At 55.2% G+C, this 57671-nt stretch carries 49 protein-coding genes (2 of these 49 cut by a window edge); 17 read left to right on the forward strand and 32 right to left on the reverse strand.

Translation table 11 applies throughout. The features are described 5' to 3' along the window. A protein-coding gene (locus ACK2JC_RS00370) for a hypothetical protein (RefSeq protein ID WP_320938563.1) crosses the window boundary here: on the forward strand, nucleotides 1–12 show its final stretch. The gene continues 837 nt to the left of window position 1, outside the view; the window shows 12 of its 849 coding nt (coding positions 838–849); its start codon lies off the left edge, out of view; the stop codon is at nucleotides 10–12. A 9-nt stretch (nucleotides 13–21) separates the two neighbouring features. On the opposite strand, the gene ACK2JC_RS00375 is transcribed toward ACK2JC_RS00370, so the two are convergent. Genes ACK2JC_RS00375 through ACK2JC_RS00390 form a run of 4 tightly spaced genes read right to left on the reverse strand, consistent with a single transcriptional unit; the run spans nucleotide 22 to nucleotide 4283 of the window. Then, nucleotides 22–837, reverse strand: coding sequence for a putative bifunctional diguanylate cyclase/phosphodiesterase (locus ACK2JC_RS00375; protein ID WP_368274836.1), 816 nt, complete (start codon nucleotides 835–837; stop codon nucleotides 22–24). Nucleotides 838–894: 57 nt separating this feature from the next. Continuing rightward, nucleotides 895–2259: an IS1182 family transposase gene (locus ACK2JC_RS00380; protein ID WP_411337769.1), complete on the reverse strand. Its 1365-nt coding sequence runs from the start codon at nucleotides 2257–2259 to the stop codon at nucleotides 895–897. Between the two features lie 56 nt (nucleotides 2260–2315). Next, entirely contained in the window at nucleotides 2316–3791 is a 1476-nt protein-coding gene (locus ACK2JC_RS00385) for a diguanylate cyclase domain-containing protein (protein WP_368272426.1), read from the reverse strand. 39 nt (nucleotides 3792–3830) lie between these two features. Next, entirely contained in the window at nucleotides 3831–4283 is a 453-nt protein-coding gene (locus ACK2JC_RS00390; protein ID WP_092360510.1) for a GNAT family N-acetyltransferase, read from the reverse strand. Nucleotides 4284–4471: 188 nt separating this feature from the next. Between ACK2JC_RS00390 and ACK2JC_RS00395 the strand changes: the two genes are divergently transcribed. Together ACK2JC_RS00395 and ACK2JC_RS00400 are read left to right on the forward strand one after the other, a co-directional pair. Then, nucleotides 4472–6514, forward strand: coding sequence for a thioredoxin domain-containing protein (locus tag ACK2JC_RS00395; protein ID WP_320938561.1), 2043 nt, complete (start codon nucleotides 4472–4474; stop codon nucleotides 6512–6514). Continuing rightward, on the forward strand, nucleotides 6511–7989 hold the full coding sequence (locus ACK2JC_RS00400) for an FAD-dependent oxidoreductase (protein ID WP_227169050.1): 1479 nt from the start codon (nucleotides 6511–6513) through the stop codon (nucleotides 7987–7989). Before ACK2JC_RS00395 ends, ACK2JC_RS00400 begins: the two co-directional genes overlap by 4 nt. Before the next feature lie 74 nt (nucleotides 7990–8063). Here ACK2JC_RS00400 and ACK2JC_RS00405 read toward each other — a convergent pair whose 3' ends face one another. Then, nucleotides 8064–8603, reverse strand: a complete 540-nt coding sequence (locus ACK2JC_RS00405; RefSeq protein ID WP_320938560.1) for a DUF1877 family protein — start codon at nucleotides 8601–8603, stop codon at nucleotides 8064–8066. 171 nt (nucleotides 8604–8774) lie between these two features. After that, nucleotides 8775–9674: a LysR family transcriptional regulator gene (locus tag ACK2JC_RS00410; RefSeq protein WP_368272429.1), complete on the reverse strand. Its 900-nt coding sequence runs from the start codon at nucleotides 9672–9674 to the stop codon at nucleotides 8775–8777. 118 nt (nucleotides 9675–9792) lie between these two features. Between ACK2JC_RS00410 and ACK2JC_RS00415 the strand changes: the two genes are divergently transcribed. Further along, nucleotides 9793–11226: a pyridoxal phosphate-dependent decarboxylase family protein gene (locus tag ACK2JC_RS00415; RefSeq protein WP_320938558.1), complete on the forward strand. Its 1434-nt coding sequence runs from the start codon at nucleotides 9793–9795 to the stop codon at nucleotides 11224–11226. Nucleotides 11227–11266: 40 nt separating this feature from the next. Here ACK2JC_RS00415 and ACK2JC_RS00420 read toward each other — a convergent pair whose 3' ends face one another. The 11 genes from ACK2JC_RS00420 to ACK2JC_RS00470 all read right to left on the reverse strand — a co-directional run bounded on the left by ACK2JC_RS00420 (nucleotide 11267) and on the right by ACK2JC_RS00470 (nucleotide 26646). Then, a complete protein-coding gene (locus tag ACK2JC_RS00420) occupies nucleotides 11267–12727 on the reverse strand; it encodes a DUF512 domain-containing protein (protein WP_330637503.1) in 1461 nt (486 codons plus the stop codon). A gap of 110 nt (nucleotides 12728–12837) precedes the next feature. Then, nucleotides 12838–15351: a heavy metal translocating P-type ATPase gene (locus tag ACK2JC_RS00425; RefSeq protein WP_320938557.1), complete on the reverse strand. Its 2514-nt coding sequence runs from the start codon at nucleotides 15349–15351 to the stop codon at nucleotides 12838–12840. Between the two features lie 106 nt (nucleotides 15352–15457). Then, nucleotides 15458–15763 (reverse strand): metal-sensing transcriptional repressor, encoded by a 306-nt coding sequence (locus ACK2JC_RS00430; RefSeq protein WP_092360502.1) that lies wholly within the window; start codon nucleotides 15761–15763, stop codon nucleotides 15458–15460. Between the two features lie 199 nt (nucleotides 15764–15962). Further along, the gene (glp, locus tag ACK2JC_RS00435) at nucleotides 15963–17183 is read right to left on the reverse strand and encodes a gephyrin-like molybdotransferase Glp (RefSeq protein WP_320938556.1); all 1221 of its coding nucleotides are present in this window, start codon (nucleotides 17181–17183) and stop codon (nucleotides 15963–15965) included. Nucleotides 17184–17209: 26 nt separating this feature from the next. Continuing rightward, nucleotides 17210–17737, reverse strand: a complete 528-nt coding sequence (locus tag ACK2JC_RS00440; protein WP_320938555.1) for a 4Fe-4S dicluster domain-containing protein — start codon at nucleotides 17735–17737, stop codon at nucleotides 17210–17212. After that, nucleotides 17734–19893, reverse strand: a complete 2160-nt coding sequence (locus ACK2JC_RS00445; RefSeq protein ID WP_331681333.1) for a molybdopterin-dependent oxidoreductase — start codon at nucleotides 19891–19893, stop codon at nucleotides 17734–17736. Before ACK2JC_RS00445 ends, ACK2JC_RS00440 begins: the two co-directional genes overlap by 4 nt. Next, on the reverse strand, nucleotides 19886–21163 hold the full coding sequence (locus tag ACK2JC_RS00450; protein WP_320938554.1) for an NAD(P)/FAD-dependent oxidoreductase: 1278 nt from the start codon (nucleotides 21161–21163) through the stop codon (nucleotides 19886–19888). The genes ACK2JC_RS00445 and ACK2JC_RS00450 overlap by 8 nt, the downstream gene beginning before the upstream one ends. Nucleotides 21164–21209: 46 nt before the next feature. Then, on the reverse strand, nucleotides 21210–22688 hold the full coding sequence (locus ACK2JC_RS00455; protein WP_320938553.1) for an SLC13 family permease: 1479 nt from the start codon (nucleotides 22686–22688) through the stop codon (nucleotides 21210–21212). A gap of 49 nt (nucleotides 22689–22737) precedes the next feature. Then, nucleotides 22738–23799, reverse strand: a complete 1062-nt coding sequence (locus ACK2JC_RS00460; protein WP_233460594.1) for an NAD/NADP octopine/nopaline dehydrogenase family protein — start codon at nucleotides 23797–23799, stop codon at nucleotides 22738–22740. A gap of 33 nt (nucleotides 23800–23832) precedes the next feature. Then, complete coding sequence (locus ACK2JC_RS00465; RefSeq protein WP_368272057.1) at nucleotides 23833–25233, reverse strand: MmgE/PrpD family protein; 1401 nt, start codon at nucleotides 25231–25233, stop codon at nucleotides 23833–23835. A 198-nt stretch (nucleotides 25234–25431) separates the two neighbouring features. Further along, nucleotides 25432–26646 (reverse strand): helix-turn-helix domain-containing protein, encoded by a 1215-nt coding sequence (locus ACK2JC_RS00470; RefSeq protein ID WP_118753788.1) that lies wholly within the window; start codon nucleotides 26644–26646, stop codon nucleotides 25432–25434. Between the two features lie 226 nt (nucleotides 26647–26872). Here ACK2JC_RS00470 and ACK2JC_RS00475 point away from each other — a divergent pair, with 226 nt between their 5' ends. The 6 genes from ACK2JC_RS00475 to ACK2JC_RS00500 all read left to right on the forward strand — a co-directional run bounded on the left by ACK2JC_RS00475 (nucleotide 26873) and on the right by ACK2JC_RS00500 (nucleotide 37347). Next, on the forward strand, nucleotides 26873–28252 hold the full coding sequence (locus tag ACK2JC_RS00475) for an MATE family efflux transporter (protein WP_227169039.1): 1380 nt from the start codon (nucleotides 26873–26875) through the stop codon (nucleotides 28250–28252). Between the two features lie 171 nt (nucleotides 28253–28423). After that, nucleotides 28424–32515 (forward strand): VWA domain-containing protein, encoded by a 4092-nt coding sequence (locus ACK2JC_RS00480; protein WP_368272058.1) that lies wholly within the window; start codon nucleotides 28424–28426, stop codon nucleotides 32513–32515. 31 nt (nucleotides 32516–32546) lie between these two features. After that, nucleotides 32547–35129, forward strand: a complete 2583-nt coding sequence (locus tag ACK2JC_RS00485) for an Ig-like domain-containing protein (RefSeq protein WP_368274716.1) — start codon at nucleotides 32547–32549, stop codon at nucleotides 35127–35129. 96 nt (nucleotides 35130–35225) lie between these two features. Continuing rightward, nucleotides 35226–35657, forward strand: a complete 432-nt coding sequence (locus ACK2JC_RS00490) for a MerR family transcriptional regulator (protein ID WP_320938549.1) — start codon at nucleotides 35226–35228, stop codon at nucleotides 35655–35657. A gap of 61 nt (nucleotides 35658–35718) precedes the next feature. Further along, on the forward strand, nucleotides 35719–36480 hold the full coding sequence (locus tag ACK2JC_RS00495) for an EFR1 family ferrodoxin (protein WP_320938548.1): 762 nt from the start codon (nucleotides 35719–35721) through the stop codon (nucleotides 36478–36480). 330 nt (nucleotides 36481–36810) lie between these two features. After that, nucleotides 36811–37347 (forward strand): MarR family winged helix-turn-helix transcriptional regulator, encoded by a 537-nt coding sequence (locus ACK2JC_RS00500; protein WP_092360489.1) that lies wholly within the window; start codon nucleotides 36811–36813, stop codon nucleotides 37345–37347. A 129-nt stretch (nucleotides 37348–37476) separates the two neighbouring features. Here ACK2JC_RS00500 and ACK2JC_RS00505 read toward each other — a convergent pair whose 3' ends face one another. From ACK2JC_RS00505 to ACK2JC_RS00525, 5 genes are all read right to left on the reverse strand, one after another. Then, nucleotides 37477–38037, reverse strand: coding sequence for a glycerol-3-phosphate responsive antiterminator (locus tag ACK2JC_RS00505; protein WP_007718039.1), 561 nt, complete (start codon nucleotides 38035–38037; stop codon nucleotides 37477–37479). 40 nt (nucleotides 38038–38077) lie between these two features. Then, a complete protein-coding gene (locus ACK2JC_RS00510; RefSeq protein ID WP_320938547.1) occupies nucleotides 38078–38362 on the reverse strand; it encodes a DUF503 domain-containing protein in 285 nt (94 codons plus the stop codon). A 235-nt stretch (nucleotides 38363–38597) separates the two neighbouring features. After that, nucleotides 38598–39245, reverse strand: a complete 648-nt coding sequence (locus tag ACK2JC_RS00515; protein WP_320938546.1) for an N-acetyltransferase — start codon at nucleotides 39243–39245, stop codon at nucleotides 38598–38600. A gap of 29 nt (nucleotides 39246–39274) precedes the next feature. Beyond that, nucleotides 39275–41152 (reverse strand): hypothetical protein, encoded by a 1878-nt coding sequence (locus ACK2JC_RS00520; RefSeq protein WP_320938545.1) that lies wholly within the window; start codon nucleotides 41150–41152, stop codon nucleotides 39275–39277. Between the two features lies 1 nt (nucleotide 41153). Beyond that, on the reverse strand, nucleotides 41154–42623 hold the full coding sequence (locus ACK2JC_RS00525) for a hypothetical protein (RefSeq protein WP_320938544.1): 1470 nt from the start codon (nucleotides 42621–42623) through the stop codon (nucleotides 41154–41156). Between the two features lie 199 nt (nucleotides 42624–42822). Between ACK2JC_RS00525 and ACK2JC_RS00530 the strand changes: the two genes are divergently transcribed. From ACK2JC_RS00530 to ACK2JC_RS00540, 3 genes are all read left to right on the forward strand, one after another. Next, the gene (locus tag ACK2JC_RS00530; RefSeq protein WP_368271461.1) at nucleotides 42823–43599 is read left to right on the forward strand and encodes a hypothetical protein; all 777 of its coding nucleotides are present in this window, start codon (nucleotides 42823–42825) and stop codon (nucleotides 43597–43599) included. A gap of 115 nt (nucleotides 43600–43714) precedes the next feature. Beyond that, nucleotides 43715–43918 carry a hypothetical protein gene (locus ACK2JC_RS00535; RefSeq protein ID WP_320938542.1) on the forward strand — a complete coding sequence of 68 codons (204 nt, stop codon included), beginning with the start codon at nucleotides 43715–43717 and terminating at the stop codon, nucleotides 43916–43918. A gap of 24 nt (nucleotides 43919–43942) precedes the next feature. Then, the gene (locus ACK2JC_RS00540) at nucleotides 43943–44152 is read left to right on the forward strand and encodes a hypothetical protein (protein ID WP_320938541.1); all 210 of its coding nucleotides are present in this window, start codon (nucleotides 43943–43945) and stop codon (nucleotides 44150–44152) included. A gap of 483 nt (nucleotides 44153–44635) precedes the next feature. Here ACK2JC_RS00540 and ACK2JC_RS00545 read toward each other — a convergent pair whose 3' ends face one another. Continuing rightward, nucleotides 44636–44887, reverse strand: a complete 252-nt coding sequence (locus ACK2JC_RS00545; RefSeq protein WP_320938540.1) for a hypothetical protein — start codon at nucleotides 44885–44887, stop codon at nucleotides 44636–44638. Between the two features lie 260 nt (nucleotides 44888–45147). On the opposite strand from ACK2JC_RS00545, the gene ACK2JC_RS00550 reads away from it, so the two are divergent. Genes ACK2JC_RS00550 through ACK2JC_RS00565 form a run of 4 tightly spaced genes read left to right on the forward strand, consistent with a single transcriptional unit; the run spans nucleotide 45148 to nucleotide 47349 of the window. Then, entirely contained in the window at nucleotides 45148–45969 is an 822-nt protein-coding gene (locus ACK2JC_RS00550) for a hypothetical protein (protein ID WP_182481689.1), read from the forward strand. Between the two features lie 23 nt (nucleotides 45970–45992). Continuing rightward, nucleotides 45993–46376 (forward strand): hypothetical protein, encoded by a 384-nt coding sequence (locus ACK2JC_RS00555; protein WP_227169028.1) that lies wholly within the window; start codon nucleotides 45993–45995, stop codon nucleotides 46374–46376. Between the two features lie 12 nt (nucleotides 46377–46388). Continuing rightward, nucleotides 46389–46988 carry a hypothetical protein gene (locus tag ACK2JC_RS00560; protein ID WP_320938539.1) on the forward strand — a complete coding sequence of 200 codons (600 nt, stop codon included), beginning with the start codon at nucleotides 46389–46391 and terminating at the stop codon, nucleotides 46986–46988. A gap of 16 nt (nucleotides 46989–47004) precedes the next feature. Further along, complete coding sequence (locus tag ACK2JC_RS00565) at nucleotides 47005–47349, forward strand: hypothetical protein (protein ID WP_118756617.1); 345 nt, start codon at nucleotides 47005–47007, stop codon at nucleotides 47347–47349. Nucleotides 47350–47806: 457 nt separating this feature from the next. On the opposite strand, the gene tsf is transcribed toward ACK2JC_RS00565, so the two are convergent. The 9 genes from tsf to ACK2JC_RS00610 form a co-directional block, all read right to left on the reverse strand. Continuing rightward, nucleotides 47807–48742: a translation elongation factor Ts gene (gene tsf / locus ACK2JC_RS00570; RefSeq protein WP_092360479.1), complete on the reverse strand. Its 936-nt coding sequence runs from the start codon at nucleotides 48740–48742 to the stop codon at nucleotides 47807–47809. Nucleotides 48743–48776: 34 nt separating this feature from the next. Continuing rightward, nucleotides 48777–49523 carry a 30S ribosomal protein S2 gene (gene rpsB / locus ACK2JC_RS00575; protein ID WP_092360478.1) on the reverse strand — a complete coding sequence of 249 codons (747 nt, stop codon included), beginning with the start codon at nucleotides 49521–49523 and terminating at the stop codon, nucleotides 48777–48779. A 212-nt stretch (nucleotides 49524–49735) separates the two neighbouring features. Beyond that, the gene (locus ACK2JC_RS00580; RefSeq protein WP_320938536.1) at nucleotides 49736–50353 is read right to left on the reverse strand and encodes a sce7726 family protein; all 618 of its coding nucleotides are present in this window, start codon (nucleotides 50351–50353) and stop codon (nucleotides 49736–49738) included. 90 nt (nucleotides 50354–50443) lie between these two features. Next, nucleotides 50444–51232, reverse strand: coding sequence for a GTP-sensing pleiotropic transcriptional regulator CodY (gene codY / locus ACK2JC_RS00585; RefSeq protein ID WP_092360476.1), 789 nt, complete (start codon nucleotides 51230–51232; stop codon nucleotides 50444–50446). 155 nt (nucleotides 51233–51387) lie between these two features. Next, nucleotides 51388–53475: a type I DNA topoisomerase gene (gene topA / locus ACK2JC_RS00590; protein WP_092360475.1), complete on the reverse strand. Its 2088-nt coding sequence runs from the start codon at nucleotides 53473–53475 to the stop codon at nucleotides 51388–51390. A 71-nt stretch (nucleotides 53476–53546) separates the two neighbouring features. Next, nucleotides 53547–54662: a DNA-processing protein DprA gene (dprA, locus tag ACK2JC_RS00595; RefSeq protein ID WP_320938535.1), complete on the reverse strand. Its 1116-nt coding sequence runs from the start codon at nucleotides 54660–54662 to the stop codon at nucleotides 53547–53549. Continuing rightward, nucleotides 54650–56188, reverse strand: coding sequence for a YifB family Mg chelatase-like AAA ATPase (locus ACK2JC_RS00600; protein WP_320938534.1), 1539 nt, complete (start codon nucleotides 56186–56188; stop codon nucleotides 54650–54652). The genes dprA and ACK2JC_RS00600 overlap by 13 nt, the downstream gene beginning before the upstream one ends. Nucleotides 56189–56435: 247 nt before the next feature. Then, the gene (locus ACK2JC_RS00605) at nucleotides 56436–57197 is read right to left on the reverse strand and encodes a TIGR03915 family putative DNA repair protein (RefSeq protein WP_320938533.1); all 762 of its coding nucleotides are present in this window, start codon (nucleotides 57195–57197) and stop codon (nucleotides 56436–56438) included. Nucleotides 57198–57271: 74 nt separating this feature from the next. Then, nucleotides 57272–57671 carry the 3' portion of a putative DNA modification/repair radical SAM protein gene (locus tag ACK2JC_RS00610; protein WP_320938532.1) on the reverse strand. It continues 1319 nt past the right edge of the window, so 400 of the gene's 1719 nt are visible here — the last part of the coding sequence; its start codon lies off the right edge, out of view; its stop codon occupies nucleotides 57272–57274.

Below are 57671 nucleotides of genomic sequence, written 5' to 3' on the forward strand. Positions count from 1 at the left end.
CGGCATCACTGATGCCGCCATTTAAACGTGGAGAATCGTCCGCTCAAATTCCTCCACCGGCATAGGCTTTGCAAAATAGTAACCCTGCCCGATGTCGCAGTGAATGGATTCCAGAAATTCAAGCTGGGCCTGGTCCTCGATCCCCTCGGCCACCGTTGTGATGGAGAGCGCCCTGGCAAGGTGGATCACGCTCTCAATGATCATCCGGCCTCTGCGGGACGTGGACTGTTCGGACAGGAACTCCTTATCCAGCTTCAGCTCCGCGATATCCAGATCCTTTAACGTGTTCAGGGAGGAGTAACCGCTTCCGAAATCGTCCATGGAGATGGAAAATCCCATGGCGTGAAGCTTATCAATGACCATCTTCACCTGGGTCAGATTGCTCATGGCCACGCTCTCCGTCACTTCCAGGATAATCATGGACGGGTCGATCCTGTACCGGTCCACAATCTGGCGAAATTTATCCAGATACGTTTCATCGTAAAAAAAGATTCTGGACTGGTTGACGGAGACCGGCCTCACCTCATACCCCTTCCGGGTCCAGTCCGCAACTTTTTTGCACGCCTCCTCCAGCATATACATATCCAGTTCCGTGATGAATCCATTTTCCTCAAACACCGGTATAAACTCATCGGGGTAGTGAATCGTGCCGTCGGCCCCGTACCAGCGGACCAGGGCCTCCGCGCTGTGAAGCGTCTTGTCGTTTAAATAGTATTTGGGCTGAAGATACATGTGAAATTCCCGGTTTTCCAGCGCCGCGTGCATCTGACTGGCGATCTCCACCTTTTTACGCGCTTTTTCATGGATCGCCTCGTCGTAAAATGGGGCTGTTGACAAAGTGCCTGATCATTTATTACGAGCGGAAAAAAGCAATAAAAAAGACGCCTACCGGCGTCATCCCATACATCTTATCATCCTTTTTAAGTTCAAAGCGGTCGCCGAGAGGAGGCAGTGGTCCTCCGCTGCCTCTAAACCCCGTCGTAAGACGCGTGTTAAGTTATGTCCCCACTTTTGGGCGGCAAACGTGCCCTCGCACCAGATCTGCCGCTTGCGCAGCGCATCCAGATAGTCCGGCTCGTTTTGCCGGGCGAGATGCCGCCGTACTGTGGGACGGAAGTAGGTATCCAGCAGCCTTCGTGCGCCGCGTTTATCATTTTCGCTCAAACATTTCTCCCGGAAAGGACAGCTCCGGCAGTCTCCGCGGTCTGCCCAATACTCCCAGTACACACCGCTGGCGCTGCGGTACAGCCCCTTCACTCGAAGCTCTTTCCCATTGGGGCATTGATAAACATCTTTCTCCGCATCATAAGAAAAGGCATCCCGTTTGAATTCCGCCTTGGTCCTATCAGCAGAAGGCTGCGGCCTGACATAAAAGGAGATTCCCTGCTCCTCCAGCACACGGTGGGCCAGAGGAAAATCGTAAGCGGCGTCCGCTGTGGCCGCCTGAATGGGGAAGACATTTCGATGGATCTGCTCCAGATGGTCCAGGTATGGCACGGAATCATGCACATCGCCCGGTGTCACCGTCACACCCAGGATCACACCGTGGTCCGTGTCCAGGGTTTGATGGCTCAGGTAGTACTGGCCCTCCGGCTTCCCCGGCCGTTTCATATGCCCTGCCTCCGGATCAGTCCGGCTCACACGCTTGTGGCTGCGGCGGCTGTCCCGCTTGATTTGCTTTGTCCGCTTCTTCCGGCGGTGTCCGGTCCGTTTCTCCAGTTTCTGCAGTCCTTCTTCCTCGTAGCCGTCCAGCCGTTCCCAGTATACGCCCGGTTCCTCGGGCATTTCCACCAGATGCTCCGACGCACGGGAGGCATTGGCCTTTACATGGGTAGAGTCGGTAGCTGCCAATTTCCCGCTGACCAGACCTTTTTCAATGCACTGCCGCACCACTTCCTCAAACAGCCGACGGAAAACCTTGCGGAAAGAAGGCTTGCGACGGCGCAGCTGAGAGATGGTGCTGTGGTCCGGTACCCGGTCAAACAGATCCAGGCCCAGATACCACCGCAGGGCCACATCTGTCTGGATACGCTGTTCGATCTGCCGTTCCGATGGGATCCCGTACAGGTATCCTACCAGCAGATATTTTACCAGCACAACAGGGGCAATGGGTGGGCGGCCGTATCTGCGGTTGTACAGATGGGCTGTTTCTTCATGAATGAAGGACAAGTCCAGCGTGGCTTCCAGTTTTCGCAGAAAGTGTCCCTCTGGGACCAAATCTTCTATCGTTACCATGTGCAGCTTCAGTTGCATTCCCATCCCCCTCTCCGCTCTTTTTTTCATTATATCATATTTCCGGCGCTAAGGGGACTTTGTCAACAGCCCCAAAATGCGATTGGGTTGGACGCGTTGCCGTTGACGCTGTTAAGCGCCAGCAGCGCGCCGTTGATGGCCACGTCCGGGGACGGACATTGGCGCGTTCGCTCTTCCGCCCGCATGATATGAATCCCAAAGTTACAGTTGATCCGGTACTCCTGGTTGGGCGCGGCGGCATAGCGGTTGATTTCCTGATGGATCTTGCGGATCCTGCCGGTCAGCGCTTCCCTGCCGTCAAAGTGAATCAGCATGCCGAACCGGTCGGCATTATCCCGGTAAAAGCGCTCCCCCTCTCCGATATTCCCGTTGAGCACACCTGCGATATGGATCAAAAGCTCATTTCCCCGCTCAAATCCGAAAAACTCATTCACAAATTTAAATCCGCTCACGTTCATCAGCACAAGGGCGTAATCCACCGGCGCCTGTAGCAGCGCGGGCAGCTCCGTGACAAAGCGGTTCCGGTTGTCCGCCCCAGTCAGCACATCCTTATACGCCAATACCTGAAGCGTAACGTGCTCTTTTTTCAGCAGGCTGTATATGTACAGGAACAGAATCAGAAACAGCAGGATGATGCAAATCATAACGCACAGAAACACCCAAAAAATGGCGTTGATGTTGTGGTTGAGAAACGTCTGGGGCACCAGGCAGAAAATCTGCCAATCGTTGAGATCCAACGGGATAAAGGTCACCCAGTAGGCCTCCCCCTGATAGCGGAAGGAGGCGAAGGAATCCCCGCCGTTTTTGATGTCGGCCAGTATGGACTGCCGCGTCTCTTCCGTCACGTCCCCATCGTCAAACAGATTGCCCATCGGCTTTTGAATCACCGCATGGCTGGAGCGCAGGATGAAATTCCCCTCCTTGTCCACGATATGGAGGTAGGCGGCTCCTCCGAAAATCTCCCGGCCGATGATATCCGCCAGATTGGAGGTGGTGCGGGTCGCCGTGACCGCTCCGATGACCTTCCCGCCGTGCGCAATCGGAACCCCGTAAACGATCACGGCCCCCTCCGCCATCCGGTCCTCGGTGAGATCGGAAATCACGCGCCTGCCCGAGAGTGCGCTTCTCACAAATTCCTCGTCCCCCACGTCGATCCCATCATGCTCCCCGCCGTCTGCGTCGATATAATATCCCAGGCAGTCGGGTGTGACGATCCCAATGCGGATAAAATCATCGGAGCCGTTCACTGCGTCCAGGTAATCCTTCAGATACGGGAGCGCGGTCTTTCCATCCACAGCTCCCCCATCCCCCACAAAGGCGGCTGCCGCTTCCAGGGCCTGCAGATCCCCCTCGGTCTGCGCCGCGATGATGTTCTTATACTGGGACACGATCTCCTTCATATACTTTTGGGCTTCCCTCTCCTGGGTGCCCCTTATGCTCAAATTGATGGCGCTGCCGGTCAGAATCAGGATCACACTGACGATAAATACCAGAACCACCGCTATGGTAATCTGCTTTTTGATGTCCTCTCTGTCCATGTTCTTCCCTCCTGTGCGGTCCAACCGCCCGGTCACTGCTTATCCCGGAAAACAGCAATAATCATCCCGGTGTAAACGCACCGGCGTCACGGTTCCCTTATAAAACGCCACCGGCTTGCCCACGACCCGCCCGCCAAGGCGGCAGATGATTGCAACCGTGGCCTCCCTGGCTTCCATGTAAATCTCCTCAAATCCCCGCGAAAACAGGTCTTCCAGGGAAAATACCGCCAGTTTTGTGCCGATACCCCGGCCCCTGTGCATGTTATGAACCGCAAACCGTCCCCAGTGAACCTGTTCCCCTTCCTTCCAGGCGGCGACCGCGCCCACAACCGAGTCCCCCTCCAGAGCGCACCACCATTGCAGAAACTGATCGCCTGGAGAGCATATTAGCTCTCCGGGGATTCCCTGTTCCCCTTCAAATACCGCGACCTGAAGCTTCAGGATTGCTTCCATGTCAGGGGCCGCGGCTCTCCTCAAAGTGATCTGATCCATTTCTTTTCCTCATCGCGTAACATTTTGATTCTATCTTATCCTATAATTCGCCCTTTTACAACATTTCTTTTCCGGGATCAGATGGGGAAACCATGCATATTCATTCCGTTTCTACAGAGACTATTCCCAAACGGCAGTCCTGTTTCAGCCTTTCACTCCAACGGCCTGCCCGCAAGAAAGGAGACGTCATGTCCAATCACCTGCTCCGCGAAAAATCGCCCTATCTTTTGCAGCACGCCGAAAACCCGGTCGACTGGTATCCCTGGTCCCACGAGGCCTTTGAGAAGGCTGCCCGGGAGGACAAACCCGTATTTCTGAGCATCGGTTATTCCACCTGCCACTGGTGCCACGTGATGGCCCACGAGTCCTTTGAGGACCAGGAGGTGGCAAAACGGTTAAACGCCGATTACGTTCCGGTGAAGGTGGACCGGGAGGAGCGCCCTGAAATCGATCTGGTGTACATGTCAGTCTGCCAGGCCATGACCGGACAGGGCGGATGGCCGCTCACCATCATCATGACGCCGGACAAAAAGCCCTTTTTCGCCGGCACCTACCTGCCGAAAACGTCCCGCCGCAATATGACCGGCCTGCTGGAGCTTTTGAGCACGATTTCCGAAATCTGGAAAAGCGACCGGAAACGCCTCTTAAACATGAGCGACCAGATTCTCGCGGTTCTCCGCCGGACACCGGACGCCTCCTCCCCGGCTGATCCAAAGGCGCTGGCCCGGCGGGGATATGAAGAGCTGAGAGCCGCCTTTGACAAAGCATACGGCGGGTTTGGCCGGGCGCCCAAATTCCCCGCCGCCCACAACCTGCTCTTTCTCATGAGATACCGGGCCTGGGCGGACGAACCGCAGGCTCTTGCCATGGCGGAAAAGACGCTGTCCTCCATGGCAAGGGGCGGCATCCACGATCAGCTGGGCGGCGGTTTCTCCCGCTATTCCACGGATCAAATGTGGCTGGTGCCGCATTTTGAGAAGATGCTCTACGACAACGCGCTGCTCACGCTGGCCTATCTGGAAGGTTACCGGCTCACGGGCAACCGCTTCTACCAAAGGACGGCCCGGCAGATTCTGGACTATGTGCGCCGGGAGCTCACCGGCCCGGAGGGCGGCTTTTACTGCGGACAGGATGCGGACAGCCAGGGCGTGGAAGGAAAATATTATGTTTTTTCAGAGGAGGAAATCGGACGGGTTCTGGGAAACAGACAGGATCAGGAGAAATTCTGCCGCCGGTACGGCATCACGAAAGAAGGCAACTTCGAGGGGGCTAATATCCCGAACCTCATACACAATCCGGATTATGAACAGGTGGACCGGGAAATGGACGCGCTCTGCCGCCGCCTCTACGAATACAGGCTGAAGCGGCTGCCTCTGCACCGGGACGACAAAATACTGGCCTCCTGGAACGCCCTGATGATCATAGCCTGCGCAAAGGCGGGGTTCCTGCTGGACGATCCCGGTTATCTGGAAATGGCCAGGCGGGCCCAGGTGTTTGTGGAACAAAAACTGTTCGACGAAAATGGAAGGCTTCTGGTGCGCTACCGCCAGGGGGAAAGCGCCTTCCCCGGCAATCTGGACGATTACGCTTTCTACTGTCTGGCGTTACTCACCCTGTATGAGGTCACCCTGGACGCGGCCTACCTGGAATTGGCCGTCAACCGGGCCGGGCAGATGGTGGAGCTGTTCTGGGATGAGGAACGCGGAGGTTTTTATTTCTACGGTTCGGACGTGCCGGAGCTGATCGACCGGCCGAAGGAGCTTTACGACGGAGCCATGCCCTCCGGCAATTCGGCGGCGGCCCATGTGCTGGCCGCCCTCGCGGACCTCACCGCAAACCAGGATTGGCGCAGCTTTGCGGACCGGCAGCTGGATTTCCTGGCTGCGGGGATCGCGGACCTTCCAAGCGCCCACACATTTTCCCTGACCGCTCTCATGGATGCCGGGGAACCTGGTGACCAGCTGGTGTGCGTGTCCGCGCGAGATGAGGTTCCCGGGGAATTACACGCATACAGGAGGGAGCCGGAGCACGGCAGAATGTCCATTCTGTTCAAGTGCCCGGACAACGAAACCCAGCTCTCCCGTCTGGCGCCCTTTACACGGGAATATCCGGTTCCGGACCAGGGAACCTGCTACTATCTGTGCCAAAACCATACCTGCGGCCTTCCGTTTACACGCCTTTCCCAGGGAATGCCGGGACCGCGGGACCTGAATGGAAAGGAGAACGCATGAACAATCAAGACCTGAACGGGGAATCCATCTGGAGCAGAACCACGGAGATTCCCCCGCGCCGGCCTCTGCCCGGCGATGTGACAGCGGATGCCGCCGTTATCGGGGCGGGGATGGCGGGGATACTCACCGCCTTTCTTTTGAGCCGCCGTGGAATCTCCGTGATCGTGCTGGAGGCGGACCGGATTGCCGGGGGCCAGACCAAAAACACCACGGCCAAGATCACCAGCCAGCACGGGCTGTTCTACCAGAAACTGATTCGGACCGCCGGAAAAGACCGGGCCCGCCTGTACGCCTCCGCCAATGAATCCGCGGTGGAAGAATTTGAAACGCTCATCCGCGAGGAGCAGATCCACTGCCATTTTAAGCGGCTGCCGTCCTATCTCTACTCCAGGGATCCGGCCAGGCAGGCGGACCTGGAACGGGAGGCCCGCGCTGCATCCGCTCTGGGCATCCGGGCCTGCTTCACCGGGCAGACCGGACTCCCATTTGAGACCGTGGGCGCGGTTCGGTTTGAAAACCAGGCCCAGTTCCATCCCCTGGAATTCATAAAGGCTCTGTCGGATCAGGTGACAGTCTATGAGAAAACGCGGGTGATCCGGGTGAAAGGACACACTGTGTACACGAACCGTGGCACCGTGACCGCCCGGCATATTGTTTTTGCCACCCATTACCCCTTTGTCAACGTTCCGGGATTTTTCTTTACGCGGCTTCACCAGGACAGAAGCTACTGCCTGGGGCTATCCGGCACCGCTCCCCTGGACGGCATGTACTACAGCGTGGACAAGAACGGTCTGTCGCTGAGGTGGAACGAGGAAACGCTTCTGCTGGGAGGCGGTTCCCACCGGACCGGAAAAAACCGCGCCGGAGGCGAGTACGAACGCCTGGCGCGGGCTGCAAAACAGCTCTATCCCGGCTGCAACATCACGGCCCGCTGGTCCGCCCAGGACTGCATGAGCCACGACGGTATCCCGTTCATCGGCAGCTACTGCGTATTCCGTCCCTACTGGCACGTTGCCACCGGGTTCAAGAAATGGGGCATGACCTCATCCATGTTGTCGGCCATGATCATAAGGGACCGGATCTGCGGCCTTCCAAACCCATACGAAGAACTGTTCCGCCCCCAGCGCTTTCTGCTCAGGGCTTCCGCCAAAAGCCTGGCCGCCGATCTGTTGGAAAGCACGGCGGGCCTGGCAAAAGGTGCGTTTCACCTCCCCCTTCGGTCCCGGCCGCTTCCAAAGGGACACGGCGGGATTGTGCGGATCGGCTTTAAGCGTTACGCCTGCTATCGGGATGAAGCAGGCCGGCTCCACCGGATATCCGCGCGCTGCCCTCATCTGGGCTGCCAGCTGGAGTGGAACGGGGCTGATAAGACCTGGGACTGTCCCTGCCACGGCTCCCGGTTCGACTGCGACGGGAACCTGATAGACAATCCCGCCCAGACGGGCTGCGGCTGCGGCGGACAGACGCCGGAATAAAGCCGGACTGCGGCTGCGCCTGCGGCGTTCAGACAACGGAATAGAGCCGGTCCGCCGCCCTTTTTAAGGGCTGCTCACTGATCGGCCGCAAAAAGCACGTAACGCTTTTCCTTCGCAGCCCTGGTCCAAAAAACCAGGCTGCGCTGGAGCCACTGCCAAGTGTATTCAAAATCCTCATCATTTTTCTCATTTCCATAATTCCGGCTGTCGATCCGGTCATAACACTTCCGGCACGCCTCCTTGGTGCGTTTCGGTAGCGCTGCCGCTACCTCCCGCACCTGTTCCGGGGTTTTCAGGATGATGAGCTGATCGCTCTCCTCCTCAGGACGTATGGGTTTGTTGTCCTTCATTTTAAGACCGTACAGGATCTCTCCCCCCATAATCACGTTGCACAGCGGCGGACACTGGTTCTGAACGTCTAAACTTCCGTCTGTGAGCATGCGGTGCATGGCATCCCAGGACGTTTCCAATTCCTGGGTGTATTCCAGGTGCTCGTCAAAAAAAATATCTTCGATATTGTCGTGCATGTAATCCGAGCGCACTGCGCGCGGGACCGTTTTGAAGCTCTCCGCTTCCTCTTTGCTCAGGGCAAATAAAACAGCCAAATCCCTCATTGCTATCTTCTCCTCATTCTCTTTTCCTTGAAGCCTGCGGCAAATGGTTCTGTGCAATGCCGCAATGTCATTCCCATCCGGTCTTTCATGTAAGCTTATTCATATGCCAATTTAATACAGTATAGCAAAAGAACCGGAAAAGAGCAATCATTTGAGACAAGCATCCGCAGGTTATGCCAGCGGCCCGGACCCGATCTGGCGGACCATCAGCTCCGCAAAGTGTTCCATCTGAGGCGTCAGATATTTGTTTTTGTGGTAGACCAGCTGGCTCCACATGCAGATCTCAGGGCACACCGTGTCCAGCACTGCCAGCCGCCCGTCCTGTATGTAATCCCGGACCACAAATTCCGGCAGAAACGAGATGCCCCGGTTCTCCAGCAGCATCTTGGTGATGATGTCCGTATTTCCCGTCTCCAGAAAGGGGTGGAGCTCCATGCCGCGCTCGGCCAGAACCTGTTCCATGGCATAGCGGTAGCTGATGCCCTTCTCCGTGAGCAGAAACGGCTCCTCCAACAGCTGTTCCAGGGAAATCTGCGGCTGTCCGGCCAAGCGGGACCGTGCGGAGGCCACAAAGACGGCCGGCTCCGGGCGCTCCGCCACCTTGAGCCACTCGGGAAAATTGGTCTTCCGGTCCAAAAAGTACAGCAAGTCGATTTCATTGCGCTGCACCATGGCGAACAGATCCGCCACCGAAGCGGTCTGGGTGCTGATCTCCACGCGGGGGTGGAGGCGGCTGAATTCTATGATAATGGGCGGAAGCACGTTGATCAGAAGGGACTCGGCCGTTCCGATGCGCAGCCTGCCCGAAACCTCCTCCGGCTCCCGGGTGATGCCCTGGGCCCTGCGCACTCCGTCCAGAATCTCCAGCGCGTGGGGAAGCAGCCTCTGCCCCGCCTGGGGCAGCCGGATGTGCTTGCCGATGCGGTCGAACAGCTGGGCGTGCAGCTCCTCCTCCAGCTGTTTGATCTGCATCGTCACCGCCGACTGGGAATAACCCAGCTGTCTGGCGGCTTTGGAAAAATTTTGCAGCTCCGCTATGCGCACAAAGGTAATAATGTTCCGAATCTCCATGGCTCCACCTATCAAAATTTTTGAATGTTATAATAAAAACTATGAATTTTACAAATCTATCATCTGTATGGTACTGTAAAATACGAAATAAGTCAAGTACAGCGAGGAGGCATAAGCCATGGATTCTTTCATGGAAGCGCAGACCCGGAGAGCCGGAGAATTGATGGAGGGCTTTATCGGTCAGACGCTCAATTTTTATGAGAATATAAAGCGGGAGGACGTGTTCCGGAAGGCGGACGGCGCGGCCATTTCCCGTCTGCTTGAGAAGGGGGTTCCGCAGAAGGGACGCCCGGTGGACGAGGTGTACCGGGAGATGATGGACGACGTGTACGCAAACACCTCCCTGGTGCAGCATCCCCGGTGCTTTGCCTGTATCCCCAGCCCAGTCTCCCTCTTTTCCTGGATGGGCGACGTGATGACAAACGCCTTTGACCCCCATGCGGGCTGCGCCATGAACGCCTCCGCCGCAAGCTGCATCGAGCGGGAGCTGATCCGGTGGATGTGCGGCCTGGCGGGTTATCCGGCGGGGAGCGGCGGGCTGTTTGTCTCCGGCGGCTCCATGGCCAATCTGACTGCACTGACCGCTGCCCGGGACGCCAGGCTGACCGAGGCAGAGCGGACGCTGGCCGTGGCCTACGTCTCGGACCAGACTCACTCTTCCATCGCCAAGGGCTTACATATCATCGGTTTTCGGGCCGATCAGGTCCGAAAAATACCCTCTGACGCAAATTTCCGCATGGACATGGAGGCCCTGAGAGCCGCGGTCCGGGCGGACCTTGCGGCGGGAAGAAAACCCTTTGCCGTGATCGCCACCGCGGGCACCACCAACACCGGCAGCGTCGATCCGCTCCCGGAAATCGCAGGAATCTGCCGGAGCTACGGGATGTGGATGCACGTGGACGGAGCCTTCGGCGCCTCGATCCTGCTGTCCCAAAACGAGCGCAAACGCCTGGACGGCATCGAATATTCCGACAGCCTGAGCTGGGACGCCCACAAATGGCTGAGGCAGACCTACGGCTGCAGCATGGCGCTGGTGCGGGATCAGTCCCACCTGGTCCGCAGCTTCGCCGTTCACCCCGAGTATCTGACGGACGCCGGGGCTTTCAACGAGGCGCCGGACTTCTGGGATTTAGGCCCTGAGCTGACCCGTCCCGCCCGCAGCCTGAAGCTGTGGATCACCCTCCAGGTCATGGGCAGCGAAGCCATGGGACAGATGATCGATCACGGCTGCGCCATGGCCCGGCTGGCGGAAGAACTGATCCGCAGGTATCCCGGCTGGGAAATCGTCTCCACGGCCCGGCTGGGAATCGTCAATTTCCGCTGCGCGCCCGCCAATATACCCCCTAGCCGTATAGACCGCCTCAACCAGGACATTGCCCGGGAGGTCACGGACAGCGGCTACGCCCAGATTCTCACCACTGAGCTGAACGGAAAACGGGTCCTGCGGATGTGCACCCTGCACCCGGAGACAACGGAGGAGGATATCCGCAACACCGTCCGGCTGCTCTGCGAGAGCCGGGCCGCCTCCAGAGGGCAGTGCCGGACGGCATGAGCGGTGGGACTATTACATTCAATCGAAAGGGAGGCACTGTCTACGCCTCCCCTCCTCTGTCATACGCCTGGATGTAGACAAAATTGCCATTGTCCCGCTCCATGTTGTATTCCTTGTCCAGTATTGCCTGGATAAATTCATTTCCTCCCGGTTCCACCGGAACTACCCGCATGTTCAGTTCCCGCTCCACATCCTGCACCGTGACGTCGTCCAAAAAGACCTGTTCGCCCACGCGCAGCATATTGGACGGGATGTGAAGCGCGCCGCCCAGGTCCTCTCCGGCCTCCTTGCGTTCCTTCAGCTGTCTGATCAGGTCCTGGCCTGTGACCAGACCGGAAACGGTGATGGTTTCCCCGAAGAAATCGTTGCGGATGTCGTAGACATGGATGCGCAGGCGTGGAAAGGCGCGCATAAGCTGCTCTGCGAAGCCGCGGATGGTGGGGCCGGTTAATTTCCCCGTTGCGATGGTCAGGGTGCGATCCAGCGTCTCTGCCAGCGTTTCGTACTCCGGGCTGCCCAAAAGCGCCTCGAAGGCCTCGTTGAACTCATTGATAAACAGGCGCATCATACCCACGCCGTTCTCCAGCTGGATATAACCGTCATACCGCTCTTCCTCCGGGAAATCCCGCCCCGCCGTGATATACCACTCGTCGCTGGCGTGGATAAAATGCAGGCCGTACTCCTCGTAGTATCCCTGCTGGCGGCTCTCGATCAGATCGATCACCTCCCCGGCCTCCCCGGCGGTAAACAGCCCGATGGGGAACAGCCCGTCCCGGTATTTGGTGATCCCGGCCGGAACCACGGAAACGCTTCTCAGAAACGGCAGGAATCCGGCCAGATCGTCCAGCGTCCGCACAAGCTCCTCCCCGTCATTCACTCCCTTACAGCACACCACCTGGCCGTTCATCTCCACATGGCCGTCGTAGAGCATCTGCATGTATTTCAGCGTTTCCCCGGCAAAGCGGTTGTGCAGCATCTTGCAGCGCAGCTCCGGGTTGGTGGTCTGAATGGAAATGTTGATGGGCGCCAGCTGCATACGGATGATCCGCTCAATGTCCCGTTCCTTCATATTGGTCAGGGTAATGTAGTTGCCCTGCAGAAAGGACAGGCGCGAGTCGTCGTCCTTAAAATACAGCGTTTCCCGCATCCCCGGCGGCATCTGGTCGATAAAACAGAAAATGCATTTGTTGCTGCAGGAGCGGTAATCGCTCATCAGGCTGTTCTCAAACTCCAGCCCCAGATCGTCGTCGTACTCCTTGTCGATCTCCAGCAGCCATTCCTCTCCGTCCGGCTTGCGGATCACCGCCTCCACGTACTCGTCCTTGATCAGATACCGGTAATCAAATACGTCCCCGATCTCCTCATTATTGATTGACAGAAGCACATCCCCTGGCTCGATCTCCATCTCCTCGGCGATCGAGCCGGGATATACCTCCTTAATCACATGTTCATTCTTCTTTTTAGCCAACTGTATTCCCTCTTTATCTGTTCTATAATTCAATCACTCAGAACAGAATACCAACTTTGCGGCTTTTTTTCAAGGGCTAAACGCCCGGTCCTGCAAATTGTCCGCAAATTCCATCAACCGGCCGGGCGGCGAAACCTGCTGGCCTACTGGATGGAGATCACCTTATAGTCCTGGTCCTCCACCGTCTTTTTCAGCACGTCGTCCCCCAGCTCTGCCGTCAGGGTCACAACCGCGGTACCCGCCTCATGGCTCACAACCGCCTGATCAACCTCGGGCAGCGCCTCCAGGCATTTCTTCACTCGTGCCTCGCAGTGTCCACACATCATTCCCTCGATTTTCATTGTCTTTTCCATGTTTTTTCCTTCCTTTCGTTTCACTTTTATTTTTTTATCCCGCGATCCGTCGTACATCTTGAAAAAATTGAGCCGGAGCGCGTTTGTTACCACACAGAAGCTGGATAAGCTCATGGCCGCGGCCCCGAACATGGGATTTAATTTCCAGCCCAGCAGGGGAATCCACAGTCCGGCCGCCAGCGGTATACCCACTGCGTTGTAGAAAAAGGCCCAGAACAGGTTCTCGTGGATATTCCGCAAGGTGGCCCGGCTCATGCGGATGGCCGCCGGAACGTCGCTGAGGCGGCTCTTCATCAGCACCACGTCCGCGGCGTCGATGGCGATATCCGTGCCAGCGCCGATGGCGATGCCGATATCCGCCCGGGTGAGCGCCGGAGCGTCGTTGATTCCGTCGCCCACCATAGCCACCTTGCCCTTGCGCTTTAAGGAGCGGATCACGCTCTCTTTTCCATCCGGGAGCACGCCGGCGATCACCTCGTCCACTCCGGCCTGCAGGCCCACCGCCCTGGCCGTGCGCTCATTGTCGCCGGTCAGCATAACCACGTGGATCCCCATGTTCTGCAGTTCCTTCACCGCCCGGGGGCTATCCTCCTTGATGGTGTCCGCCACCGCGATGATACCCGCCATCCGGCCGTCCCGGCTGAAGAACAGTGGCGTCTTGCCCTCCTGGGCCAGCCGGCCGGCCTGGGTTTCCATCTCCGGCGTGATCTCCGCCTGGCCGCCGATAAAGGCCAGATTTCCGCCGCAGAGCAGCGCTCCGTCCAGCACGGCCGACAGACCGTTTCCGGGAAGCGCCTTAAAGTCTGTCACATCTGCGGCTTTAAGGCCCCACTCCTTAGCCCTGGCCAGGACCGCCCGGGCCAGGGGATGCTCGCTCTTTTTCTCCAGAGCCAGGGCCAGCTCCAAAAGCTGCCTTTCATCCACGCCCTCCGCCGGAATCAGATCCGTCACCCTGGGCTCGCCGCTTGTGATGGTGCCGGTCTTGTCAAGGGCCACGATCTCGGTCTTTCCCGTCTCCTCCAGGGAAACGGCGGTCTTGAACATGATTCCGTGCCGGGCGCCCATGCCGTTGCCCACCATGATGGCCACCGGCGTGGCCAGCCCCAGGGCGCAGGGACAGCTGATCACCAGCACGGATATACTTCTGGCCAGCGCGAAGCCAATGGTCTGCCCCGCCATCAGCCAGCCGAGCAAGGTGAGCACCGCAATGGCGATCACTGCGGGCACAAAGACGCCGGACACCCGGTCCGCCACCTTGGCGATGGGCGCCTTGGTGGCCGCCGCGTCGCTGACCATCTGAATGATCTGGGACAGGGTGGTATCCTCTCCGACCCGCAGGGCCTGGCAGACGATATAGCCGGACTGGTTCACCGTGGCCGCGGAAACCTGGTCGCCCACGGTTTTGTCCACCGGGATACTCTCACCGGTCAGGGCCGACTCGTTGACCGCGCTGCTGCCCTCTAGCACAATCCCGTCCACCGGGATGTTTTCACCCGGCCGGACCGCAAAATAATCGCCCTTTTTCACCTGGTCGATGGAAACCTCGGTCTCCACGCCGTCCACCAGCAGGGTGGCCGTCCTGGGAGCCAGCTTCATCAAGCTCTTTAACGCGTCCGTGGTCTTTCCCTTGGACCGCGCTTCCAGCATCTTGCCCACCGTGATCAGGGTCAAAATCATGGCCGCGGACTCGAAATAGAACTCGTGCATGTATTCCATAACCCCGGCCATATCCCCTGCGGCCTGGGCGGCCGTCATGGCGAACAGCGCATAAACGCTGTACACAAAGGAGGCTCCGGAGCCCAGGGCCACCAGGGTATCCATGTTGGGAGCCCGGTGAATCAGGCCCTTAAATCCGATGATAAAAAACTTCTGGTTGATCACCATGACAATCACCGTCAGAAGAAGCTGCAACAGCCCCATGGCCACGTGATTATCCGCAAAAAAGGCCGGAACGGGCCAGTTCCACATCATATGTCCCATGGAAAAATACATGAGAACCAGCAAAAATCCCAAAGAAGCGTACAGTCGGCGCTTTAACACCGGCGTCTCCCGGTCCTTTAACAGATCGTCGGCCCCAGCGGCCGCGGGCCGGTTCTTCGCCTCCGCTCCCTTCACCGCAGCGCCGTACCCGGCTTCCTCCACCGCCTTTATAATCTCCTGTTCGGGTGCGGATCCCTCCACACCCATGGAGTTGGTCAGCAGGCTGACGGAACAGGACGTGACGCCGGGCACCTTGGCCACCGCCTTCTCCACCCGGGCGCTGCAGGCCGCGCAGCTCATCCCTGTCACTGTATACTGCTCCATAAAATCATCTCCTCTCTGAATCCCGCGTTTCTTACCTAGAGAGGTACCGGGCAAAGCCTGGCAGGTTCCTCCGGGCAGGGGGCGGGAATAAATGTTTAGACACGCGTTAGCGCATCAGCTTCTGGATCGTGGCCACCAGCTCGTCGATGGTCTCATCCTTTCCGCTTCTTATGTCATTGGCAACACAGGTCCTGATGTGGCTGGCCAGCAGCTCCTTGCTGAAACTGTTGAGCGCCGCGCCGGCCGCCGCCACCTGGACCAGAATATCAGGACAGTAGGCATCCTTTTCCAGCATATTGCGGATTCCGCGCACCTGGCCCTCGATCCGGTTCAAACGGTTTTGCAGGCTTTTGTACTCCTCCTGGGAGCGCTCTTTTGTCTTATGGCAGCATGTGCATGTGGTTTCTTCCATCCTTGATCTCCTCCTGAACGCTGTTTTAAGATACCCCTTACCGGTATATTTACAGTTTTGATTATATACCCCTATTGGGTATATTGCAAGACCTAATTTAAATTTTTTACAACAGCAATTATCCAAAGGCAGCGCCAGCGGTCTACAGCATCTAAAAAGGAGCTGTTGCGTACAGCTCCTCAATCACACCGGATTTTCTTTAAAACAACCAGACCTTCACCTCATCCCCCTCCGCCAGGGCCCCGCTTCCACCCGGAATGTCGATCAGACAATTACAGCCCGCCAGGGTCTTCAGACTTCCCGAGGAGTGCCCCTTTTCCGGAACCGACACCAGTCCGCCGGTCAGCCGGGCCCGGATGAAACGACGGGCCGGAGACGGCTTGCCAAAGCTTCCCGCCAACCGCGCTCTCACCTGCCTCTGCCTCCAGACGCTCTCGCCGGAAAGCTTCGCCAGAACCGGCCGTGCCAGAAGCTCCAGCGTGGCGATACAGGCAAAGGGATTGCCCGACAGAGCAAGCAGAATGCGGCCATTCCTCACCGCGGCAAGCGCCGGGCTTCCGGGCTTCGCAGCGATGCCGTGAAACAGAATCCGGGCCCGGACCATTTCCGCAACTGCGGGCATATAATCCCGGTCTCCCACAGAGACTCCTCCTGTTGTGATGACCAGCGGATATTCCTGCAAAAGTCGTTCTGTGGCTGCGGCCAGCTCTCCAGGGGCGTCCCCTTTAATCGGATGCAGATCCGCCTCCGCTCCAAGTTCCCGCAGCCTTGCACAGATCATCACGCCGTTGGAATCGTATATTTTCCCCGGAACGGGCTCCTTATCCAGTGGCAAAAGCTCGTCCCCGGTAGCCATGACGGCCACCCTGGGCTTTTTGTACACCTCAACCCGGCGAATCCCCTGACCCGCTAAAATTCCGATATGGGTGAAATCCAGGCGGGTTCCCGCAAAAACAAGGCTCTCTCCCGCCTTGATATCCTCCCCTTTGAAACAGACATTTCTTCCGGGTTCAATGAACGCATAGAACGCGGCCCTGTGCTCTCCCAGATCGGTGTCCTCCTGCGGGATCACGCAGTCTGCCCCCTCCGGAAGCGGGGCGCCTGTCATAATCCTTGCCGCCGTCCCTTCCGGCAAGCGGCCGGAACTGATGATTCCGGCCGGAATATACTGGCTTACCGGCAGACATACCGGATGTTCCCGTCCGGCCCCGTTTAAAGCCGAGGACCGGAGCGCATAGCCGTCCAGAGGGCTGCGTGTAAAGGGCGGCTGGTCCAGCACAGCCCGCACATCCCCCGCCAGCACATATCCTGCGCTGTCAGCCAAAGCGCGCAGTTCCGTCTCTATCGGACCTTTCGTTTCCTCCACGATCATGGAAACCGCTTCTTCTATGGGAGTGCGTCCTCTTTTCCGTGCCTTCATCTGCATGTCCCTCCTTTTTGCTCCGCTCAGGTTTTTTTCTTCGGCGCCAGCTGCTTTAGCAGCATATTGCAGGCTTTTTCGCCGTTTCCAACCAGATACTCTTCCTCCGTCACACAGGTCAGAGCGCCGAAGGAACAGGCGCGGACGCAGGCCGGCTGCAGGCCATTTTTCACCCGCATATTACAGCCGTCGCATTTTACCATTTTCCCGTCCGACGGGCGGAAACGGGGAGCGCCAAAGGGGCAGGCCAGTGCGCAGCTTTTGCAGCCGATGCAGTTGGTGTTGTCATAGACTGTGAAGCCAGTCTCAGGGTCCTTGCTCAGGCAGCCCACCGGACAGGCGGCGATGCAGGGCGCATCATCACAATGCATGCAGGCGGCGGAGAGATAGGCGCAATAGATGCTGCCGTCCGCCAGTTCCACCTCGTTGTCGTACGTATTCCGGTAACAGGCTTCCCCGGCCGACAGATCAATGTCGTTTTGATCCATACAACCCATCATACAGGCGGAGCAGGCGCAGCAGCGATCGTCATCAAATACAAACACGTGTTTCATGTTCTTGCCTCCTGACTTTTGCAGATATTACAGCGCATTCCCTTATACCCCGGGAACCCACTGTAGGGGTCCAGATGGTCGCGTCCGATCAGGTTGTTTACATTCGCCTCGCTGTAGCCGGGTACGGTCAGAATGACGCCGGGCTTTATCTTGCTCGTAACCTTGACCTTCATGCGAATTTCACCGTAGGGGCTGGAGAGAATTGCTGAATCTCCGTCTTTTAATCCCAGGCAGGCCGCATCCTGCCGGTTAATTTCACAGGTGGGATCCGGACGCAGGCTGCGCAGCCACGGGGTTCTGTGGACCCGGGAGTGAATGGCATAGGGCAGGCGCGCTCCGGTACACAGATAAAACGGGTATCGTTCCCGCAGCGCTTTGCTGTCCTGTTCTCCCAGAGAATCCCGGTAACTGGGCAGCGGATCCAGACCGTATTTGGGGTCCACCGCCGCAATGTCCATGGAATAGAATTCAAACTTCCCGGTTGGCGTCGGAAAACCGTTTTTCAGGCAATTCCCGGGTTTTACCGGCCAAACGGCGCTCGGTACCTTCATGGGGACGTCGCTCTTCTTCAAATCTGCCATTGTTAACCCGCAGCCCTCGATCATCCAGTCCAGACACGCCTCATATCCCGCCTTCAACAGATCGTCGTCCAGATCCATCACCCGGGCCAGCTCGCAGAGAATGTCCACATCCGATTTGGACTCATACAAGGGCTTGATCGCCGGCTTTGTATACACCAAGTACCCGCCGCGGTAACATTTCAGCTCGCTGCGCTCCACCGAGGAGCAGGCCGGAAGCACAATATCCGCATATTTTGCCGACATGTTCATAAACAGATCCACGTCCACGATAAAATCCAGCTTCTTTTTCATCACCTCCAGAAGCCGGTCGGTCTCCGGAAACAGCTTGGCGTTGAGGCCCAGGGCAAAGACGGCCTTGACGGGATATGGAGTCTCCTCTTCCATCTGGCGCATCAGGTCCATGGTCTGAAATTCATTAAACTTGGTATCCCACAGCGGAAACCGTCCCGCTCCGATGCGCGGCGTTCCCGACGGCTCCCGGTTGTTGCGGAATTCCTCATCCCTGGTCTTAAATCCTGCGGGCTGCCGCAGATAGGAAGCAGGAATGGGATAGTTTCCGCCTACCCGGTCAAAATTGCCGGTCAGGGCGGAGAGACAGAGAATCGCCCGGTGGGAATTAAAGCCGTTGATGTGGTGCACAATGGCGGAAGCGGAATAGTTGGTGCAGGCCGGACCGTTGGTGGCGTAAAGCTTGGCCGCCTCGTAGATGTCGTCCGGATTCAGTCCGGTGATTTCACTGACCTTTTCCAGCGTATACTCCTGCGCCAGCGCCTTGTAGGGTTCGAAACCGTAGGTGTACCGATTCACATACTCCATATCCGCCCAGCCATTGTCCATGATAAGCTTCGCCATGCCCAGAGCCAGAGCGCCGTCTGTTCCGGGATTAATATGCAAAAAGATATCCGCCAGGTTTTTTGCCGCCGGCGTGTCCCGGATATCGATGATAATAACCTTTCCGCCCCGTTCCTTCAGTTTTCTAACACCCTCCACGGACAGATGGTGGGAATAGTAGCCGTCGTAGTTCCACCCCAGAAAGGTATTGGCGTGAGCCATATCCGGAGCGCCCTCACAGCCCGCCGTCACCTTGTCCGCAATCTTTTTGGCCACGGCGCAGACGCTGTCGTCCGTGCCGAAATTCACACTGCCGAACACGTAGGCGAACCGGTGGTAGATCGGCCGGTACCATTTGGAGTATCCGCTGTAAAAGGCCACGGAATGAGGGGAATACTCTTCTTTTATCTTGTTCAGCCGTTCAGCGATGATCTGGTATGCTTCCTCCCAGCTGATCGGCTCAAATTTCCCCTCACCCCGCTCCCCAACACGGCGCAGGGGTGTTTTGATCCGGTCTTCCCGGTAAATGTAGTTGCGCTGGGCGGAACCTTTGGTGCAGAGTTTACCGTGGCTGTACGGGTGTCCGGGAGTGCCTTCCACCCGGATGATTTCCCCGTCCTTCACATAACAGTCCAGGCCACAGTGATGGCTGGGGCTGCAGATCGCGCAGAGGGAATGGCGGATTTCAATTCCGGTGTCCTCCCCGGGAATTTTTGCTTTCATTTTCTTTTCCAATTCAGTCAAGGATTCTTCCTCCTAAAAAGTTGATAAAGTCATCGGGAAACCCTTTTTCTTTCAGGAAACAAATGGTCTGGATGCTCATCCCGGCATCCGGGTTTTCGATGGATTTGATAAACGCATTTTTCACAACGCCGTTGCTGTCCGCAGAGCCGATGATATTGATACATTTGATGGTTTTTCCATCCCGGACCGCACGGATATAATAGCGGCTATCCTCATATTCATAGACCTCGTCCTGATCGTTACAGGAACTTAAATCCCCAATGCTGATGAAGTCGTAATCCAGATAATGGGCCAGATTCACCAGCACATTAGCCCCAAACTCCCGGTGGCCGCCGGCCATGTTCACGCCCGCCGTGCGCCCCTGCTCCACGGCATTATACCAAAGGCCGATGTTGCGCTGGGCCCGGCTTTGAAGCTCATACGCCTCACAGCAGTCGCCCGCCGCGAATATACCTTTGTAATTTGTTTCCATACGCCGGTTTACCAGAACTCCACGTTTCACGGCGATGCCACTCTCCCGCAGGAAATCCACGTTCATGCGCACGCCGATGCAGACAGCCACGGCATCTGCGGTGAAGCGGCTCCCGCTCTGCATCACCGCGGTCAGCCTTCCATCCGGTTCCCGCTCAACGCGCTCCAGCATCTGGGCGCAGTGCACGCCGATCCCACGGGCTTCCAGGTCCTTCCTGGCGCGCTCTGCGGTCTCCTTAAAGGCCGCTGTGTAAAACATCCAATCCGCGCCGTCCACCAGGGTACAGGGGATATCGCGCTCCGCCAGATCCTCCACAATTTTGATGCCGACCCAGGAGGCCCCGATTACAAGGCCGCTTTTTATCGTTCCGGCATCCAGCATCTCCTTAAGCTGCACCGCGTCCTCTGCGGTGCGCATTTTAAATACCCCGGGCTGGTTTAAGCCCGGGATCGGCGGCATAAGAGCGGAGGCGCCTGTACTGATCAGAATTTGATCATATTGGACGCGGCTGCCGTCGGCAAAGCACAGGATCTTCTCCTGCGGGATGATCCCCGTGACAGGGCGATCCCCGTAATAATTCAGATTCAGGTCCGTACAGATCGCTTCCAGTGAGCCGAAGGGAAACAGCGCGCCATAAGGAATGGCTTCTTTTACATAGTAAGTGGTAAGCATGGGGTTGTAAGGCCCGCTTTCGGTGTCAGAGTAGATGTCGATGGCTGCCTCGGGATCCAATCTGCGCACCTCTTTGGCTGCGTTGTACCCGGCGGCCCCAAAGCCGATAATGGCTACTTTGTTCATAGATTCCTTAATTCCTCCGATCTGCCATAAAATCATTCGTCACATATCAGTTTGTAATGAGAAATGCCAATGTCCAGACAACGCAGGAAACCAGGGTATGTAAACCGATTCCCAGCATGGTGGCTTTGTTGCGCAGCTTCACATTGGGTATCTCGCTGCGGCCGTGGAAAATGGAAGCCGGAGCCGAGGAACCCGGCAAAAAGATGCCGATATTGGCCGCGTAGACCAGCGCACAGCCGAAAAACATGGGGTTCACGCCCGAGGCGAGAATAAATGGGCTGATCACCGGAATCATGGCGTTTCCCAGGGCGATGTTGGAGCCCACATTGGTCAGGAATACCATCAGGACAATGGTCAAAATCATAATAAAGATTGGGCTGCGGCCTGCGAACACCGGAGTAAAGACGTCGCTCAGCCAGGGCAGGATTCCCGCAGCCTCGGTGGTCAGCGCGCCGGCCAGTGGGATCGTGACCGCGCACATGAAGATTACCGGCCAGCTGACCGCCGCATCGCTGTGCTTGATGTCGTTGAAAATGATCGCGGGTTTGCCGTCCTTTTCCCCTCCGGGTATGATCAGCAGAATCGCGGTACACAGACAGAACAATCCCGAAACTGTCAGCGTTTTCTCAATAAAGTTTGTGAGGGCGGTACCGGAAAACGTCCCCGCATACAGGGAAAGCAGCACTGTGACAAAGTAAACCGCCATGATGCGCTTGGCCCGCGGCCGCAGAATCTTGCTCTCCTCCCCCAGCTTGTTCACATCAAAGGCTTTCATGGCGCTAAAATCCACTTGAAAGAGCTTCGCGCCCAAAAAGACGTAGGCAGTGATGACAATCGTACCGATAATCGAAGTACAGCAGAGCATCTGCCCCAGGTTAATTTTTACCCCTGTCACATTCGCCCAACTGGTGGCCAGTCCCAGCTGCCAGCTCTTATAGGGCATCATGGAGACTCCCAGAAGCAGGGACACCAGAATACCGCCGAACCCATAATAGCGGAAGGTGCTGTCTTTCTCATAATCGCAGGAATCCGCAATATCGTTCCAGATGCCGTAGAGCAGCAGAAACATGGGGATCGTCTCCAGCACAATGCAGGACCACATAAACACAAACATAAAGCACCAGGTGTACAGAAGCGGCCTGCCCATGAAAACCTTCTGGGACAGCGTCTTGCGGACGAACCACCTGCCCACGCCGTAAATCACAATCGCGCCGGCTGTAAAATACTGGGTGATCACCTGAAACACAAGGGAGCTTCCCATCATGGACGTGACGCCCGCCGCCATATTGGCGGGATAACCGCTCAGACCGAAGGCGATGATCGCCACCAGCGAGGGCCATATGATATCGCAGGTGGAATAACCGTAAATCACTCCAAGAAATATCCCCAAAAGCCTCATCCCGACCGGGGTTACGGTCGAGAACGGCGGCAGATACCCAAATCCAAACATTAATATGATCGATACCGCAATATGAACATACTGCAGCGATGATCCTTTTTCTTTCACAGTTTTTTTGTCAGCCACTGCCTTCTCTCCTTTCGTTTTTCAAGCTATGGCGCAATGTACGCCGGCGCTAATCCGCCTGCTGAAAATACTGAGGGATTTGGATGCCACGAAGATGTCCCAGTCCCAGATTTTCCGTTGTCCGCCCCTGTTCATAATAGTTTGTCTGATTGACCGCCTCCGCCAGCTTCACCATAGCCGCGTACAGCGGGGTCTCCACCCCCACCGCTTTTGCGACGGATAAAAACAGGCAGCCCAGAATCGGGATATCCTCCGTGATGTAGCGCTGTGTCAGGCTGTCGGGTCCGGCAAGATTTTTAAAATCGTCAAACTCGTGAATGGATGGGTCCGCGTACTTGCGGAACGAATTGGAGGGGGACGGGATGCAGGGGAATCCCAGCGCATCCATAACTGCCTTCTTTTCCTTCCAAAGGCCATCCGCCAGGTTTATGGTGGTCCGGCAGATCCCCTGCTTGAAGATGTAGTAAGGCTCCTTGCTGTTCTCAATGGCCCCCGCATTTACCAGTGTCAGCGATATGTGGCTCAGGAGATTGGGACCGTTGAAGGCAGTCTCCAGTATGCAGCTGACCGGGATCAGCTCATAGATATCCCTGAACGCTTCCACCAGGCGCTGCGTATTCCGCGCCGGAAAGGCCGCTGCGTTTTTGATCTTATACCGGTTGCCCAGAAACACGGTGTTCTCTCCTGCCCGGCGGCAGGAGAACAGATTTCCTGAGGTTTCCCCCACCACCACGTTCTCAAGTTCAAATTCCTGAAAAACCCGGTGATAGATCAGTGACCCCAGATTTCCGGCGCTCAAAAGCACTTTGGCGCCCGGCATAAGGTGGGGCGCTATAGCCCGGGCCACACGCTCGTCCCGGTTGGAAATGGTGCAGCAGATCACATGCTCGGCACCCTCCAGCACAGCCCCAAGATCCGTGGTGACCGCATGAATCACCGCCGTGCCCTTGATCGCGCCCGTAAGCTCCATTTTCTTGTCATAAACGGCGTAGTCTTCCACCTTCTCCTCGCCGCCTGCCTCTCCCAGCCATACCTCATATCCCCGTTTGGAGAGCTCCGAGGCCACGGAATATCCGGTTCCCCCGGTTCCGATTACTGCAATTTTTTTCACCTGTATTCCCCCGATCCCTTATTTTTTCCGTTCTTACATGGATAAACATTCTGCCAGCTCGGCCATGTCTTCCAACTCATCGATCTTCTTGCACAGCGCAATATAGCGCTCAATCTTCTCCTCGGACAGATTCGCGGCCCTTGCCCCGGCCCTAAAGATGCGCTCCACGTCGCTCCAGTCAAAGGGATTGTTGGGATGTCCCTTGGGGAACGGCAGGGTTACTTCAAACTGCTGTCCGTCTTTTAAGGTAACGCGCATGCTGGTGGTGGGGAAGGAACCCTCCCGGAACATCTTAAAGGCCACCTGAAGGTTCATATGGTTGTCCGGATCCAGCTTCACCCTGGAAGCCATCTCAAGGAGCTCGGGATCAGCCAGGCGCTCCGCCGTATACCAGTTGGGACCGGGCTCTCCGCGCAGCAGGTAGGCGGCCAGGCAGTAAGGAACGCTGAACTGGGCGTCGCGGCAGCTGGCGTATCCGTCCCAGCTGAACTTATCGCGCTCATCGTAGGTGGGCGTCATGAAGATTTCTTCAATATCCTCCGCCTTGAAGCCGTGTCTCGTCACCAGGGTGTCCAGGCAGTCGATGGGCGTCTGAATCCACATATTTGCCGGCCAGTGCTTGAACAGAAGCTGGCCAAACAGATACTCGGTTCCCAGATTGCGGTCGATCCAGCCTTCATTTGCAAATCCGCGCATCATCATGGGATATCCGGACTCCCCGTCCATGATATTGTAGATATTGTCCAGCTCGTTCCGCTTCGCCATCCCCGCAACCATGGTTCCGGTCAAGCCGGTGATCGCATACTGCAGATGGTAGAAATCGGAACCCTGCAGGGCCAGAATGGCATTCACCACCGGAGTGGAGCAGCCCGTTGCGCCCAGCAGCAGGTTATACTGATCCGCATCACAGCCGTAAAGCTTTCCGGCAGGAGCCGCGCTGGCGAATATCTGCCAGGACCCAAGTCCCCATCCATATTTTCTGGAATCAAATTCCGGCGTTGGCTGGATGTAGCAGGCGATCCGCTGGTACACCTCAAACCCGCCAATTACCGCCGTGAGATAATCCTTGCCGGAACGGTGCATGGCTTCGGTCATCGCCATGGAAACGGAGACGAGATGGGCGCTGGGGTGGCCCGTATAGCTGCAATCTTCCCAGTCCAGCGTGTCCGCTGCCGTGGCATTGGCCATAATCGCACCGTGCATCGGGAGTTTTCCCGGCTCGCCCCACATCGTCGACATCAGGTCCGCCTGGGTCCCAACCGTGGCCCTGGCGGCCGATCTGGCGCTGACCGCTGTGGGCAGAGTTCTTCCAGCCAGTGCGACACCCGCCACATGCAGGGTGAGTTTCTTCGCCTTGTCCGTCAAATCCGGGGCCAGGTCTTCGAATTTCAGCTTTGTGATAAAATCGCATAGTCCTTTTGTGTACTCTGTCATGATATACACCTCCTGATTTATTTAGATAGGCACATTTGCTTATCTATTACGTCCATGATATCAATTTCAAAGGACAATTACATTATGCATACGGATAGCATATCAAGCAAAAAGCCTGCGGAAATACTGTTCGTTTGAACAATAAACCCGCAGGCTTTTCTTACCGCTATTCTTTTTTATGTGTTATTCCCCGGAATATCAGACATAGGGCAAGTCCCCGCCGCCGGCCTGTAAATAGTTGTAACAGAGCAGCGCCAGGCGCAGAGTCAAAAGCCCATCCGCATTGTGCACGGAAAACCCGGTCAGCTTTTCAATCTTGTTAAACCGTTGCTGCAGCGTATTCCGATGAGTGTATAGCTTCTGAGATGTCATGGTTATGTTGAGATCGCATTCAAAATACGTCTGAAGGGTCTCCAGGAGGATGTCGCTCATTTTAGACCCAAGCAGTGGGCCGTACACATAGGAAACGATATTCTGCAGCACCTTCTTGGGGCTGTGAGTGATCATGTTGCCCAGCACAATGGAATTGCCGATAAACACATTCCGCTCAGGGAAAAGCAGCCGGCCCGAGGAGAGGCGCAGGATCAGCTGCTCATATTGGCGCTCATAGTCGGAGAGCTGGTAGCATTGGATCCCAACCACCGCGTGGAGAGCCAGACAGTATTCCTTTTTGGCAATCTCCATCAGCCTGGTGCAGAGTTCAAACAGGTACAGGGCGTTTACCTCAGGCTTGTCCTTCCGGTTAACGGATAGGATCACCGCATTCTGTTCCGACACGTCCGACAGGATAAAATCCTGCTTATTATAGAAAAAGCCGGGGAGCTGGTTTAGAAATTTTTTCGCGGAGTATAGATACTGTTTCTCGTCCAGGACCAGCTTCCGGTTCCCCCGCGGAAGCTCCAGCACGTCTAATTTGGAGAGCTGGATAAACAGTGTAGTGCGGGGAATCGCCAGATCCACGCCAAAACGCTGCAGATCCTCCGTGAGCTGGATGGTATCAACCGGGTGGACCCCCACCAGGATGGACAGCACGTCCTTTACCGAGGAGCTGTTTTCACTCTGCTCGTCGAGCATGCATTCCTGCTCCAGCATCAGCTCCGCAATGGTTTTCGACAGTGACAGATACGCGCTGTCCGAGGGGCGCAGATTCTCCAGCTCAATGGCCCCCACGATGCGCTGGCGAACTGTGATACCACACATAGACTTAATGCCGTCAAAGTTCTCCACCGGCAGCTGGCCGCCGGAATGCAGCTGCTTGATATAATTGCTGGCCGCCACATTGAACTCCCCGATATTCTGCGGCACGGAGGAATTGACAACCATCCCCTCATAATTCATGATATTGATGGGATATGGCAATAAGGGTTCCAGTTTTTTTAGGATACATGCTGTTGTGTTACTGTTCAGAAACATAAAATTCCTCCGCCCGTCCGGTATGATCGCTCTTAAACACAGACTCAATATACCATATTTAAAGTCCCGGTACAACGGAGGGGGGATATGCTGAAATCTACGAAATCCACATCCGACAATTCGCCAAACGCCCCAACCATTTCTTGACTAAGCTCTCAAAACGTTATACTATATTTAAATACCCGATCTCCACAGGGCATGAAATCGACAAGCGAGGAATTTTAACATGGCGTCAGTTGCAAAAGAAGAATTATTTGAGAGAACTCCCATCCCCAAGGCAGTGGCTTCCCTGTCCATCCCCACAATCATCAGTTCCCTGGTCATGGTCATCTACAGCATGGTGGATACCTATTTCGTGGGCCTGTTAAACGAACCGGTTCAGACCGCCGCGGTGGCCCTGGCCGCCCCGGTCCTGCTGGCCTTCAACGCGGTCAACAACCTGTTTGGCGTGGGCAGTTCCAGCATGATGAGCCGGGCCATGGGCTGCAAGGATTTTGATACGGTAAAGAAAAGCTCCGCCTTCGGATTTTACGGGGCATTATTTTTTGGCTTCCTGTTCGCAATCATGTGCACGGTATTCCGCCCCGCGCTTTTGACTCTGCTGGGGGCCGACTCCGTGACGGCGGCCACCACCACGTCCTATCTGGACTGGACCGTCACCCTGGGAGCCGTCCCCGCCATTCTCAACGTGGTGATGGCCTACATGATCCGCTCCGAGGGTTCGTCCTTAAACGCCAGCATCGGCACCATGGGCGGCTGCGTGGTCAACATGATCCTGGATCCCATCTGCATCCTCCCCTGGGGGCTCGACATGGGAGCTGCCGGCGCGGGCATGGCCACCTGCTTTGCCAACTGCTGCGCGCTGATTTACTTTTTCGGCTATATGATCGTAAAGCGCGGAAAAACCAGCGTCTGTATCTCCCCGCGGGCGTTTTCCCTGGAAAAGCGAATCGTGCTGGGCGTGTGCGCCGTGGGCATCCCCGCCTCGATTCAGAATCTGTTAAATGTGGTGGGCAGCACGGTGCTCAACAACCTGGCCGCCTCCTACGGTGCCGCCGCCCTGGCCGCCATGGGAATCTGCACCAAAATCAACATGGTGCCCATGTACGTGGCCATGGGACTGTCCCAGGGCGTCATGCCGCTCATCAGCTACAATTTCGCCAGCCGGGACTACAAGCGCATGAAATCCGCCCTGCTCTACACCATCCGCTGCTCCGAAGTGCTGCTCCTGGCCTCCTCCTTTTTGATGTTCTTCTGCAGCGGAGCCCTGACCGGCCTGTTTATCAAGGACCCGGACACCGTGGCCTACGGCTCCGCGTTCTTAAGGGGCTTTTGCCTGGCCCAGCCGGTGCTGGCCCTGGATTTTATGTGCGTCGGCACCTTTCAGGCGGTGGGAATGGGACGGGAATCCTTTGTGTTCGCGATCCTGCGCAAAATCGTGTTCGAGATTCCGCTGCTCCTTCTGCTGAACGCCATTTTCCCGCTCTACGGCCTGCCCTTCGCACAGGCCATTGCGGAGCTTATGATGGCTCTGATCGCAATCCCGGTTATGATCCGGTTTTTCCGGCGCTGCAGGGCGCAGGAGGAACTACCGTTACAGGCGTAAAATTACGGCCCGGCATCCGCCGGGCCAAACCTTTGTCCGCAACCGGCAGACCGGGGTGCTTTTATGCAAATTTTTATCTTCAAATCCGCTGTACGAAACGGGGTTCAGAGGGTATAATGTAGATAATTGTCAATTTCTGTGTCTCGATTAAGCACTAGGGGGATTTTACCGATGAGTATATGGCTGCAAATCGGAGCGGGGCTTTTGCCTGCTCTCATCATTCTGCTTCTCTATCTGATGATTATTCGAAGAAACGTTGTCTCCTCTCTCATTCTTCTTTTGATGTTCACAGCGGGCCTGTCCCTCTGTGTATTTCACAGCGGGCTGCCATTTTCGGACGGCTGGAAAACCGCTTCCTGGAAAGCTGCTCCCGCAGGGAACACCGATGCAGTGAAACCTGACCAAGCCCAGGCGGACGCTCTGCCCGCCGATGAGACCATCCGGATCATCTATGGACTGGCCGCCCGGAAACAAACCGCAGAGGCTGCAGAGATGTTGAAACAGTTGATCGCGGATCACGGCTACGATGCCTCCTGCGCTCTGGCTCAGGCGCGGATCAGCGCCGCCTCAGGCGACTTCACAGCGGCCAGGGTGCTCTACGAGAAATCCAAAACCGTATGGGACGACTCTGCGCCCAGGGAATACAACGCTGTAACCGAAGCCTGCGCCTCGCGCTCCGTGGACACCGTGCTGCTGGCCCATTTGGACAGCGCCGATATCGCGGCTCTGTATCCCGAAGGCGTGCCGGATTCCGGCAATACCGCAGAGGCCGCCCGGCTGGTGTCCGACTATCTGGAACAGGCCGGTTCCGGCGGGGACGCCGACTACTCCGAGCTGGCCCGCGTCCTGGCCTCCACCCAGGAACTCTACGACACCTTTCTGACCAGCGGCGAGAAGGATGACGGCAGAATCCGCAGCCTGGAAGAAGATTTGGATCAGTGGGAAACGGACCGGCCCGAAGTATTTTCCCTGAAACAGGTGCGGGAGGCCCGGATGCGGCTTCAAATCCTGCAGGGAGATTACTCCTCCATCGCAGCGGACCTGACGGACGAATCCGATTATCATGAGATTATGGTCGCCTCGGAGCTGTATCTAAACGGGTATGTGAAAAAGTCCGACTTCACCGGATCCTACGCCCAGGCCGACGATGAAAGCCTGCGGACGGTCACGGGCCAGCTGCGCAAGATCCTCAAGGCCGATGTGGATTCCCAGACCGGAAAACAAGTAGAAGAACTGTTAAATGTATACAAAAACTACAAAGAAGATGCTCCCATGTACCGCATGGAGCAGAACCTGTTAAACTGTACGGACGAGCGTGGGTTCACCGACAGCTCCAAGGTCTATCTGCAGACGGCCAAGATGGAGCTTTTAAAGGACCGGGAGGACAAGGCCAAAGAATACATCGGACTGGCCATGGACACGGCGGCGGACTGCGAGGACCCGGAGTATACCGGTCCCATGTACCAGATTATGGGCATCATGGCCAACAAGGACGAGGCGGAAAGCCTGAAGGACGTGGCCCTCTACACCGACAACGTGCTGAACAACCAGCTGGAGATCGTGCTGCCGGAGACCACCTCCGCGGACTCCGTCCAGACGCATTTTTCCGGCTATATGACGGACTACGTAAGCATGCAGCGCTCCGCGGTCAACATCTCCAGCCTGGACGCCTCCGCATTCAGTGAGATTACCGCCTACGTGCAGATCGAGACTCCGGTGGACTACAGCATCGACGAGCTGAAAAGCCACATCACCGTGGAGGACTGCGGGGCTCAAATCTCAGAATATAACCTGGAGAAGGTGGAGTACAGCTCCGCCAACATGCTGCTCTGCTGCGACGTGTCCGGCAGTATGCAGGGCCGTCCCATCGAGGATTCCAGGGCCGCCGTCATCAGCATGGCCGAATCCATGAGCGGAAACGCCCGGCTGGGTGTGATTCTGTTCAACAGCTCCGTGCAGGGCCTCACCGATTTCACCGTGCAGCCCGATGTGATCCGCAGCACCGCCGAATCCATGACGGCAAACGGCGGCACCAACATCTTTGACACCGTGGTTCATGGGCTGGAAAGTTTCCCCCAAAACGGTCCTGAAGTGCTCAACACCCTGGTCGTTATGTCCGACGGTCAGGAAAACAACTCCCACTCTGCGGAGGAGATTCAGACCGCCATCGGGCAAGCGGCCAAGGACAAATCCATTCTGGTACACTGTCTTGGCCTGGGCAGCGAGGTGGATGCGAATTATCTCCAGACCATCGCCCAGAGCACCGGCGGCACCTACCAGTATGTGACGGACTCCTCCTCTCTCGCCGTGTTTTACCAGAACCTGGCCAGCCAGCAGAACTATACATACAAATTGCAGTACCGCGCAACGGACACCCTGTCCGTGGACCGGGAGCTGAAGGTCAGTCTGAACGACTCGGAATATTTGTATGATATTGAGGCTTATACGCTGCCGGGAGAAAACAGTGAGGGGGAAAGCAGCGAGGACGGCCAGCACGATCTGGTCTACAACGACGGTCTCTCCATCCAGGGGTTAGACACAAGACTTTTGTTCAAGAGCGTAAATCCAGCTGCCGTTCATCTCCTGGGAACCGGCTTTCAAAAGGACGACTCTATCACCGTCAAGATGATGATGAACACCAACGGAACCCACGGACTGACCTACGACGTAAAGGCGGAATTCAAAGACGGGAACACATTTAACTTGACCATACCGCCCTCCGTGGCTTGCGGCGTCTACGATGTGAAAGTGACAATCCGCGGTAAGACCGCCATTTTGGACAGCGAACTGACCGTACAGGTGCAGGGAAGCGAACAGACCACCGTCTTCGGCCCTTACCGCTTTACCTCCTACCAGAGACAGACCATGGGAGACAGTACGCTGTTAAACGGCTATGTGACATTAAATAACTGGCTCTGTTTTAAAGGCCAGGTAACGCTCCAGGGACCATTGGATCATGCGCAGATTCAGATGGCGGATTTTAAGGGCTGCTATATCCGCTACTATCAGGGCCGCAGCAAAGGTCTGGCGGAGTATATGCGCAGCCACAATATGGTTATGAATCTGCCTGCTTTAGGCAGCCTGACCCTTTACAACGACATCAAGCATAATGCTTCCGATGATGACTACATGGTGGACACCAAGGCCATGCCCCTGCTCTCCTTCCGCGATGCCTTTGAGCTGAATACTCTTGGGTATTCCCTCTACCCGGACCGGATCACAATCGAGGCGAAGGCGTTTAATACGCATTTTCCGTTCCAAGACAAGATATTCAAGCCCGAGTCCAGCAGCATGTTCGCATTCAGCGTGGAGGGCTTTGGAGGTATATTGACGCCGGACAACATCGGAATCAAAGGTGATTTTAAAGTTGGAGATGAGGATGAGAAAAATTATTATCCGGCCAAGCTTTTAAGCCTGCCGCTGAACCTGCACCCCAGCGGGGAATTTAAGCTGAACACACTGACAAACGAATATGAGTTGTCCCTTGCCACCTCGGTTCTGTTTTTTAAGGATCAGGAAAAGCTGGGCTTTTCCGCAAAATGGGAAAATAATATGATTCCCACAAAAGTGATGCTGATGCTTCCCATCAAAAAAACGGTGCTGGTGGAAGGTATTCCGGTCACCTTTAAGAACTTTGAAGTCGGCGTTGAAGGACTGGATATCACCAACTGGCTGAGCCTTACGCTGGTCGGAAAAATGGATGCCTCCGCCTGCTCGATTTCGGATATTCTGCCAGGTGGTGTTGCTGAGTTATTTGGCGGTGAAAAGAGTCTGATTACCCTCAAGGACTCCACTTTGAAGCTGAATATTAAAAAGATGGAGGCCGAGACCACGGTCAAGGTGCTTGGCGATTTTGATATGGGCTCCATTCTGCTTCAGGTCGGCAACTTCCCTTACACCAATCAGCTTTTGAGTATGGATAATGAGGATGTCTTTGGCTTCAACGGAGTGGTCCGGCGCGGTATCAATTTTGAAAATGACAACTGCGATATCGCCATTAACGGTACGATTAGCTCCACTTTTACCAACCGTTTTATCGGATTCAAAGCAGACGCTCAGTGCCATATTGAGGTCGGCTGGTGGCTGTTGGTCAGCCGCTTTGATCAGCAGGGGCTTGCGACTGTAGGACATTTTGTGGATCACGATAATATGGGGATTCTCACCTTCCGTTTCCGTGGAAGTTCCGAAGCGGGAAAGATCCATAATTTCAGCATCGACCTCTCGAAAAACGGGTTATTCATGAATCAGAAAAAGCTGTTCTGATATGGAACCAGGACGCAAAGGAGCAACTGATATGAAACGATTACTGCATCATCTGTTGAGCATACTGATATTTCTGGCGTTACTGGCGGGTATGGCCGGAACAGCCCTGGCTGTAGAACAATCCAAGGAACTTATGGTCCTGCCGCGCCAGGCCAACATCGTAGTGTCCATTGAATATGAAAACGAGGAGCCGGATATTATCCTGATCTCCCCCGACAGCACGGTTTATAGCGAGGCCGCTGGAAATGTCACCGTGGAGCGCGGAGAGAAAATGCTCTACTTTTATCTTCCGGATGCCCTGGCCGGCCAATGGCTGATCCGTTATGATAAGAAAACCAACGAATTTATCACAGCCAACTACATCGAATACACGCCCAGCCTGACCATCGATGCCCTGGATTTAAAGAGCGTCTCGGACGGTCGGGCGGAGATCTCCTTCAACGCCGGTTACCCGAAGGATATCACCTACAATTACGTGGTGAGCGCCGTGTTGCTGGACGAAAACCGCAATGTGACGGGCAGAAAAGAGTTGGATACCGGAACTGCCCGCTCCAATCAGAATGAGACCCGCAGGGTAAGCCTGAATAAGCTATCTTCTTATGATCATTACTATCTGGAGCTGGAGGTTTATTTCAAAGAATATGCCATCGAAACCAATGACGCCAAAATTACAGACCGGAATTTCGGCTATATCAATGACCGTCAGCCTGAATCCATAGCCGGTGTCCATGTGTCCATTGATCCTGCTTCCCTGATTTTCACAATGGACTGGAGCGATTTCAAGGTGTCCTGCGATCAGTATGTGGCTGCCTATTACACGGATGTCTCCCCGGATGCGCCGGTCGACTACCAGAGCCTGGAGAGCGGATATACGTCAGCCGTATTTGACCTGCCGCCTGATACCCACAGCCTTACCGTAGAACTGACTTATATCCGCGGGGGTCTCTCCTCCTCCCCCTACCGCCGCCAGATCGACTGGGAGCAAGGTTTGTCTCTCTCCATCGACACGCCAGAAAATACCAACAGCGTCCAGGCAGTCGTCACTTACAAGACGGATATTCCACGCAATGCGGAAATATCGGTAAATGACGAAAAACAACAGGTGGTGTTGACAGGTAACAACAGCGTATCCATTCAGTTGGAGGAATTCACAAATGAGATCAGTGTGCGCTGCGCCCTGGACGACATGACCGATGTGATTTACCGGAAATCCATTTATTCGGACCGGATCGCGCCGGTTCTGCGCTTCTACGAGAAGGTGGACGCCATCTCGGTGGAGGAGGATCATTTCCTGCTCACCGGCGAGACGGAGCCCGGCTGCAAGCTCACGGTCAATGGGGTAGAATCCCCTCTGAACGAGGATGGGAGCTTTCTGGCGGACCTGTCCCTGGAAAAGGATGAAAACGTCTTTTCCGTGATCTCCACCGATCCTGCCGGAAACCAGTCCGCCCAGAACGTGACCATCTACCACGGGGATGTGCCTGCGGCCGCGGCCATAGCCGCCGGTCAGAACGGGGATGGAGACGGTATGGGATATCTGCCCATGTTTTTCACCATGCTGATCGGCATGTCGGTGGTTCTGACCGTGATTGTCACCGGCGTTGTCCTTGGAAAGCGCAGAGCGCTGATCCGCGGCGTCATGACAGTGACTACCCTGCGCAATGTATTTCTGCTGGTGACCGTTTTTCTGGCCGCCGCCGCTGCCTTTGCCCGCCTGCTGGCCGAGCGGGCCCGGGCGGCCGCAGAATCCCTGGCCTTCATCCGCGCAGCCCAGCGCTCGCCCCAGGAGGCCCACCTCATGCTGAAGGAATACGAGAACTTAAACCGGATCTTTTTCGTCCTGGCCGCTGCCGCCGGCATCTGCCTGGTGGGCTCCATCCTGTTCATGGTGCTGAACCGTGTGCTCAAAAAGCGCCGGAATACACCGCCCAACCCCGGGGGCTCGGACCGAACAAAGCCCAAGCCTGGGGCCGGACCTGACAGCAGCAAAGGCCGCCAGATACCTGCCGGGAAACGCGGGAAAGCAAAGGCGGAGAACGAAACCAAACAGGTTTCCGCGGATAAGCAGCAGTCCCGAAACAGTTCCGCTTCCGATGTGGCCGGGACCGGACAGCCGCAGTCAACCGCTTCCGAAACGAGGATAAAACCGGAACCCAAGGCGGCACCGGCCGAACCAAAAGCGGTTAAAACCGGCGTTCCGGCGCCTGAGACGGCGAAGTCTGCCAGGGTTGAAGCCGGGGCCTCGGCGCAGGTATCTTCCGGGGCCGGGGCAGCCGGTCCGGCACAGGTATCCCACGGAGGCAAATCTGCCACACCGGCGCAGGTATCCCATGGAGGCAAATCTGCCACACCGGCGCAGGTATCCCATGGAGGCAAATCTGCCACACCGGCGCAAGTATCTCATGGATCTGCAGCCACCGCACCGGTATCTCACGGGTCTGCCCCCGCCGCTCCGGCACAGTCATCTTCCGTATCCGGCTCGGACAGCGCATCCGAAAACACAAACGCGGCTCCAACCGCTCCACCGGCTGTATTCTGCCCGCACTGTGGCAAGATGATTAAAAAGTCAAAGGCGATGTTCTGCCCGTTCTGCGGCAAATCCCTTCGCTCATAATCAAAAAGTGGCTGGCTCCCATCGCGCCGGCCACTTTTTTACTGAATGCAATGTGTCCCAATCAAAACACCCCTGAACTGAAACGGAGCAAACACAATGAAACACTATCTGAGAGGCCAGCTTGCCAAAGCCGCCCGGCTGAACAAAGAGACGCTGCGCTACTATGAAAACAACGGCCTGATCCCACCGGCCCAACGGGACTCAAACGGCTACAGGTACTATCCCGCCGAAACTTTGGTTCTCCTGGAATTTATCTCGGTGGCAAAAGCCGCAGGTTTTACTCTAAAAGAAATCAAGAAGCTTTTTTCCGCCCTGCGGGGTGAAGAATTCCAAAAAGAACCGCTGGAATCCATAATCGTGAAAAAGCTGGCGGATATCGCCGAAACCCAAAAAGCCCTTCATCTTGCACAGGAGCGGCTTCTGGACATGAAAGCACATTTGGACTCCCCCCTGGAATGCCCTGTGTTTGAGGCCTGCCAAATTTTGGATCAACAAAGTAAAGCACACGGTATTAAAAAATCCTCTTGACATTGTACTATAGTACAGACCTTATACTGAAGGCGTACTATTTTAACAAGGAGGAAAACACATGAAAATTTACTATTTGTCCGCCACTGGAAACAGCCTGACCGCCGCCCGGAGCCTGGCCCGCGAATTGGATGAGGATGTCACGCTGGTGTCCTTTCGTTCCATCCGCCTCTTACCTGAGATTGAGACCGAAGACACGGCGGTTGGCTTTATATTTCCGGCCTATTTTGCAGATGTTCCCCAGGAGTTTCTCGCATGCATCCGGAAAATGAAATTCCGGCAGAACACCTACCTGTTCGCCATTGCCACCTGCAACGGAGTCCCCGGCACGACTCTGCGGACCCTGTCCGGCGCTCTCGAACAGAAAGGCGCACATTTGTCCGCCGCATTCTCCCTGGATATGCCCGGAAACGCTCTGATAACGCCCCAGGCCGCGTCAGACAAGCGGTTGAACGAGTTTCCCGGGCGCTTATCGCAGATCGCCCGCATGATCGCGCACAGGGAGCAAACTTCTTTTCCCGGAATTCCTGTGCGGGAAGCTCTGCACTCCGCGGCAGTGCGCGCCATAGGCCCCCGTTTTGTGGTGAATCCCCGAAAATTTCACACAGTGGAGACGGCCTGCGTTGGCTGCGGCCTCTGCGCGCGGGTCTGCCCGGCTTCGAACATCATCATCTCCAACAATCGACCCCGATGGGATTCCAACTGCATACACTGTCTGGCTTGTTTCCACTGGTGTCCCAAACAGGCGATACACATCGGCGGCTTACTCTCGGACCGTCCCAGATACCATCACCCCGAAGTATCCCCCTCTGATCTCTGCTGACATTTGCAGATCATACAGCCCTGCGGCCCATCACGCCGGATTGCGCATCCTCGCGGCCTACCGCACCGGATCGTGCGCCCCTGCGGTCCCTCCACGCCGGTTCCCGGGCTGTATGATCCATTTTTTCTTTGCCCCAAAATATATTTCCATGAAATATATTTTTTATTTCCTTCAGAAACTATTTTAGTTTCTCTATTCTATATTTTTAATAAACAAAATCCACTATCCCCTCCACTATTTTTGTCTACTTTTTATCGCCCACCGGCATGACATTCTCCCGCCGTCCATGCTATAATCTAATTATCGCGGCAGAAAGGCGGGAAACAATCTATGAATTTAATCTGGCTTGGAAAATACAGGAGCTTTTTTGAGAATCTGTCCCTTTATACCAATGTCTACGGACAGGCCTACACGATCCAGGGCTTTCACGGCACGTCGGTGCCCTGCTCTCTCGCGCAGATTCAGGTATTGGAATACATTCTGGAAAACGAAGAAGAAAATCAGAAAATGTCTGAGGTGGCCAGGCGCCTGGGGCTCTCCCCCAGCGCATTTTCCAAGAACGTCAAGAAAATGATGGACAAGCAGCTGTTGGAAAAATACCGCTGTTCCAACAACCACAAGGATATCATCCTCAAGGCCTCCCCTCTGGGCCGCAAGGTCTACCAGGAATACATGAACTCCCTGTGGAAGCGGCAGTTCGAAAAGACCTTCGCCATGCTGGATCAGATCCCGGAGGAATACATTGCAAGGTTTGCAGAAATTTTAAAATTCAACGCGGAAGCCATGCTCAGGCAGATGGACGAGCTCCAGAACCGGCCCGAGCCGGATGAGGCGAAACAAGCGGTGACGCTGGTTAAAATTGAGTAGGACTCCCCGGAACCATAAAAAGCCAAACTCCCAAAACGCCGCGCCCGGCGGCAAAAATAATCTCCAACCGCACATAGCCGGTTGGAGACGGAAAGAATTTTTCATTTATCAGTTGGACGGCGGGACCGCTTACATCAGCCACACCTTCTGGTTGGTCGAGGAGATCGCCAGCGCCCCTGCCTCCAGCGCGTTCATCACATCCTCCTTGTCGGCGATGAGGCCGCCTGCAATAATGGGGATGGAGATCGTGTTGTGCAGTTCCCGGATGATCTTCGGCATCACGCCCGGCAGAATCTCAAAGGCATCCGGCGGCATGGTCGCGCACTGCTTTGTCACATTGGCCAGAGCCATGGAATCGATCACAAACATGCGCAGAATGGCGTACAGGCCAAGCTCCTTGGCCCGCCGAATCAGCTGCGGTTTAGTGGAAATAATCCCGTCGGCCTTCGTGTGCTCCTTGATAAAATTCACGGAGATCTCCTTGTTGCTGAGTCCGACGATCAGGTCCATGTGGACGAACACGGTTTTACCCGCGCCTTTCGCCATATCCACATACCGCTCCACGGTACAGATATCCCCGAACAGCAGAAAAATAATCTGACTGTCCAGCTCCAGGCTTTTCTTCAATCCCTCTTCATCCTTGATCGCTGCGATCACCGGACAGTCCTCTAAAATTTCCCAGAATTTCATGTCAACTCTCCTCACGGCAAATTCCGCCCCATTTCGTATCTCAACTGTAAATTTCCGTCTGTACATCCATGATCTGCGCGTCCGTGCTCTCCTCCACGAACCGCTGCACCTCCTCGGCAAAGCGGTCGGCCTGAGCCCTGTGGGGCACGATGGAGGCGACTCCGATGACAATCGTCTGATGTACATCCTGCTCTCCCACCTCCGCTGCGGAAACGTGGAAATGGTTCTGGATTTTGGACACCAGGCTTTTTACGATCATGCGTTTTTCCTTCAGGGAATGCACCCAGGGAGCGTAAAGGCGAATCTCCACCCCAACGATTTTCATAGCTTTTTCCTCATACATTTCCCAACTTTACAAAACAGGCGCAGCAACCTCTATGCGTTCGCCATAGTCGTTACGCGCCATCTTCTGCTAACCACACTGTTATCCGGGGCCCCCTGCGGCTTCTGGCATTTACCACCTTTTTCCAAAAATGTGATCCCTGTTTTATTATAATTTTGTTTTCCACTTTTGTAAAGTCTTATTTTCCCCCGGCTGTCCTCCGGCCGTCACCGCCCGCTCACAGCGCAGCCCTGCGCATGGCCACCACCTGCTCAAACCGTTTTTGGGACGGCGTGCCGCTTACCTTCTCCCTGTACGGAAACGTCCGGTCAAATGTTTCGGAGGCCGCTCTGTCGAACTCAAACACGCTGTCCTCCACATAGCGCCCCCGGATCCCGTCCAGCGCATGTTCGCGCAGCACCAGGACCTGGTGGGCGGCGGCGTACATGTCATCCGCCGTCCGGATACCAAACCGCTCCGCCGGAACGAATCCATGTCTCCCGTAATATTCCGGGTCTCCATATAGGAAAATAGCCTCATATCCCATCTTACAGGCCAGCTCCTTTGTGTGTCCAATCAGTTTCCCCCCAACGCCCCTGCCCTGAAATTCCGGCAAAACGGCGATGGGCCCCAGAGCCAGCACCTCCCGCTTGGCCCCGTCGTCCCCGAGAACCGCCGCTCTTGTATAATCCACATTGCCGACAATCCGGCCCTCAAAAACCGCCACAATATCCAGCTCCGGCAAAAACGCCGGACAGCCGCGCATGACGTGGAGCAGATAGTGCTCATCACAGCCGGGCGCAAAATGATTCCAGAACGCCGCCCGGACCACCTCCTCCGTCTCCCGGTAATCCTCCGGCCGCTCCCGTCTCAGTTCAATCTCCACAGTCTCATCACCTCCCTGTTTCATTTTCGTTACCAATCGTCCCTCACATCGTCCAGTATTCCCAGAAATCCCTCCAAATCCACAGACGATTTCCCCTCTAACTCCTCCCGATACAGCTGTTCCAACGCCCGGAACACATCCTCCCGCTCCACCGTCTCTATAAACTCCTCATACCTCCGGTTCAGGCGGTTAAAACACTCCCCGTAATCTCTGACCGCTGCCTCGATCTCCTCTTTACCCTGAGCCTGCCGCAGCCTTTTTTTCGTCTTTACATACTGGGCGGTAGCGCTTTTAAACGCCGCCTTGGGCACGAAATCGCTGCCATCCCAGTGGCGGAAGGGATTGTCCAAGTTCTCTTTCATCCACTCCAGGGCCCGCAGCTTGCGAACCTCCAGGGAATCCAGGCGGTTTTTAAAACGCTTCTTCACCGCCAAACCCGCTTCCCTCGGCACGCTGTCCATCCACAGCTGCCGCAGCTCCGGGAGCTTTTCCAGAATCTCCGTCTCCTTCTCCCCGTACCCAAACAGATCCCCAAATGACAGCGTTCTCAGCCGCTTCATCTGTCTCAGTCCTTCAAAATTCACCAGAAATCCCGGCTTTCCCTGAACGGACAGCGCGGTGATTTCCCCAAAAAGACCGGCCACCGCGGCCAGATCCAGCTCCCCGACTCCGGTGAGGCGCAGCCTGCGGACCCTCAGCCCTGCTATTGCCGCCCCCCAGTCATCAAACCCGGAAGAATCCAGCGAAAGCTCTATATCCAGCTCCCGGTCCAAAGGTCCCATAATCTGCAGCTCAGAGTCCGGAACGCCGCTGAGGGAAAGTCTCTGTACTCCGTCCGGCAGAAAAATTTTCTTCACCCCGGTTCCGTCCAGCTCCAGAAAACAAAGACCGGTTCCTCTGAAATCCAAAATCTCTGTTTCCGGCGCCTTCCAGCGGAAGGTGCGGATCAGGGAACGCCCTTTAATCCAGCCGGTCACCTCCGGACACGGCCCTTCAATCTCCACAAAGGTGAGGCAGGGGAACGAGCTGACCGGCAGGTTCCCACCGGCCGCACGATACAGATGCATATTCAGGCCGCCGTAATTTTTTCGAAAATACTCCCCGCCCACCCGCACCGAGTCGCCGCTGTTTATAAACTGTTTGTATTCCGCTCTCTGCTGCGAATCTCCCTGGTTCCAGTTGTGCTCGTACACATATTCCCGGCCGTCCTGCCAGTCGCCGGCAAACACGCTGCAACGGCCGCTTATGACCGGAGGGCACACTCCGATCAGCGTATAATCCCTGGGAATCCGCCCAGAACTGATATATTTCATGTCGGGACGGTGATGATACCGGAACCGCTCCTGACAGAGGGGCTTTAAACCGGCCAGCGCCTCCCGCTTCGGCGGTTCGTCACCCAGACAGTCCAGCACCACATAGAGCACGCTGTCCTGGTCCGCCTCCAGCACCTGATAGGCCCCATATTTCCCAAGTTCTTCCACATACATGGAGTAAACGCCGCCAACCACCGGAACAGAGCTGTCGCCCCAGAACTCGTGCAGATCCCGCTCAAAGTCACCGCAAGCAAACTTCCCCCTGGTTTTAACCCGTTTCCCCGCCTGCAGAATGGCCTCCCGCATCATGTGTACCCTGGTCGTACTGCTGCCGTCGCGGTAACGCTCATAATCCAGCTTGACGCGGACCGCGGCCACAGCCTGATGGTTCAGAAAGCGGACCTTCTCGCTCCAGGTCCCATTTTCAAACAGTTCCTCCGGCGCCGCCACCGGCAGAATCCCGATCACCTGAAGAACTTCGCTGTATTCCTTATCCTGCAAAAATTCACGCGTCTCCCGGCACATGCGGTATACTTCATCGTCTACGCCGAACTGCTGGGTAAAATACGCCGGTGAATTGACATTCAGCTCCATCTCATTCCTCCACGGTCAGGGCGTCCATCCTGTTTCGGACGTCCTCCCGCACCTCATTCTCCCGCAGTTCGCGCAGCAGTCCGGCAAGTTCCGGGTAACATTCCGCCAGCGGACAGCCCCGGAGCTTCACCCACTCCTCCAATACCGTCAGCGCCATGTTCCGGTTGTTAACCACAGGCGCGTTTAACGCCGTGCGGATCAGCCTCACACCCATTCCCGGCCGGTCCTTCAGGTACTGGACCATATAGATCAGAATCCGGTAATTCTCAAATTCCTCTCCCAGTCCCATCTCATCCGCGCTGCCGCAGGCCATCTCGTCCAGCGGAAGCCTTTCCTCAAACAGCCGGATCAGCTCCATCGCATAGTTCTCCCCCGGCATGAGCAGGTCGACGTAATGGTAGTACCTGCGAAAATCCCTCTTCATCGCAGCCATGGCATAAGGCGCGTAGTCCATCCCCAGCCGCTTTGCCAGCCGCAGGCCCTCCCCCTTCTCCATCTCTCTTTGCATAACCGCCCGGCACGTCTCGCCGTCCAGCAGTTCCCCGGCTGCAGCCGCAGCCGCGTCCAGGCTGTGCTCCTTTGCGTAGTCGAGAATCTGGGCGATCACGGAGTAATCGGCAGCCGTTAACTCAAACCGGCCGCTCTGCCGCAAAAAGGCATTTAATACCTCCTCCGGGTTCTCGCAGGCCGATATTCCTCTGACCGGCCCCTCATCCAAAAGTCCGGCCATCAGTCCGGTCATAAAGCCGTACTGCTCCCGGGTCATGTTGCCTTCCAGAATCTGGGTGCAGCGGGCCTTCTGAAAGCACTCCAGCGCAGAGTACGCCGGAAGCACCGTATTGTCCCAACCCTCCGCCAAGAGCCACCGCTCCATCTCCTCATCCTCAGGGTCCAGCCGTTCCACCGCGTGAATGCGTCCCCAGCCCCTCACTTTTTTGGCCGCCTGGAAAATTTCCCGGTCTGGCTCGTCCCAAGACCGCATGAGAAACAGAGCGAAAATCGTAAATTCATCCGAGCAGGCCAGCTCGCGAACCGCCGTTTTCACCGGTTCCTTTCCATTTAAATCAAACAGTTCCAGAAGCGCCAGGCCGAACTTCACTGCCTCCGGGTGTGTCCCGCCAAACATCAGTTCCTCGCCCAGCCGGAAGATTTTACCGGCCGCAAGCTCCTCCCTGCGGTCGATGATATACTGCTGGATCCCATCGATGGCCCCGATCATATGGCCTGTCTCACAGAATTCCAGCACCAGCCCCTGCGCCTCCTCCATGCGGTCCCGGTTAGCCGCCCACACCGCCTGCTCCAACAGCCCGGTGTCCGCTTCACCCGTGGCGGTGTGAAAAATCGTGATTCCGTCCATAGCTCCATCTGCAAAATGAATCTGGTTCCCATCCGGTTTCGGCAGACTGAAATCCTCCGGCAGTATTCCCTCCGGCGTCAGCGAACGGTGAATCAACTGGTACAATGACTCCATAATCTCACTCCTCCCATTTTCATAGAACCAGTATAACACGGCAGCCCGTCATTTTCCTCCCCTATTTGTAGAAATCTGTAAACAAAATCTTCAGGATATGGTATGATTGAATTGACAGCCTCCGCGGCCCGCTCAAATCGGCGAACACCCCCGCGGCGCTGGAGAAAACCAGATAATTTCTTGGGAGGGATCAGACAAAATGAATACAGAACGAACACCGGAACTGTTTTACAACGAATTGGCGGCCCGTTTTTCCTCACTGCTTGAGTCGGAGGGGTTGATGGGGGAAGATGTGATGATCAGTACCCGCTCCCTCACGCCGGAGGAGGCCATTGGGGCCACCAGACGCCGGGATTACCCCATTATAACAGGGAAGGACGTCATGGTGCAGGCCGAATGCATGGGCGCCCTGGGACAGGCCTTCACGGACGCGCCCGCCGAATTCCGGGGCACCTTGGGGGAAATATGTACGCTGGACATAAACGGCGATTCCCATGACCGCGGCCTCTTTATCGCCGCGCTCAACGCGGTGATGAAGCATCTTGGCCTGGTGGAGTGCACGGTCCACTGCCGCAACGACGGTCCTGAGTTATGTGCGGTTGACGCGGCCGCATATATCAAAAAAACCTACGGCTGTCCTAAAATCGGCCTGGTGGGATACCAGCCCTCTCTGCTCAGCGCTCTGTCCGCAGACTTCCCCATCCGCGTAGTGGATTTGAGCCCGGTCAACACCGGCCAGGAGCGCTGCGGCGTAATGGTGGAGGACGGCAAAGTCGAGGGCGTCACCGCCTCCATCTGCCAGTGGGCCGATTTGGTGCTCTGCACAGGCAGCACCATCTGCAACGGCAGCATCGTGGACTTCCTGCATCTGAAGGACAAGGTCCTGTTCTATGGCACCACGCTGGCCGATGCCGCAAAGCTTATGGACCTTCCCCGGCTGTGTTTTGCGGACCGGTATCAGCGGAAAACGATATAGCAAAACTCATGACGTACGGATTGAATGGAATTTCTGACTTAATCTATTTTTAGGGAGTGAAAACAGGCGCTCAGAGCTCTACAGACCCGTGAATGGTATCCATAGGAAGAACGATATGATCAGAATCAAAGTACCATGTGGAGCTGGATACCAGGAGGCTGAATTTCCCGACAACGTAAAGATGGAGCTGATCGATCCCCCCAAAAAGGAGGTTCTGACTTCCATAGACTTCTTGATCCGGAATACATTAGACCCCCCTATCGGCACGCCCCGATTGGAAGAAATGGTAAACCGCAGGACAAAATCACCATTATGGTGAATAATCAGACTCGGCCGGGACCTCATGCCCAGATGGCACGGGAGATTGTACGGCGTCTATCCGAGGCCGGGGTCCCTGCCGATCCACCCCTATGATCCTGCGATCAACTATTTTGAGGATAATCCCTTCCACCTGGTAGCCCTGGAAACGGCACGGATGGTAAAAGTGCGCTTCATTTTAAACGTAGTGCAGGTATCCATAAACAGATCATGGGAGCTGTCGCCGGAGACCTGAAGCAGGCTCACCTGGATGGTGTTGAAATCTGCCGCAGAGCCAGAAGGCGCTTTCCGTAGCGGAACTGACGTGCCGTCCGGACGGATGTACCTTCTTTCTTGTGGCAGAGGCCAAAAACGTCATTCCTCAACTGTTTATCAACCGGATGGCACAGGCAACGTCGCCCGAAGAGGTAATCGAGTGTTTTCGCAAGGAGGGGTTCGGAATCGGAAGCAATAACGCATTCATGTATGCCCGCTGTCTGCTAAAGGGCCGGATCATATTGGTCAGCGAAGGGCTGACAAAAAGGGGGCAAATGTATTTCTATAAAGTATAGGGATATATCTCCACACTACAATAATCTGCTACGAACGAAATACAATCTCCCCTTTGCTTTTTTACCGCTATCACGTCAATATCAAGCATTTCTATCCAGTCCACATCAAAACGCAGATCGTATACCTCATGATCAAGCCCCTCACAGACACCCTTGAATACAACAAATTAATTATTAATAGATACAGATGGAAATGTGTCCATTTTTGACGATACTTCTGCTTCGCTAGGAGCGTTTATATTTAATTCAACATGATAGCCATTCCCAAGAACAGGCGGCTCTGTGTACTTCCATACTCCTTTCATCTCGCCAATCGCAGTTTTTCCCTTGACTACTATTTTATTTCCTTCATATCTAATTTCATCTATAATAAGCCTCATTTTCCCCACCTTCATTAATTGATTGCCGCTTTTCATCATATTTTATCACAGTCTCCTTATATTGAGAAGCGGAGAACCAAATGGTTCCGGAATATCCGGAATTATATCAGATGGCGGGTGTGCGCGGCAGCTGGCAGATGGGCGGGAAACTGTTGTGGAATTCAGACGCCCATGCTATACTTTTATTAACTGCGGGTGATTCTGAAACAAAATCGAAATCGATAGAGGACTAACAAAATTTTTGCAGGAAGAACCTTTTAAGTGAAATTGGAACTTACCGGGCAGGAATGGAGGGTTGAATGAAAGAAGGCTTTTATTTTCACAGAAATCATCTTTATTATGGTACATATAATGAGAAACAGGTTTCCGGGCGGGTGAACATTTCAAAGGTTACACCGGAACACATCCAGACAAATCATCCGATATCCGACGATGACTGGGCCGTCCGACTGTGGGACAATCATAGTCTGCTTGAACCGGAGTATGCGGATTTGCAGACTATGCTTTTAAAGATGGGGATGTTCATGAACCTCAGTCCAGATCAGGAGGTTGATTTTTCCATTGTTGAAAGAAGACTTGATATTTCCTTGCCCAAGGAACTGAAGCGAATCTATCTGGCCATCCAGAACCAGGAGGAGTATTTTACAGGTACAGAACATTTCCTGCCTCTGGACGAAATTTATGTGGAGCAGAGAATCATTGTCTTCTTCAAAAAGAAACGGACGCCCATTGCAGGTTATGATTTAGAGAGGGGATGCCTTGCAGAGTATTACAAAAAAGAATGGCATATAGAATGGGGAGGAATTTGCTGCTATCAGTTCTGTGTGGGCAGAATGCTTACACTCGCCATTGAGAATAGACCCGTTTTCAAAAAAGGAAGATGTAAAGGCAAATTCGTGACAACTCTGAACATTGAACGGGAATTAGAAAATTTCTGCAATGAGGACTATCATCTTTTATCAGAATTCCACGTGTACGGGATTGCAGTGTTGTACTCAAACGATGGGCTCATCGCCTGGATTCGGAGCAATGGATTTTATGCGGATATCCATGCAGGAGCCGCTGACGAAGCCCAGCTGGAAGCACTTGCTGAACATCTGGGCGCTATGGAGTGGAAATAAAAATCGAATGGAGAATCTCAGGAATGGAACATTTGAAATACATAAAAGGGATGGACAGATTAATTCAGGAATTACCCACTCAATACCGGTATCTCCCTCTTTTTGGTAATATCCTTAAACTTGAATATTTGAAAGAGTTTGATTATGAGAAATGGACTGATATTTATAATGTAAGGCTTCTTGTTGCTGATGAAGCTGAATTATATAAAATTCAAATCTTCATGAAAAATGTTCACGGAAGCCTTTCCTTCAACATATCAGAGGCATTGTCTGGATTTTCGATTTGTGATATGCAGGAGGATGGTTATGAGCAGGATACCCGTTATCATATATATGATTTTGAAAACGGCGATTTTTCTGTTTATTGCGAGGACATAGAAGTTGCTCTATTAAAAAATCCAAAGTAAGCTGGTGATAGGATGGGAAAACAGATCAATTATTGGATGGATTATGATAGCTTTTTGCTAGTCGCGCAAAGGGCAGTTGACTTGGGCTGCACAGTCGTAAAAGAAGACCTTAAGTTAGGCAGAGTCATTGAAAGCAAGGATATCGGTATCATCACCCCTTATGGAACATCCAATTATCCAGACTACTATTTCCATCTTCCGGAGGCAGGAGCCATAGAAGTCCTTACCGTGAATGGAAAAGAATGTCTGGACTACAGTTATACCGCAACCGGAAATGCCTTAATTGAAGCCAGCTACTCTTCCATCGTCAATGAGCCCACAGGCGTTGCCGGGACACGGCGAAAAAAGGAAATCCACAGAGCAAGAATCTATTGCATAACCGGTTATTATGATGAAAATGAAAAATATATACCGAGGCCAGACTGTCTGACTAAAGTGTACAACTCCCTGGTGAGATATGTAAAAAAGATAGCGCCTTATACGGAATTTACAGATATCCTGAAAAGTATAAAGGGCGAAAATTATGGGGAGGAATGTGAATATAGACATAAGAGATACATAACAAAGACCTGTCTGGATCTGGTAAATAGTGAAGGGTATAAATTGTGTTAAATATGTAGGAGGCAAAATGATTTTATACAGACCTGTTGGCACAAAAGAATTAGAATTAATTAAGGAAAGCAATTATCGAAGATTTCCGCCAAGGTTAGCGGAACAGCCTATTTTTTATCCAGTCCTGAACGAACAATACGCAACGGAGATTGCTTCCGGCTGGAATGTAAAATATAATGAGGACCACAGAGGTTATGTCGTAAAGTTTGAGGTAGACGACCAATACTGCGGACAGTTTGAGGTCCATCAGGTCGGGGGCGCGCAACATAAGGAGTTATGGGTCCCAGCCGAAGAGCTGGATGTATTTAATGAGCATATTATCGGGGAAATACACATCATGAAAGAATTTCCAGACAAATAGCGCCCTCCAAACTCAAACAAATCTTCATTTGCTATATATTTGTGCATTCTTTCATCAACCCCCTTAACCGGAAATTATTCGTTTGTTCTCAAGCCCGTTTAAGCGATACATTTTACTTTGTTAAGAAGTTCACTTTTTCTGCACGATAGAACCCGGCTTTTCAATACCGGACAGCTATATCCGGATTATATAATTCTGCATTGTAGCTGTAAACTGTATCCATTATACCATTCGCGTTCCACTCCATCAAGACTTGTGCCTATCTAAGGCAGGGCAAAACGGCTGATGGCCCCGGGGATTGCCTGGGACAATGGGTCTGGGGGATTTCGGGCACGAAAAAAGGACCCAAAGTATGGTTTTCACATACCTTAGGTCCCTTATTTTTGATTTTTCAGCCCCAAAATGGTGTTTTTTTGTGGGCCAACATGCCTATTTTGGGTGGCACATCAACACTGAATTACTGTCCCATCTGCTTCGCAACCTCAGCCGCAAAGTCCTCGTTCTTCTTCTCCAGGCCTTCGCCGGTCTCGAAACGGATGAACTTCTTAACCTTGATCGCTGCGCCGTTTGCCTTGGCAACAGCAGCCACGTAGTTTGCTACGCTCTGCTTGCCGTCCTCGGCCTTAACGTATACCTGATCCAGCAGGCAGATTTCCTTCAGCTCTTTGTTGATACGTCCCATCACCATGCCGCTGATGATCTTGTCGTTGGCATCGGGCTTCTCGTTCTTCGCAGCTGCGGTGAGGATCTCCTTCTCACGCTCGATGTACTCCGCGTCAACCTCGTCTCTGCAGGTGTACAGGGGCTTAAGTGCAGCAGCCTGCATGGCTACGTTCTTCGCCATATCTTTGATCTCATCGTTTACAACATCGGTCTCAACGTCTACCAGAACGCCGATCTTGCCGCCTGCATGAATGTAGGAAGCAACGAAGCCGTTAGCCTCGGTGATCTGCTCAAAACGGCGGATGTTCATGTTCTCGCCGATGATTGCGATCTGAGAGGACAGAGCCTCCTTCACGGTCAGGCTGGGATCCTTCTCCCACTTCTCCTCCATGAAGCTATCCATATCCTTGGCGGAAGTGTTCAGCGCCTGTGCAGCCACGTCGGCCGCATAGCTGCGGAACTTCTCGTTCTTGGCTACGAAGTCGGTCTCAGCGTTTACCTCAACCACAACAGCCTTCTTGCCATCCTCGGAAACATTGGTAACAACCATACCCTCGGCTGCAATACGTCCGGCCTTCTTAGCCGCACCGGCCAGGCCTTTCTCTCTCAAAAACTCAACAGCCTTGTCCATATCGCCGTCGGTAGCTGCAAGTGCTTTCTTGCAGTCCATCATTCCGGCGCCAGTCATCTCTCTTAACTCTTTTACCATTGCTGCAGTTACTGCTGCCATTTCAAATTCCTCCAATCAGATATTATTCCTGGGATTAAGCCTCTGCTGCCTCGAACGCCTCAACCGGGATCTCGATCTCCATAGCGCCTTCCAGAACTTCGCCCTGCTTCGCCTCGATCACAGCGTCAGCCATCTTGGAAACGATCAGCTTAACCGCTCTGATTGCATCGTCGTTGCCCGGGATCACATAATCCAGCTCTTCCGGATCGCAGTTGGTGTCAACAATACCGATTAACGGGATTCCCAGAGTATGAGCTTCCTGCACGCAGATGTGCTCCTTCTTGGGGTCTACTACGAAGATCGCGTCAGGCAGTCTCTTCATATCCTTGATGCCGCCCAGGTTTCTCTCCAGCTTATCCCACTCTTTCTTTAACGCAATAACTTCCTTCTTGGGCAGAACGTCGAAGGTGCCGTCCTGAGACATAGCCTCAATCGCTTTCAGTCTGCCGATCCGGCTCTGAATGGTCTTGAAGTTGGTCAGCATGCCGCCCAGCCATCTCTCGTTTACAAAATACATTCCGCAGCGCTCAGCCTCAACCTTGATCGCTTCCTGCGCCTGCTTCTTGGTTCCCACGAACAGGATGGTGCCGCCGTTGGCAGCGATGTCGGAAACGGCCTTGTAAGCCTCGTCTACCTTCACAACAGACTTCTGTAAGTCGATGATGTAGATGCCGTTTCTCTCGGTGTAGATGTAGGGAGCCATCTTGGGGTTCCATCTTCTTGTCTGGTGGCCGAAATGCACACCAGCTTCCAGTAACTGCTTCATTGAAATAACGCTCATGTTCTTTACCTCCGTTTGGTTTTTTACCTGCCCCCTGAGCAAGGGAGTCAGGCTTACTTCCGCCTGCTTCTCATGCTTCCCGGAAGACCTGGCCGTTCACCGGTTCAGGCACCTTTCCAAAGAATCCACAGACGTGATTTTTGTCAGCCTTACAAATATATCACAAAATGCGGGCATGCGCAAGTGGTTTATTGGAAAAAAATCGCTGTTTTTCACGTTTTTACGCGCTTTTTGCGAACTTTTTTACCTTTCCCCTCCCGGTAGGCCCGGATTGTCTCCTCAATGGCCGTATAGTCCCGCTCAAAGAGCTCTTCGCTGATCTGCACGGCCAGGAGATCGGCGGGGACCTTCTCCAAAATCTTTTCCACCACAAATTTCTTGCTCTTCTCCTTGTAGCCCGGCAGCTTGTTGAGCTCCTGGATATGCACCAGCTCCGGCCGCCAGAGAAGCCCCAGCTTGCGCTTCAAATCCAGATTAGGATTGCGCTCTGCCTCCCGCAGCACGTAAAAATCCAGCCCCTCCGCCGCAGCCTCCACGGTGATGATCCCCCACCACTCCGGCACATGTTCCCCGATGTGCAGCCCATGGGTGGAACCGGCCACCACGTAATTTCCGTCACAGTAGCGGTCGTAATCCCGCACCTGACGGCTCAGCCTGACATAGGTGTCCGCGTCGCTTTTGATCTCAAGCCCCATGACCGCTCCCTCCAGCACCATCAAAATATCTGCCCGGGACCTGCCCATCCGCTTCTCCTCGATGATGCGGATCTTTCCGAACCTCTCCTCCAAAAAGTCGAACAGCGGTTCCCGGATATCCTTGTCGTAAAGCATCCTAATAATTCCTCCTGATCAAAAACAGGGCCGCAGCGCACAAGCTGTGATTCTGCTGTGCCGCTGCGGCCCTGCCGGGTTTTTCAATCGTTATTTCAGATTTGAGTTGGAAGCCTTGATGGCTTTCAGCTCGTCAAATACCACATCGTTTAAAACCTTGATGTAGGTGCCCTTCATACCGGAGGAGCGGGATTCGATGACTCCGGCGCTCTCAAACTTGCGCAGCGCGTTGACGATCACCGAGCGGGTGATTCCCACGCGGTCCGCAATCTTGCTGGCAACCAGAATGCCCTCGTTGCCGTCCAGCTCGTCGAAAATATGGATGATGGCCTCCAGCTCGGAGAAGGACAGGGTGCTGATGGCGGATTTCACAATCTGTACCTTTCGGGTCTCCTCGGCATTCTCCTCGTTGACGGAACGCATCATCTCCAGTCCCACCACGGTGGTCCCGTATTCACTCAAAATAATATCGTCAATATCGTACTGGGAATCCTGCTTGTAGATAAACAGGGTGCCCAGGCGCTCACCTGCAATGTCGATGGGGGTGATGATCGCCTGGTACTTGCGGACGTTCTCCTCCGCAAATCCCAGCGTAGCCAGGTTCACATTCTCCTTGGTGGACAGCACGCTTAACAGACGCTCGTTGAGCATCTTATCCACGTACATTCCAACCTGGTCCTCGATCAGCTCTTCGATCTCCTCAACACCGGAACACAGGCTCACGCCCAGCACCTTTCCCTTCTTGCTGATGACCAGGATGTTGGACAACAATATCTCACTCAGCACTTTGCAGATGTCATTGAAAACCACTTTGTGGGAATTGTTGTTATGCAATAACTTGTTAATCTTCCTTGTTTTGTCCAACAACTGAACGCTCATATTCGAAAACCTCCTTATCCAACTGGTATACCGCCCCGAAATGCCCTATTAATAATAGAATTGTAACATAATTCTGTGGCAATAACAAGAGTTTTTCGAAGTTTTCGATTATTTTAAGAATTTCATATTTTCTATGGCAATTTTACCATATTTTTCTATTCCTGCTCCAGGTTCGTACGGTATCCGCAGGTCTCATTGGAGCACAGAAGCTTGTTTCCCTTCTCCACCATGTAGGCGCCGCACTCCGGGCACTTCTTGGTGGAAGGCTTCTGCCAGGACATAAAGTCGCAGTCCGGGTTGGCCTCGCAGCCAAAGTACAGACGGCCTTTCTTGGTCTTTTTGCGCACCACTTCCTTGCCGCACTTGGGGCAGGGAACGCCGATCTTCTCCAGATAGGGTTTGGTGTTCTTGCAGTCCGGGAAACCGGGGCAGGCCAGGAATTTCCCGTGGGGGCCGTACTTAATCACCATCTGGCGCCCGCACAGTTCGCAGACCTCGTCGGAAACCTCATCCGCAATGGTCACGGTCTCCAGCTCCTTCTCTGCAACAGTCACCGCCTCGTCCAGATCCGGATAGAAATTGCTAACAACGGTTTTCCACTGCACGGAGCCGTCCGCCACTTTATCCAGCAGGGACTCCATATTAGCGGTAAAACTGATGTCCACGATGCTGGGGAACATCTGCTTCATGATGCGGTTTACCACCTCGCCGATCTCTGTGACATACAGATTTTTGCTCTCCTTGACCACATACCGTCTGGCAATGATGGTGGTGATCGTGGGGGCATAGGTACTGGGGCGTCCGATCCCCTGCTCCTCCAGAGCCTTTACCAGGGAAGCCTCGGTATAATGCGCGGGCGGCTGGGTGAAATGCTGGCTGGGAAGCAGCTCCTCCAGCTTCAGGTTCGTGCCCTTCTCCATATTGCCCAGAGCCTGGTTGTGCTCTTCCTCGTCGTCCGCCTCAACATACACCGACATAAAACCGTCGAAAAGCAGGCGGGAAGCTGCGGTGGTGAAGCTGTGTCCGCCCGCCGTTATCTTCACGGAGGTGGTCTCGTACACAGCGTTGTCCATACGGCTGGCGGTAAAACGCTTCCAGATCAGCTGATACAAGCGGAACAGATCGCGCTGCAGGGACTCCTTCACCACGGTGGGCGTCAGGGCGATGTCCGTGGGGCGGATCGCCTCGTGGGCGTCCTGGATCTTGCCGCCGTTTTTCTTGGACTGCTCGTTTTTGATCACATACTTTTCGCCGTACTGCTCTTTGATGAACGCTCTGGCCGTGGCGTCCGCTTCCTCGGCGATACGGGTGGAATCCGTACGCAGGTAAGTGATCAGACCGATGGTGCCGTGGCCCTTCACCTCAACGCCCTCGTACAGCTGCTGGGCCAGGCGCATGGTCTTCTGGGTGGAGAAATTGAGGGCCTTGGAGGCCTCCTGCTGCATGGTACTGGTGGTAAAGGGAATGGGAGCTTTCTTGATCCGCTCGCCCTTTTTCACCTCGTCCACCACATAGGAGCAGCCCTCCAGATCCGCCAGGATCCGATCCAGTTCCTCCTTACTGCGGATGCCCGTCTTGCCGTTCTTTCCGTTGTCGCTGCCGTAATATTTGGCGGTCAGCGGCTTCTTGGCGCCCTTTAACAGAAGCTTGGCATCCAGATTCCAGTATTCCTCGGGAATAAACGCATTGATCTCATCCTCGCGGTCGCAGATCATACGCAGCGCCACGGACTGCACGCGGCCCGCGCTCAGCCCACGCTTCACCTTTTTCCAAAGCAGGGGGCTGATCCGGTATCCCACCATGCGGTCCAGCATTCTGCGGGTCTGCTGGGCATCCACCAGGTGCATGTCGATATCACGGGGGCTCTTGAAGGAAGCCTTTACCGCGTTTTTGGTGATCTCGTTGAAGCTTATGCGGTACACCTGCTTGTTCTTCGCCTCGTCCAGCTTGAGAGCCTTCATCAGGTGCCAGGAAATCGCCTCTCCCTCGCGGTCAGGGTCCGTTGCAAGATAAATCTTGTCAGCTTTCTTCACTTCCTTGCGCAGCTTTGCCAGAATATCACCCTTGCCGCGGATGGTGATGTATTTCGGCTCGTAATCGTGTTCCGCATCGAACCCAAGCTGACTCTTGGGCAGATCCCTGACATGTCCGCCGGAAGCGTCCACTTCATAATTGCTGCCCAGAAATTTTTTGATTGTTTTCACCTTTGCCGGTGACTCAACAATTACCAGATGGTTTGCCATTATAAAACTCCTTGTCATTCCTCATTATCAAAAGCTGCTCTTCGCAGTAATTTTCCCATATCGCCCGTTTCTCAGTCACAGCTGACACGGCGGGCATAGTATTGTCCGGCCGTTTTCACCACAAGCCCGCCAAGCTCCAAATCCAGCAGCGCGCTCATGCATTCGCCGACACACATCCCCGACAATACGGCGATCTCTTCCACATGTTTTGGTGCGGAATCTAGGCAACTATACACCATTTTTTCGTTCTTGGCAAGTCCCTTCACGCTTTTTTCGCGAAGAATCAGCTTTTTTTCATGGAGAATTCCCAAAAATTCCAACACATCACCAGGGCCCGTCAGCAGCGCGGCCCCGGCCTGGATCAGCTGGTTGCAACCCCGGCTGGCAGAATCCGTCACCCGGCCCGGCAGCGCAAAAATCTCTTTTCCCTGCTCCAGACCCAGCTGGGCCGTGATCAGCGACCCGCTCTTCTCATTGGCTTCGATCACCAGAACCGCGTCCGCAAGCCCGCTGATAATCCGGTTGCGGACCGGGAAATTCTGCGGCCGCGGCGGCTCGCCGGGCGGATATTCCGAGATAAGACCCCCTTGCTTTTCCATCTCCCGAAACAGCGGGTAATTCTGCTTCGGATAACAGATATTGACGCCACAGCCCAACACGCCCCAGGTTTCCCCGCCTCCCGACAGGGCCCCCCGGTGTCCGGCCCCATCCACGCCCAACGCCAGTCCGCTGATCACCGCCACGCCGGCCGCTGCAAGCTCCCGTCCCATGATCCCGGCCGCCTGCTCGCCGTACACGGTACAGCTCCTGGCGCCGATAACCGCGACCGTGGGTTTCTCCGCCGGAGGCAGGCTTCCCTTAATCCAAAGCCCCATTGGATAGTCATAGATATGCCGCAGCCGTTCGGGATATTCCGGGTCTAATGGGGTGACAAAGCGGATTCCCTGACGGTCAAGGCCGCTGTACTCCTCTCTCGCCGCATCCAGACTGCGCTTTGCCTGCTCAAAAATCTCCGCGGTTTTCCGGTTCTTGATGATCCCTCTGCGCAGCAACTCCATTCCTTCTATATAATATGCCTGCTGAAAACTGCCGTAGGTCTCCTGGATCTGGCGGATCGTCACCGCAAACGCCGGCAGGCTGCGGCACAGCCAGTACAGATACTCCTTTTCCTGCTCTATGCTTCCCATATTTTCTCCTCCAATGCCCTGTAACCAACCGCCTCCGCCAGATGCGTTTTACTCAGCGTTTCGCTGCCCTCCAGATCCGCGATCGTTCTGGCCACCCGCAGCACCTTATGGCAGGTCCTGGCGCTCATTCCCCTGGTGCGGTACACACGTTCCAAAAAATGTTCCGCCTCCGGCCTCAGCCGGCAGAACCGTTCCAGCGCGCCCTTGCCCATGCGGCTGTTAAACCGGATTCCGGTGCCGTCAAAACGCGCCGCCTGTACCTCCCTGGCCCGCTCTACCCGGACACGGATCGCGGCGGAGCTTTCGTTGTCCCCTGCGTTCTGCCTCAGCTCCTCATAGCGTATGGGAGCCGCCTCGGCGCAGATGTCAAAGCGCTCCATAATGGGCCTGGACAAACGCCCCATGTACTGACGGACCTGAGCAGGCGTGCAGCGGCAGCGGCTTCTGTCCGGAAAATAACCGCAGGGACAGAGGTTCATCGCCGCGCAGAGCATAAAATCCGCCGGAAACTCATAAGACCCGCGCACCCGGCTGACGATCACCCGCTGCTCCTCAAGCGGCTGGCGCAGAATCTCAACCGCGCTCTTGCGAAACAGGGTTAGCTCGTCCAAAAACAGGACGCCACCCGATGCCAGGGACAGCTCCCCCGGCCGCACCGGCCTACCGCCTCCGGTCAACCCCTGAGGCGTAACCGTGTGATGGGGGCTGCGGAAGGGCCGACGGTTTAAAAGGGGCTGTCCGGCCGGCAGCTGGCCGCAGATACTGTAGATTCTGGAGATCTCGATATTCTCCTCCCGTGACAGTGAAGGCAGGATAGTGGGCAGCCTTCTGGCGATCATCGTCTTGCCTGTTCCCGCCGGGCCGCAGAACAGCAGATTGTGCATACCGGCCGCCGCCACCTCAGCTGCCCTCCGCAGAAACTGCTGGCCGTTCACCTCGCGGTAGTCCACATCGTAACATTCCGTCTCCTGCTCCAGGAAATTCTCGGATGCTGCCCTGGCCGGACAGATCGTTCGGGGATCGGACAGCATGGCGGCTAAATGGGCCAGGGAGGAGACCCCTACGATCTCAATATGTTCCACCACGAGCCCCTCCATCACATTCTCCTGGGGCAGATAGCACCGGCGGATTCCCTCCTCTCTGGCTGCCATCACCATACTCATAACGCCCTCCACAGGCTTCACCTTGCCGTCCAGCCCCAATTCGCCCACCACCAGGCAGTCGTCTGCCTCCCGCATATCGGTCATGCCGTAGGCCCCCAGCACAGCCAGGGCGATGGGCAGATCAAAGGCCGTGCCCTCCTTGCGCAGATCCGCCGGGGATAAATTCACCGTCACCTTGCGCGCGGGCAGCCTAAAGCCCGAATTTTTCAGCGCGGTGCGCACGCGGTCCTGGGCCTCCCGGACCTCGGAAGCCAGATAGCCCACCATAATAAAACCGGGCAAACCGTCCCCCACGTCCGCCTCCGTGGATACAATACGGCCGCGGATCCCGCAGATCCCCGCGCTATTCACTTTTACAAACATACAAGCGCTCCTTCCTCTTTTCTGTCATAACATCACAACTGTTGGAACCGTGGTACGAATATTGTACCGGTACGCGGATCAGCTCCGCAAGAAGAACAGGGCGGCGGGCAGAGAAACCTGCCGCCGAATCTATGTCTATCTACTATACTAAACTCCAGGTGAAATAGCAAGGGATCCACGGCTGCTATTTTGATATTTTCAGCGGTTCAAGCGGCTCGCCTCCCCGGACGTTTCCGCCGTCTCAGCCTCACTGAAATTCCGTCATATAGGGCCGGTAGCGCAGGGCCAGATGGGTCCGCTGGCAGATCGGATTGGTGCGCTCCCGGATGGCCACAGTCTCGTGGAAAGCCTTCCAGAGCGCCTCGTACTCCTCCTGATCCGTGTCCTGATCCAACTGCGCGGACAGATACCCCTCCCCGTCCGCGTGCACGATGGCCCAGCTTCCCCTGGAAGGATGAACCACCGCCTTTCGGTGATTCTCATCGTAGATGATCCAGCTCTCCATGGGCAGGCGGTCCGCAAAATGAGGGGCCAGTATGGGCAGTACATCGTTCTTCGGCCCGATGCGGCTGACCAGAATGCCTTTTGACGTCTGAGAGAAGCGGACAAAGCCGGTGAGCAGATGATTCTCATGGCGTACGTTCCGGCACATCTGAAAAATCTCACGCACCTCCGGAAGCTGCAGCATATCCAGCACCCCCGTTCCGTGCCGGAACGCCCGGATCAGAAAGCGGTAGATCTTGTCCGGCCTGGCTGGGTCCTGGCTCAGGGAGGCGATATAAATCTCCTCGTAAACCGCCCTCCCAATCTTCCCGCAGACGGCCCGGATCACCTTCCGGGCATTTTCCGGGGAGGTCCGCACGGTCACATACTGGGTAAACAGCTCCAGCTCCCGAAACGCCCCGTCCAGCTCCAGCTTCACATTCTCATGTCCCTTGCCGCTCGTCCACGCCTCGTAAACAGCGCTGAGGATTCCGTCAAAATCCGGTTCACACAAATATATGGTCATAACAAACCTGCTTTCTATTATTTTATATTCCCGGCATTGAAACGTGAATGGCCCGCGACTCCACAGAGAGGGCCTCACAGGTGGCCCACCACCGCGGACCTCCGCTCTTCCTCGCACACCGGAAGCTCCAATTTCATGTCGTCGAACAGCGACAGCTGGCGGTAGCAGTCCTTGTGCTCAATGTCCCACGCGGCCCGCCGTTCATCTCCCACCAGACAGCTGGTAATATAGTCCTGGTCCAGGCGCACGCCGGGCATCATCTTTCCGGAACAGGTGATAAAGTACACCGCCCGCTTTAAGACCACTCCCATCCCTTTCAAATCCGGGAAGTCCAGCTTTCCCTGCCTCCTGGCGGCCACAATCCGGCGGGCGGACTTGACGCCCATGCCGGGCACCCGCAGCAGGGAGGCGTAGTCGGCCCGGTTCACCTCCACCGGGAACTGTTCCAGGTGGCGGAGGGCCCAGTCGCACTTG

Origin of the sequence: Enterocloster lavalensis (genome assembly GCF_046603895.1) — a bacterium.
Taxonomy (GTDB): Bacteria; Bacillota; Clostridia; order Lachnospirales; family Lachnospiraceae; genus Enterocloster; species Enterocloster lavalensis.

What these genes read in the sequence shown, in the direction of transcription:
- ACK2JC_RS00535 (WP_320938542.1), top strand. Translation starts at nt 43,715, where the DNA reads ATGATCAGAATCAAAGTACCATGTGGAGCTGGATACCAGGAGGCTGAA.
- ACK2JC_RS00530 (WP_368271461.1), top strand. Translation starts at nt 42,823, where the DNA reads ATGAATACAGAACGAACACCGGAACTGTTTTACAACGAATTGGCGGCC.
- ACK2JC_RS00385 (WP_368272426.1), bottom strand. Translation starts at nt 3,791, where the DNA reads ATGGACAGAGAGGACATCAAAAAGCAGATTACCATAGCGGTGGTTCTG.
- ACK2JC_RS00400 (WP_227169050.1), top strand. Translation starts at nt 6,511, where the DNA reads ATGAACAATCAAGACCTGAACGGGGAATCCATCTGGAGCAGAACCACG.
- codY (WP_092360476.1), bottom strand. Translation starts at nt 51,232, where the DNA reads ATGAGCGTTCAGTTGTTGGACAAAACAAGGAAGATTAACAAGTTATTG.
- ACK2JC_RS00555 (WP_227169028.1), top strand. Translation starts at nt 45,993, where the DNA reads ATGGAACATTTGAAATACATAAAAGGGATGGACAGATTAATTCAGGAA.
- ACK2JC_RS00470 (WP_118753788.1), bottom strand. Translation starts at nt 26,646, where the DNA reads ATGTTTCTGAACAGTAACACAACAGCATGTATCCTAAAAAAACTGGAA.
- ACK2JC_RS00495 (WP_320938548.1), top strand. Translation starts at nt 35,719, where the DNA reads ATGAAAATTTACTATTTGTCCGCCACTGGAAACAGCCTGACCGCCGCC.
- ACK2JC_RS00475 (WP_227169039.1), top strand. Translation starts at nt 26,873, where the DNA reads ATGGCGTCAGTTGCAAAAGAAGAATTATTTGAGAGAACTCCCATCCCC.
- ACK2JC_RS00425 (WP_320938557.1), bottom strand. Translation starts at nt 15,351, where the DNA reads ATGGAGCAGTATACAGTGACAGGGATGAGCTGCGCGGCCTGCAGCGCC.
- ACK2JC_RS00410 (WP_368272429.1), bottom strand. Translation starts at nt 9,674, where the DNA reads ATGGAGATTCGGAACATTATTACCTTTGTGCGCATAGCGGAGCTGCAA.
- ACK2JC_RS00415 (WP_320938558.1), top strand. Translation starts at nt 9,793, where the DNA reads ATGGATTCTTTCATGGAAGCGCAGACCCGGAGAGCCGGAGAATTGATG.
- ACK2JC_RS00520 (WP_320938545.1), bottom strand. Translation starts at nt 41,152, where the DNA reads ATGGAGCTGAATGTCAATTCACCGGCGTATTTTACCCAGCAGTTCGGC.
- rpsB (WP_092360478.1), bottom strand. Translation starts at nt 49,523, where the DNA reads ATGAGCGTTATTTCAATGAAGCAGTTACTGGAAGCTGGTGTGCATTTC.
- ACK2JC_RS00600 (WP_320938534.1), bottom strand. Translation starts at nt 56,188, where the DNA reads ATGTTTGTAAAAGTGAATAGCGCGGGGATCTGCGGGATCCGCGGCCGT.
- ACK2JC_RS00500 (WP_092360489.1), top strand. Translation starts at nt 36,811, where the DNA reads ATGAATTTAATCTGGCTTGGAAAATACAGGAGCTTTTTTGAGAATCTG.
- ACK2JC_RS00465 (WP_368272057.1), bottom strand. Translation starts at nt 25,233, where the DNA reads ATGACAGAGTACACAAAAGGACTATGCGATTTTATCACAAAGCTGAAA.
- ACK2JC_RS00550 (WP_182481689.1), top strand. Translation starts at nt 45,148, where the DNA reads ATGAAAGAAGGCTTTTATTTTCACAGAAATCATCTTTATTATGGTACA.
- ACK2JC_RS00380 (WP_411337769.1), bottom strand. Translation starts at nt 2,259, where the DNA reads ATGGGAATGCAACTGAAGCTGCACATGGTAACGATAGAAGATTTGGTC.
- ACK2JC_RS00480 (WP_368272058.1), top strand. Translation starts at nt 28,424, where the DNA reads ATGAGTATATGGCTGCAAATCGGAGCGGGGCTTTTGCCTGCTCTCATC.
- glp (WP_320938556.1), bottom strand. Translation starts at nt 17,183, where the DNA reads ATGAAGGCACGGAAAAGAGGACGCACTCCCATAGAAGAAGCGGTTTCC.
- ACK2JC_RS00430 (WP_092360502.1), bottom strand. Translation starts at nt 15,763, where the DNA reads ATGGAAGAAACCACATGCACATGCTGCCATAAGACAAAAGAGCGCTCC.
- ACK2JC_RS00440 (WP_320938555.1), bottom strand. Translation starts at nt 17,737, where the DNA reads ATGAAACACGTGTTTGTATTTGATGACGATCGCTGCTGCGCCTGCTCC.
- topA (WP_092360475.1), bottom strand. Translation starts at nt 53,475, where the DNA reads ATGGCAAACCATCTGGTAATTGTTGAGTCACCGGCAAAGGTGAAAACA.
- dprA (WP_320938535.1), bottom strand. Translation starts at nt 54,662, where the DNA reads ATGGGAAGCATAGAGCAGGAAAAGGAGTATCTGTACTGGCTGTGCCGC.
- ACK2JC_RS00560 (WP_320938539.1), top strand. Translation starts at nt 46,389, where the DNA reads ATGGGAAAACAGATCAATTATTGGATGGATTATGATAGCTTTTTGCTA.
- ACK2JC_RS00565 (WP_118756617.1), top strand. Translation starts at nt 47,005, where the DNA reads ATGATTTTATACAGACCTGTTGGCACAAAAGAATTAGAATTAATTAAG.
- ACK2JC_RS00395 (WP_320938561.1), top strand. Translation starts at nt 4,472, where the DNA reads ATGTCCAATCACCTGCTCCGCGAAAAATCGCCCTATCTTTTGCAGCAC.
- ACK2JC_RS00605 (WP_320938533.1), bottom strand. Translation starts at nt 57,197, where the DNA reads ATGACCATATATTTGTGTGAACCGGATTTTGACGGAATCCTCAGCGCT.
- ACK2JC_RS00545 (WP_320938540.1), bottom strand. Translation starts at nt 44,887, where the DNA reads ATGATGAAAAGCGGCAATCAATTAATGAAGGTGGGGAAAATGAGGCTT.
- ACK2JC_RS00390 (WP_092360510.1), bottom strand. Translation starts at nt 4,283, where the DNA reads ATGGATCAGATCACTTTGAGGAGAGCCGCGGCCCCTGACATGGAAGCA.
- ACK2JC_RS00580 (WP_320938536.1), bottom strand. Translation starts at nt 50,353, where the DNA reads ATGCTTTACGACAAGGATATCCGGGAACCGCTGTTCGACTTTTTGGAG.
- ACK2JC_RS00485 (WP_368274716.1), top strand. Translation starts at nt 32,547, where the DNA reads ATGAAACGATTACTGCATCATCTGTTGAGCATACTGATATTTCTGGCG.
- ACK2JC_RS00490 (WP_320938549.1), top strand. Translation starts at nt 35,226, where the DNA reads ATGAAACACTATCTGAGAGGCCAGCTTGCCAAAGCCGCCCGGCTGAAC.
- ACK2JC_RS00525 (WP_320938544.1), bottom strand. Translation starts at nt 42,623, where the DNA reads ATGGAGTCATTGTACCAGTTGATTCACCGTTCGCTGACGCCGGAGGGA.
- ACK2JC_RS00405 (WP_320938560.1), bottom strand. Translation starts at nt 8,603, where the DNA reads ATGAGGGATTTGGCTGTTTTATTTGCCCTGAGCAAAGAGGAAGCGGAG.
- ACK2JC_RS00510 (WP_320938547.1), bottom strand. Translation starts at nt 38,362, where the DNA reads ATGAAAATCGTTGGGGTGGAGATTCGCCTTTACGCTCCCTGGGTGCAT.
- ACK2JC_RS00450 (WP_320938554.1), bottom strand. Translation starts at nt 21,163, where the DNA reads ATGAACAAAGTAGCCATTATCGGCTTTGGGGCCGCCGGGTACAACGCA.
- ACK2JC_RS00540 (WP_320938541.1), top strand. Translation starts at nt 43,943, where the DNA reads ATGCCCAGATGGCACGGGAGATTGTACGGCGTCTATCCGAGGCCGGGG.
- ACK2JC_RS00505 (WP_007718039.1), bottom strand. Translation starts at nt 38,037, where the DNA reads ATGAAATTCTGGGAAATTTTAGAGGACTGTCCGGTGATCGCAGCGATC.
- tsf (WP_092360479.1), bottom strand. Translation starts at nt 48,742, where the DNA reads ATGGCAGCAGTAACTGCAGCAATGGTAAAAGAGTTAAGAGAGATGACT.